This window comes from Mycolicibacterium sp. XJ1819 (assembly GCF_053483675.1).
Genome location: NZ_JBEFST010000016.1, coordinates 1 through 57,671 on the forward strand (window position 1 = coordinate 1; position 57,671 = coordinate 57,671).

Sequence of the window (57,671 nt, forward strand, 5' to 3'; positions counted from 1 at the left end):
GCTTCCAGTCGCTGCCGGATGCCGGCCAGTCGCTGCCGCAGTTCGGCCTCGTCGATGACGCCGCGGGCGATCAGCGAATGCGCGAGGGCGACGAGTTGGTTCTCCGGATACGGCAGGTGCGAATACACCGTCGACGACAGCAGGTCCTCTTCGTCACGCCGTTCCTTGAAGGACGGGACGTTCTCGGCGCACGCGGCCCGGTCGAGCGCATCGCAGATGCCGTCGAGACTGGTCTTCCACGGCGGCACGGGATTCTCGACGCCGTACTTGGCGGCCATCACCGGCCACACCTGGTTTCGGTCGACGATCTCGGAAAGCGAGCCGATCTCGACGGCGTCGATCGAGGAATCATCTTGAGTCGCCACAGGTTTCGCTCCTACAGGTCAATCAGCGACAGGGTGGATCGCAGGGCGAGTGGCGGTGACCACGTTGGCGGTCACGCCCGGCTTGGGCAGCGCCACCCCGATCAGGCAGTCGCGGGTGAGGATCTCGGCCAGTTGGTCTTCGGTCCAGTCCTCGGTGCCCTCCGGGCGCATCGGCATCACCATGAAGCGGTGCTTCTGGTTCGAATCCTGCACGCGCACCGCGATGTCGTCGGGCAGGTAGAGCCCGAACTCGGCGAGCACCTGGCGCGGCCATCGCACCATCCGCCTGCGATAGTTCGGCGTGCGGTACCACTCCGGTGAATTGCCGAGAATCGGGCGCGGATAGCACGAGCACAGCGCGCACACGATCACGTTGTGCAGGGTGGGGGTGTCAGCGAGGATCTCGAACGCGGTGAAGTCGCTGGGTGTGCCGAACCCCGTCGGTTCCATCCAGTCGACACCGACCTCCTTGCTGGCCGTCATCGGTTCGGCCAGTGCGAGTTTCTCGAACTCGGGATCCAGCCACGCCTTGGCGACCAGGTGCGCGGCCGGCGTCGGGCCGATCTGCTCGGCGAACTCGGTGAAGCGCCGGTGTTCCTCGGCGGTGAAGATGCCCTTCTCGATACACAGTTCACGCAGCGCGATCTCGAGCACCTCGAAATCGGTGATCTCGTCCACCATCGGTGCCACCGTGCGGTCGTGATCGTGACCGTGATCCGTCATGTCACTTCCTATCTCGCGGCCGCTTCGAGCCAATGTTCGGGGATCTCGGTCTCTACGATGTCCTCGGCGGTGCCCGTGTAGCCGTCCCACAGCGTCGCCAGGTTGAACCGCACGACGTAGAACCACTCCGGTTTGGCATCGGTGCGGTCCCAGGTCTCGTCCTCGGCCGCGGGGCTTTCGTAGGCCACCGTGGCGATCTCGCCCCTCGCGCCGCGCACATACTCGGGGGTGCGGGTGTAGAAGATCACTGGAAGCTCACGCACCACCACCGCGTCGCCCACCTTGAACTTGGCCTTGCCCGCCTGGCCGGAATACACCTGCGGGTCACCCTTGCCCACCGCGTGCAGGTGGTGGGCGTTGCGCTTGACCTGCGAGCCGTCCCCCTCGGATTTCGGCATGGCCGCCGGCTTTCTGCCGTCGAGGCCGTCGGCGTAGCGCGCCTTGACCTCGAGCATCCGCTCACTCAACTCGGTCAGGCCGATGTGGTGTTTTTCCACCAGGACCCGGGCCACCGCCAACAACCAGCGGCCGTAGTAAGGCAGGCCCAGATACTGGGCCCGGCCCACGTCGACGTTGCCGATGCGGCGACGTTCCTCGGACAGCCAGATCCCGCGCCACGCCAGCACTTCGCAGATCACATATGTCATGTGCTCCCACAGCTCGTACTGCTTGTTCTCGTACTTCATCGGCGCGTCGGGCTCACCGCCGACGTCGTGGACGGGTTTGAGATAGGCGGTGATCCGCTCATGGTCGAGCAGATCGGGTGTCGGGGCATCGGGCAGTTCGGGGAATGCCGACTTCAACCGGGCGACGAGCGCAAGCTGATCCGCGCGTTGGGCCGCCGTGCTCATGAGAGCTCCTTTCCGGTGCGGTCGTCCGCACGCCGGGCAAGCCTCACCGAATCCGGATCACCGGGTCCACCGCGACTTATCCGCCGACTTTATCTCGGGTTGCGGGCTCACACAGGGGAAAATCGCGAACAGCTGACAACGTCACTGCGGCATGGCTTTCGGCGGAGGCGGCCGAGTCGGCCCAGGCCAGGGCGCGACGAGATTGCCCGAGGTCACACCGATTCGACGCGTGTGCTCTACCGTTCGGTGACATCGAGAACGTGAGAATGAGGACATGACCACCGGCAGCCGGATCGGCGGCGGCGCGCTACGGCCGACCACACCGGACTTCGGCGCGGTGGCCCGAAGCCTGCTCGGGGTGCTGGGGATGTCGGCGCTCGCGCTCACCGCGGGCTACCCCGGCGCGGCGGTGTGGACGGCCGCCGCGGGCGCCATCGCGGGCGGCATCGCGATGCAGGACAGCCCGGGTGGGCGGGTCCCCCTGGTGATCGTGGTCTCCGCCCAGATGGGCGTCGCGGTGCTGCTGGGTGCGCTGACCTCGGCGCTCACCGTGTTGTTCATCGCGGTGGTGGCGCTGTGGTGCTTCGCGGCCGGTATGCAGTGGGCACTGGGCCGCAACGCCGGACTGGTGGCCACCGCCGCCGGTGCGCTGCTGGTGATCGCGCCGCCGAACCCGTCCTCCTTCGAGGCGGTGTTGGTACCGACAGTGCTGACCATCGCGGCGGGATGCGTACAGGCCGCGCTGATCGCGGTATGGCCCCCGCACCGGTGGCGGATGCAGCGCGATGCGCTGTCGCGGGCCTACCGCTCCCTGGCCGCCGATGCCCGCCGGGTCGCGACGAACCGGGACGCGTCGGTCAACGTGGCGCCGCTGACCTGGCTGCGCGACGTGTTCGTCGACAGCCAGGCCACCCGGCGACCCAAGGCCTACCACGGCGGCTACCGATTGCCCGAGCGCACCATGGCGGCGTTGCGTGAACTGCAACGCGCCCAGGACGGCGACGGTGACGGCGTTTCGCAACTGCTCGACGACGCCGCCGCCGCCCTCGACGCGATCGCCTTCCACAGTCACACGGCCAGGCGTGAGGCCGAACACGCCCTGGTCCGGATGGACACCGTGATGCGCGGCCTGACCGGGACGGAAGCAGCGGCAGCGCAACGCTTCTCGCAGCAACTGCATCAGGCCGCGGAGTTCCGGTTCCCGGACCTTCGGCGGCCCGACCTGATCAGCCCGCTGCGTGCCGCCGCGGTGGTGGTCGCCGGCCACCTTTCGTGGCGATCACCGATCCTGCGCCACGCCGTGCGACTGTCAGCGGCCACCGCGCTGGCCATCGCCGCGGACCGGTTCGCCCCCATCAACCACGGATACTGGATCGCGCTGACCGTCCTGATGGTGCTGCGGCCCGAGTCCGCACACACCTACACCCGCTGCTTCGGCCGGGTCGGCGGCATCGCCGCCGGCGTCGTTGTCGCATCGTTGATCACACTGCTGTGGCTGCCGACCGGTTCGGCCGCGGCGGTGACGGGCGTGCTGTTCCTCGGGCTGATGTACGCGGTGAACCGGTTCGGCCACATCGCCTCCGCCGCGGCGTTGTCGGCCGCGGCGGTGTTCCTGCTCAACATCGACGCACTGGCCGCGAGTGCCACCATGGAGGACCGCCTGTTCTCGATTGCGATCGGCGGCGGCTTCGCAGTGGTCGCGCACGTGGCGTTCCCCGACCATGCGTTGACCCGACTGCGGCACCGGGCCGGTGAGTTGCTCAAGGCCGAAGTCGAATACGCCGCCACCGTCATCAAGGCGTTCATGCACGAGATCGACCACCCCACCGAGGCGGTGGAGGCGGCCTGGCAGCGGGCGTACCGGGCCCGCGCGGCGTTCGAAGCCGCATCCGGGGCCACCCGGTTGGACTCGCGCGAACTGCGCCGGTGGCTGCGGTCGTTGCGGGCCGCGCTGAACGCGGTCACCGGCGCGTGCACATCACTGGAGAACAGCATGCAGGCACAGATCGCGCTGACACCCGAGTTCGTCGCCGCCGTCGACGATTACGTCGACGCCCTGCGCGGCGCCCCGCCGAACCCCGCGACGGCATGGTCGGTGGATGCCGCGGCGCTGACGTCGGCGACCCAACAGGTGCGGGAGAAGGCGGCGACGCTGACCGAGGAGAACCGCGCGGCCCGGGTGCTCGTGGCCGAGATCGCGACCATCACCCGCAGCCTGATCGGCATCGACGCTAGTCGCGAGCCCACTTCGGCGCAATGAACACGCCCTCGGCCTCCACGGTGACGCCGTCTTCGTCGGCGAGGTGTCCCACCGCGTACGCCTTCACACCGTCGACCTCGGTGATCCGCGCCTCGGCGTGCAGTCGGCCCAGGCGTGTGGTGCGCAGATAGCGCAGCGTGATGGTGCCGGTGAACCGGGGACTCGTCGCGTTGGCCGCCACCTCCCCCAGTACGTGGTCGAGCACCAGCGCGGCGACGCCGCCGTGCACATGACCCGGTGGACCCTCGTAGGCCGCGCCCAGGTGGAAATCGGTGTACACCCGGCCGTCGTCGTCGCGCTCGATGTGCACCGGCGGTGCGATCGGGTTACGGATTCCGATCACCGGATTGCCCCAGGGCATCCGGTCGCCGCCGGTGGTGTAGCGCACGCCGAACGGACCGTCGATCTGATGTGTGCGCAGCCGGGCCGTCGCGGCGTCGATCTGTGCCTTGACGGCGGCCACCGTGTCGGCGTCGACCTCGGTGCGGATCGTCGCGTCGACGAGCTCACGGACCGACTCGGCGAGCGGCTGGTAGACGGCGCGCAGGGCGTCCACCTCCGCCGACGAGACGTCGCCGATGTGCTTGAACTCCACCACGCGAGCACTAGAACACGTTCTAGCGGCGGTTGTCGAGTCGCCGCCGGACGTAGACTCGGCGGCTGTGGCGATCAGCGATGAGGACCTCTCGCGACTGCGGCGCTGCGTAGAACTGGCCCGCGAGGCACTCGATGACGGCGACGAACCGTTCGGTTCGGTCCTCGTCGACGACTCGGGGCGGACGGTATTCGAGGACCGCAACCGTGTGAAGGACGGCGACCACACCCGCCACCCCGAGTTCGCGATCGCGCGCTGGGCCGTGCACCACCTCGACCCGGCGGCGCGGAGCAGAGCCACCGTCTACACCTCGGGTGAGCACTGCCCGATGTGCGCGGCCGCCCACGCCTGGGTCGGGCTCGGCCGCATCGTCTACGCCGCCTCCTCCGAGCAACTGAGCCGGTGGCTGTCGCAGTGGGGTGCACCGGCATCGCCGGTCGCGCCGCTGCCGATCAACACGGTCGCGCCCGGCGTGGTCACCGACGGCCCGGTCGAGGAGTTCCGCGAGGTGATGAAGGGCCTCTACGAAGCGAAGTACCGGCCATGACCGAGCCCGGCTGGGTCGAACACGTGATCTGGTGGCAGGTCTACCCGCTGGGCTTCGTCGGCGCATTCCCGTCCGACGTGCCGCCGGGCGCCGACGAACACCGCCTGCGCCGGATCGTGGACTATTTGGACTACGCCATCGAACTCGGCGCCTCCGGGCTGGCGCTCGGACCGATCTTCGCGTCGCGCACTCACGGCTACGACACCACCGACCACTACCGCATCGACCCACGGCTCGGCGACGACGGCGACTTCGACATCCTGATCGCCGAAGCGCGCCGTCGTGGTCTTCGGGTGCTGCTCGACGGTGTCTTCAACCACGTGGCCGCCACCTTCGAGAACACCTCGTGGTTCCGCAAGCGCGGCAGCGGGTTCGACACCTTCGAGGGACACGCGGAGCTGATCGCGCTCGATCACGACAATCCAGAGGTCGTCGACTACGCGGTCGACGTGCTGGCGCACTGGCTGCGCCGGGGCGCCGACGGGTGGCGCCTGGACGCCGCGTATGCGATCCCGGACCGGTTCTGGGCGAAAGTGCTTCCCCGGGTGCGCGCGGAGTTCCCCGACGCGTGGTTCGTCGGGGAGGTCATCCACGGCGATTACGCGGCGCACGTGCGGTCGGCCGGCTTCGATTCGGTGACGCAATACGAACTGTGGAAGGCGGTCTGGAGCAGCCTCAACGACGGCAACTTCCACGAACTGGACTGGGCGCTGCTGCGACACAATGAATTTCTCGACGTGTTCGTCCCGATGACGTTCGTCGGTAACCACGACGTCACCCGCATCGCCAGCCGGCTCGACGACGCCCGCCATCTCGAGCACGCGTTGGTGCTGCTGTTGACCACCGGGGGCACCCCGAGCATCTACGCCGGCGACGAGTGGGCATACCGTGGAGTCAAGGAAGACCGGCGCGGCGGAGACGACGCCGTGCGTCCCGAATTCCCGGCTCCCCCGATTCCGGTCGACGACCACGCCCAAGACACTTTCCGGCTGCACCAGTACCTGATCGGGCTGCGTCGCAGGCACGCCTGGCTGCACACCGCGCGCACCTCGGCGCTGCACCTGGCCAACAGGCGCTACGTCTACCAGACCCGCAGCGGCACCGAAGCGCTGGTGGTCGCGCTCAACATCGACGACACGCCGATGTCGGTGAATTTGCCCGAACACGGATATCCCGAGGGTCGCATCATCGCGGGGTCCGGCGCCCCGCCGCAGAGCGTCGTCACCGGCAGCGAGGTCGCACCGCACGGCTGGCTGGTCATCGCTGTCGGCGGTTGACAACGATTTGTCGACTGCCACGACCCCAGCAATGCGCACCGACTAGTCTGTGGAATCCAAATGACCATAACCGAGCCAGCGAACGCGCATCCGGTCGAACCCGTCGCAAAACGACGACGCAGACATCGCAGAGTGCTTTCGCGGATCAGCATCCAATCCAAGCTCCTGCTGATGTTGTTGGTCACCAGCATCGTCTCGGCCACCGTGGTGGGCGCCATCGGTTACCAGTCGGGGCGCTCCTCGCTGCGGGAGGCGGTGTTCGAGGGGCTCACCGAGATCCGGTCGGCGCAAGCACGCCAACTCGAGGCGCAGTTCGCCGACCTGACGAATTCGCTGCTCATCTACACCCGAGGCGAAACCGCCGCCAACGCGATCTCAGCCTTCGTCCCGGCCTTCGACGAACTCAACGACGCCACCATCACCCCGCGGCAGTGGCAGTCGATCGTCGACTACTACCACAAACAATACGGAGATCACGACCAAGACCAGATCGGTAACCGCGTCGATGTCGACGCGTTGCTGCCGACGTCGAACGCGCAGAAGTATCTGCAGGCCCACTACACGGCGCCCTTCGACGACTGGGACAAGGCGATCAAGTTCGACGACGCGCGCGACGGCAGCGCCTGGTCTGCCGCCAACGCGCGCTTCAACGACTTCTTCCGGGAGATCGTGCTGCGGTTCGCGTTCGAGGACGCGCTGCTGCTCGACACCCGCGGCAACGTGGTCTACAGCGCCTACAAGGGCGCCGATCTGGGCACCAATATCTTCACCGGTCCTTACCGCGAGGGCGATCTACGCGAGGCGTACCGAAAGGCGCTGGCCTCCAACGCCGTCGACTACGTAGGTGTCACCGACTTCGCTGCCTACCTGCCTGCTGAGGAACCGACCGCGTGGATGGTGTCACCGGTCGGGCCGAGGAACCGGGTCGAAGGTGTCCTGGCCGTGCAGTTCCCGATCGACAAGATCAACCGGTTGATGACGGTGAACAAACAGTGGGAGGCCGCGGGATTGGGCCGCACGGGCGAGACATTTCTGGTCGGTCCCGACGACCTGATGCGGTCGGACTCGCGGTTGTTCCTGGAGAACCGCGAACAGTTCAAGCGCGACGTCGTCGAGGCCGGAACGCCGCCGGCCGTGGCCGACGAATCGATCCGCAAGAATGGCACGACGCTGATCCAACCCGTGGCATCGGCTGCCAACCGGCTGGCGCAGCGAGGCCAGACCGGCACCCTGATCGAAGAGGATTACCTCGGGCAGGAGGCATTGCAGGCCTATTCGCCGGTGGACCTGCCGGGGCTGAACTGGTCGATCACCGCCAAGCTCGACACATCGGAGGCGTTCGCACCGGTGTCGGAGTTCACCCGAACGCTGGTGTTGTCGACCGCGGTCATCATTTTCGTGGTGTGCATCGCCGCGATGCTGCTGGCCCGGCTGTTCGTCCGCCCGATCCGCCGACTCGAGGCCGGTGCCGAGCAGATCAGCGCCGGCGACTACCACGTCACGCTCCCGGTCCAGTCCCGCGACGAGTTCGGTGACCTGACAGTGGCATTCAACGCGATGAGCCGCAACCTCGCGATCAAGGAGGAGTTGCTCGCCGAGCAGCGCAAGGAGAACGATCAGCTGTTGCTGTCGCTGATGCCGGAACCGGTGGTGCAGCGCTACCGGGAGGGCGAGGAGACGATCGCGCAGGAGAATCAGAACGTCACCGTGATCTTCGCCGACATCAAGGGTCTCAACGAGTTGAGCCAGAAGCTGAGCTCGGAGGAACTACTGACGATCGTCAACAAGCTGACTCGTCAATTCGACGCTGCGGCAGCCAATCTCGGTGTCGAGCAGGTGCGCACGCTGCACGACGGCTACCTCGCCAGCTGTGGACTGAGCGTTCCGCGGCTGGACAACGTCCGGCGCACGGTCGACTTCGCCATCGAGATGCAGCGCACCTTGCACAGATTCAACGTCGAGACGGGCCACAACCTGCAATTGCGCGCGGGCATCGACACCGGCACCGTGACCAGCGGTCTGGTGGGCCGGTCCACGCTGGCCTACGACATGTGGGGTTCGGCGGTGAACCTGGCCTACCAGGTGCAGGCCGGCTCACGCCAGCCCGGGGTGTTCGTCACGTCGCGGGTGTATGAAGCGATGCGCGACAGCCGGGAGTTCACCTCCGCCGGAACCATTACCGCCGACGGCGAAGAGCAACCCATCTGGCGATTGTCGGAGCCGCAGTCGTGACCAGCCTGCTCGACGCGCCGTGGTTCTACTGGGCCGTCGGGGTGGCGGTCGGATTTCCGATCGCGCTGGTGCTGCTCACCGAACTGCACAACGCCCTGCGCCGGCGTGGCAGCCACCTGGCCCGCCCGGTGCACGTCATCCGCAACTACATCCTGCCGCTCGGGGCGCTGCTGGTGCTGCTGGTGCAGGCCATGGAGGTTTCGGGCGAGGCGACGCCGGTGCGCATCGTCGCGACCGTGTTCGGATTCGTGGTGTTGGTGCTGCTGCTGTCGGGCCTCAACGCCACGCTGTTTCAGGGCGCGCCGGAAGGCACCTGGCGCAAGCGAATTCCGTCGATCTTCCTCGACGTCGCCCGGTTCATCCTGATCGCCGTCGGCGTCGGGCTGATCTTCGCCTACATCTGGGGCGCCAATGTCGGCGGGCTGTTCGCCGCGCTCGGCGTCTCGTCGATCGTGCTCGGCCTGGCTCTGCAGAACTCGGTCGGCCAGATCATCTCCGGGTTGCTGGTGCTGTTCGAGCAGCCGTTCCAACTCGGCGACTGGATTGAAACCCCGTCGGGCCGCGGTCGCGTGGTCGAGGTCAACTGGCGGGCAACGCATATCGACACCGGCAGCGGGCTGCTGATCATGCCGAACTCGGTGCTGGCCGCCGCATCGTTCACCAACTTCAGCCGCCCCGCGGGCACTCACGCATTGACGGTGAGCACGGTGTTCTCGGTCGACGACCCGCCCGACGAGGTCATCACCACGCTCAACCGTGTCGCGGCGATGCTGCCGCATCTGCGGCCGGACGCCGCACCGTCCAGTGTCCGCACCGGGGCGATGTCCTTCACGACCTCGATACCCGTGCGCTCCCCCGCCGACGATTTCTCGGCCAAGTCGACGTTTCTGCGGTGGATCTGGTACGCATCACGTCGCGCGGGACTGCACCTCGACGAGGCCGAAGACGAGTTCGCCACGACCGAACGGCTTCAGGCGGCGCTTCGGATCATCGCTCCCACACTGCGGTTGAGCCCGGATGAGCAGCAGGAGTTGCTCCCGCACCTGCGCCTGAACCGCTACGGCGCCGACGAGTACCTGCAGTACGGCGGTCAAGTGCCCCAGCGGATGACGTTCGTCATCGACGGCAGCGTGCGCCTGGTGGTGCCGGGCGACGACGGTGCGGTGATTTCGCTGCGGACGCTGGAGAAGGGAGACTTCCTCGGCCAGACCACGCTGACCCGGGAACCCGTCACCGCCTCGGCATACGCGCTCGACGAGGTGGCCGTCCTGCAGGTCGACCGGAACTACATCGAGGATCTCGTTCACCGCAAGCCGGTGCTCCTGCAGGACATCGGGCGGGCCATCGAGGAGCGACGGTCGGGTCTGCGCAGCGCGCTGGCGGCCGCCGAGGATTAGGCGGGCCACGGTGAAGCGACGCGTGCCCCGGCCCCGCGATCTTGCGCCTGTTCTGCAGTTCCGCAAACCCACGCTCGACCGCGTCAGACAACGACTCGACGCGGCCTTGACCATCGAGGATCTGGCGCGGATCGCCAGGCGTCGCGCGCCGAGGGCGGCGTTCGACTACACCGACGGCGCGGCCGAGGACGAGATCTCGCTTGCGCGGGCCCGACAAGCATTCCGCGACATCGAATTTCACCCCGCGATTCTTCGTGATGTGTCAGCTCTGGACACCAGCGTGACCGTGCTCGACGGCCCGGCCGCACTCCCGTTCGGCATCGCGCCGACCGGCTTCACCCGGTTGATGCACACACAAGGCGAGATCGCCGGCGCCCGCGCCGCCGCCCGGGCAGGGATACCGTTCAGTCTCTCTACGCTGGGCACCACGTCGATCGAGGCGGTCAAGTCGGCTAATCCGCACGGCCGCAATTGGTTTCAGCTGTACATGTGGAAGGACCGGGACCGGTCGATGGCGCTGGTCGAGCGGGCGGCCGCCGCGGGCTATGACACCCTGCTTGTCACAGTCGACGTACCGGTCGCAGGTGCCCGCCTGCGCGACACCCGCAACGGGATGACCATTCCGCCGTCGCTGTCGCCGCGCACCGTGCTCGACGCGATGGTCCGACCGCACTGGTGGTTCGACCTGCTGACCACCGAACCGCTGTCGTTCGCGTCCCTGGACCGCTGGCCCGGCACGGTCGCCGAGTACCTCGACACGATGTTCGACCCCACCGTCACCTTCGACGACCTGGCGTGGATCAAGAAGCAATGGCCGAACAAGTTGGTGGTCAAGGGAATTCAGACGCTCGCCGATGCTCGCGCGGTCGTCGACCTCGGTGCCGACGGCATTGTGCTGTCCAACCACGGTGGACGCCAGCTTGACCGCGCTCCGGTGCCGTTCCACCTGTTGCCGGTCGTCGCACGCGAGGTCGGACGCGACACCGAGGTTTTGCTGGACACTGGGATCATGGCCGGTGCCGACATCGTGGCCGCGATCGCCCTGGGTGCGCGGTTCACTCTGGTCGGGCGCGCCTATCTGTACGGGCTGATGGCGGGCGGTGAGGCGGGCGTCGACCGCGCCATCGAGATCCTGTCTGCACAGGTCGTCCGCACGATGCGGCTGCTCGGCGTGACGTCGCTCGGCGAGCTGAACCCCCGCCACGTCACCCAGCTGCACCGCTTCACGCGCGGCGTGTCGGACGGACGCAGCGAGTCACAGTAATCACACTATTCCCACAGGTCACAGCACATTTGGGCCGTCGGCGAGTCCGCGTCGAGTCGGAATTGTTAGCCAACCGCGATGTCGCCACGCGGCGTCGCTCACCGAAGCCCTGCCCTTCACCGTGTTTCATTACGCAGGCATAAGCGACGGCAATTGCTTGTGGAAGCGACGAAAGGTGGGTTGGTTGCCGTTATGAAGTTCATGGAGAGGTACCGGGATACCGGGAAGAGATGGCTGCGCCGCTTGGCGGTGGGAGCCGTTACGGCGGTGACTCTGCCGGGGCTCATCGGCGTCGTCGGGGGTTCGGTGTCGGCCAACGCGTTCTCCCGGCCGGGGTTGCCGGTGGAGTATCTGGACGTCTACTCGGCCGCGATGAACCGTGACATCCGGATTCAGTTCCAGGGTGGCGGGCCCAACGCGGTGTATCTGCTCGACGGCCTGCGCGCCCAGGACGACTACAACGGCTGGGACATCAACACCCCGGCGTTCGAGTGGTACTACCAGTCGGGCCTGTCGGTCGTGATGCCGGTGGGCGGCATGTCCAGCTTCTACACCGACTGGTATCAGCCGTCGCGGGGCAACGGCCAGGATTACACCTACAAGTGGGAGACGTTCCTGACCCAGGAACTGCCCGCCTGGCTGGAGGCGAACCGGGGCATTTCGCAGAACGGCAACGCGGTGGTCGGCATCTCGATGGCCGGCAGCACGGCGCTGACGTACTCGATCTACTACCCGGAGAAGTTCATCTACGCCGCGTCGCTGTCGGGCTTCCTCAACCCGTCTGAGGGCTGGTGGCCGATGCTGATCGGGCTGGCGATGAACGACTCCGGTGGCTACAACGCCGAGAGCATGTGGGGTCCGTCGACGGATCCGGCGTGGAAGCGCAACGACCCGATGGTCAACATCGGCCAGTTGGTGGCCAACAACACCAGGATCTGGATCTACTGCGGCACCGGCACACCGTCGGACCTGGATTCCGGAGCCTCCGGTGGCAACCTGATGGCCGCGCAGTTCCTCGAAGGGTTCACGTTGCGCACCAACATCACCTTCCGCGACAACTACGTCGCCGCGGGCGGTACCAACGGGGTGTTCAACTTCCCGCCGCAGGGCACGCACAGCTGGGGGTACTGGGGCCAGCAGCTCGAGATGATGAAGCCCGACATTCAGCGGGTGCTCGGAGCTCAAGCCGCCGCTTGATAGCCACCCACTAAAGGGAGCCTGCCGTACCCCCGAGCGGCAGGCTCCCTGCCCGTTGAGCTGCGGTTTCGGCGTGGCAAGTTGCGCTGACCGCGACCCCACACGCCGAAATCGCAAGGTGGGAACAAATGGGCAGCCGCCAGGGTTGAGTCGATCTGACTGAACTTTGGAGGATTGATGGCTGAAGCCAAATCAGTGCCAGTGCTGTTCCTGAGCGACTCGATCGTGCTGCCCGGCATGGTGGTCCCGATCGAGTTGGACGACGCCGCACGCGCCGCCATCGAGGCGGCCAAGGCCGCCGCGACCGACGGTCCCGGTGAGCTGCTGATCGCGCCGCGGCTCGAGGACCGCTATCCCTCCTACGGTGTGCTGGCCTCGATCGTGCAGGTCGGCCGCATCGCCGGGGGCAGCGGTACCGCGGCGGTGGTGCGCGGCAGGAGCCGCGCGCACATCGGCGCCGGTGCCACCGGGCCGGGTACCGCGCTGTGGGTCGAGGTGACCGAGATCGACGAATCGGAGCCCACCGACGAGGTGCGCACCCTGGCCGCCGAGTACAAGAAGCTGCTGCTGGCCATGCTGCAGCGGCGGGAGGCCTGGCAGATCATCGACTTCGTCAACCAGCTGACCGATCCGTCGGCGCTGGCCGACACCGCCGGGTACGCGTCCTACCTGAGCCAGGTGCAAAAGCGGCAACTGCTCGAGACCCCGGATGTGGCCGAGCGGCTCAAGCTGCTGATCGAGTGGACCGGTGAGCACCTCGCCGAGGTCGAGGTCACCGACAAGATCGCCGAGGACGTCCGCGAGGGCATGGAAAAGCAGCAGAAGGAATTCCTGCTGCGCCAGCAACTGGCCGCGATCCGCAAGGAACTGGGTGACGAGGACGGCACCGGCTCTGATGACTACCGAAGCCGCGTCGAGGCCGCCGACCTGCCCGAACCGGTGCGGGAGGCGGCGCTGCGAGAGGTCGGCAAGCTCGAGCGCGCCAGCGAGCAGAGCCCGGAGGTCGGGTGGATCCGTACCTGGTTGGACACGGTGCTGGACCTGCCGTGGAACGTCACCACCGAGGACAGCACCGACCTGAAGGCGGCGCGCGAGATTCTCGACGCCGACCACCACGGGTTGGAGGACGTCAAGGACCGCATCGTCGAGTACCTGGCCGTGCGGGCGCGTCGTGTCCAACGCGGTATGCAGGTGGTCGGCGGGCGCGGTTCGGGTGCGGTGATGGTGCTGGCCGGCCCGCCCGGCGTGGGCAAGACGTCGCTGGGCGAGAGCGTGGCGCGCGCGCTGGGCCGCAAGTTCGTCCGCGTCGCCCTCGGCGGCGTGCGCGACGAGGCCGAGATCCGCGGCCACCGCCGCACCTACGTCGGGGCGCTGCCGGGCCGCATCGTGCGCGCCATCGGCGAGGCCGGGTCGATGAACCCGGTCGTGCTGCTCGACGAGATCGACAAGGTCGGCTCCGATTACCGTGGCGATCCGGCCGCGGCGCTGCTGGAGGTCCTGGACCCGGCGCAGAACCACACGTTCCGCGACCACTACCTGGATCTGGACCTGGACCTGTCCGACGTGGTGTTTTTGGCCACCGCCAACGTGATCGAGAACATCCCGTCGGCGCTGCTGGACCGCATGGAGCTGGTGGAGATCGACGGCTACACCGCCGACGACAAACTGGCCATTGCTCGTGACTTCCTGCTGCCCCGGCAGCGCGAGAAGGCGGCGTTGACCGAAAACGAGGTGACGATCACCGAGGCCGCACTGCGCAAGATCGCGGCCGACTACACCCGGGAGCCCGGCGTGCGGCAGTTCGAACGGCTGCTGGCCAAGGCGCTGCGCAAGGTCGCGACGAAGCTGCAGGACGGACCCGTCGACCACATCGTCATCGACGAGCCGGATCTCGTTGACTACCTGGGTCGCCCGCGGTTCTTGCCCGAGTCGGCGGAGCGCACGGCGGTGCCCGGCGTGGCCACCGGGTTGGCGGTGACCGGACTCGGCGGCGATGTGCTCTACATCGAAGCCGGGGCGACCGACGGCGAACCCGACCTGCAGCTCACCGGCCAGCTCGGTGACGTGATGAAGGAGTCGGCACAGATCGCACTGTCCTATGTGCGCTCGCACGCAGCCGAGTTGGGCGTCGACCCCAAGACGCTGGAGCGGCGCATCCACGTGCACGTGCCCGCGGGCGCGGTGCCCAAGGACGGTCCGTCGGCCGGCGTCACAATGGTGACCGCGCTGGTGTCGATGGCGACCGGGCGCCGGGTGCGCTCCGATGTCGGCATGACCGGCGAGGTGACGCTGAACGGGCGGGTGTTGCCTGTCGGTGGGATCAAGCAGAAGCTGCTCGCTGCGCAACGGGCCGGGCTCTCAACGGTTTTCCTTCCGCAACGCAACGAACCCGACCTCGACGACGTGCCGGCCGATGTGCTGGAGTCGCTTGAGGTCAAGCCGATGACCGATGTCGCCGACATCATCGCGCAGGCGTTGGAACCGGTCGAGGCGGCGGCGACCACCGCCGCCTGACCCGGCCGAGTTTGCCCGCCAGATGGCGCGGGTACGCCAGCCGGGATGGCCACCAAAGCGGACCAGCAGTTGGTGACCGACCTGCTCCGGCAGGCCGGCATCACCTACGCCGACGCGGCGGCACCGGTGAGGGCCTCGCTGGACGACGACCTGCGCGACAAGGTGTCGCCGGGCAGATGATCCGGATCGGCACCTCCGGTTGGTCCTATGACCACTGGGACGGCGTGTTGTACCGCCCGGGACTGCCGGTCGCCAAACGACTGGCCCGCTATGTCGAGGAGTTCGACACCGTCGAACTCAACGCCAGCTTCTACCGCTGGCCCAAAGACGCGACGTTCGCCGGCTGGCGGCAGCGGCTGCCCGAGGGCTTCACCATGTCGGTCAAGGCGCACCGCGGACTGACGCATTACCGTCGGCTGCGTTCGCCGGAACCGTGGGTGGAGCGCTTCGAGCGGTGCTGGACGGCGCTCGGCGAGCGGCGCGAGGCGCTGCTCGTTCAACTGCATCCGGCACTGCAGCGCGACGATGCGTTGCTCGAGCAATTCTTGTCCGCGGTGCCGGACTGGATCCCGGTCGCCATGGAGTTGCGACACGAGTCCTGGGACGCCGCGGCTGTGTACGCGATTTTGGAGCGGCACAACGTCGCGTATGTGGTGATGAGCGGCGCGGGCATGAAATGCGTGCCGGTGGCGACCGGTGACTTGGTGTATGTGCGGTTACACGGGCCGCCGCAGGAGTCGCGGTACGCCGGCTCGTATCCGGACGCCGAGTTGAGTCGGTGGGCCGACCGGATCTGCGGATGGCACGCGGCGGGACGGCGCGTGCTCGTCTACTTCAACAACGACCTCGGCGGGCACGCCATTCGCAACGCTTATAGGTTCAAGGAACTGGTGGCCGCGCGCGTCGGTTGACCGCCGGGTTGCCGCCCGACACCCTGATCCGGCACGCTGGCCACCGATATGCGTGCCACATACCTGTTTTGCGTGATGCTGCTGGCCGGCGCGGTGGCGGGGTGTTCGGCCGAGCGGATCGTCAACACCGGCGAACCGCCCGCGGCCACCCCGGCGACGTCCGCCTCGACGCCTCCGTTGCCGCCGCCGAGCGCGGCCCATCTGGTGAACGCCTTCGACTACGTCGCACACCTCGACGGCGACGCGGTGTATTTCTTCACCACACCGAGCGGGCGGTGGGCGTGCGCGATCGTGCCGCGGGTCAAGGCCGGCTGCCAGTCGGCGGCGGGTTGGCAGTCCGCCATGGGCATCCGCGGTGCGCCCGACTCGGTGCCCGACTCGGCCGGAGAGGCGAGCACACCCAACGCGGTAGTCGTCGGGCGGGAGGCCGACGCCGGTTTCGTAGCGCTCGAAGAGCCCGAGTTTCGGTACGCGTCGGCCAAGGAGTTGGACTTCAATCGCGTGCTGGCCGCGGCCGGCTTCCGCTGCAACGTGCAAGAGACCGGCGTCTCGTGCCTCAGCGAGTTGAGCCGAAAGGGGTTCACGTTCTCCGCGGAGGGCTTCGCGCCGCACTACACCGAGGTGCCCGCCGGCGCCCCGTAGCCGACGAGGCTAGAGAAGCGTCGCGGTGCCGTCGTCGTCGATTCGGACCTTCGCGCCCGCGATGTCCTGTTCGACGGTCGCCTCGACATCGCTGGGGATCACCGCGAGCGCCCTGGCGTCCTCTGGTGTGCGGACGGCCAGGAAGGCCTTCTCCGGCGTGCCCTCGCGGCTGAACGGGGTGGTCCATGTCTCGACGGTGCCCACCCCGGCCCACTCGACCGCGGCGCTGCGCACAGGTTCACGGTCGACCTCGGATTGCAATTCTTGCCAACGGAATTCGTGAGTGGGCGGGGCGGTGCCGTATACCCCGAAGCTGTGTTTGGTCAGGTAACCCCCGTTTGCGCTGATCAGCCCTCTGGTACCCGGACTGGCCACCAGGAGCTCGGCCATGGTGGCGATCGAATGGGTGACGTAGTTGTTCCACGGGCCACCGGCGAACGTGAGCCCACCCGTCACCGTCAACGGTCTGGCCGGGTCGTCGAGTGACAGGCCGAGTTCGCCGGCGGCCACCTGTACCGCCGACGGGAAACAGGAGTACAGGTCGATCAACTCGACGTCGTCGACGCCGACGCGCGCGAGCTCCAATGCGCGTCTGCCCGCGATGCGGATCGCCGGGGAGGTATGGAACTCCGGCCGGGCGCTGATGGTCAGCGTGTCGTGGGCATCCGTACCCGCATACGGGAAAACCCAACGGTCTGAGGGGATCTGCAGGTGCTTGGCCTTCTCCACGGACATCAGCAGCAGTGCTGCGCCCTGGTCCACCATGTTGTTGGAGTTCATCAGCTTGGTATATGGCCAGCTGACCATCCGGTTGCGCGGGCCCGGCTGCCAGATGTCGTCGGCCGTCAGTGCTTCGCGGCTCCAGGCATGGGGATTGGTGGCGGCCACCTCACTGAACCGTGACCACAACTCACCGATGCGGCGGCGATGATCCACCGTCGACTCCCCCGACGCGATTCTCACGGCCTGCTCGAACATCGGGTAGACATAGGCAGGCCGGTCAAGATTGATCCGCAGTTCGGCAGGCCCGGCCAACTCGAAGCTCTCGTCGGAGCCCTCGGCAAGTGGCACCGTTTCGTCTTGATGCGTCCAGTCCGGTCTTTCGCCGTTGGCGCGCAACCGGTTTCGAGTGCGCCATGTCTCCGCGCCCGCGATCAGCACGGCGTCGGCGCGGCCGGCCTGAATATCGAGGCAGGCCTGGTTGACCAGGGACTGCGGAACGTTGCCGCCGATACCGGTGTAGCGGGTGCTCGCGTCGGTGGCCCCGATGCGCTGCGCCAGCAGCAGTCCGGCGTCGCGGTAGCGCCAGGACAGCAGGTTGACCACCCGCACCGCGTCCACGGCCTCCAGCGCCCGCTGGTCGGCGGCGGCCAGGGCGGCCGCGGCCATCAGGTCGACCGGTTCCACGCTGGGGTTGACCTCACGCTGGTTGTGCTGGCCGTATCCGACCAGCACCGGCGTGCGAGGATCCATCATGGCCTCCCTTGGTAACTGAACAGCACGTCGTCGGCGAGCAGTCGATCGATCTCGGCGGCGTCCATCCCCAGCACCTTCTGACAGATCTCCCGGGTGTGTTCGCCGGGCATCGGGGCGGGTCGGAACTCACAGCGAGGGATCGCGGTGAACGGGGCCGGTCCCGTCTCGCTCAGAATCGGCGCGTTCACCAGCGGATGCACCATGTCGGCGTAGAGCCCGCGACACCTCACCTGCGGATCGGCGGGAACGTCGACGGCCCTGTTCATCGGCGCGGCGGGCACCCCCGCGCGCTGCACAGCCTCGGCCACCACGCTCTTGTCCAGTGCGGAAGTCCAGTCCGAGACGGTGGCGAACAGTCGGTCACCGTCGGCGGGCAGGTCGGTGCCGATGACGGCGGCCAGCGCCGCGCGGTCGTCGTCGGAACGCAACGAGATCACACACCATTCGTCCTCACCCTCGCACGGGTAGACGCCGTGGTTGGCCGTGTCGTCGCTAACCGTCAGCCCCGCCGCCCGCGCCGCCTCGGCGGTGTAGGCCGTCGCGAGTTGGTTGACCGCCGCCTCTGCCTGCGAGATGTGCACGTGCGCACCGGTTCCGGTGCGTTCCCGGCGAACCAGTGCGGACAGCGCCGCGATGGCGGTGAGTCGTGCCGAGACGTGGTCGGGAAAGATCGTGGTGGCGTCGTAGAAGGTGCCCGGCTCGGCATCCGCAGACCGCCACAGCCAGGTGACCCCGGTCGTCGCACGGACCAACGGCCCATAGCCCATCCGCTCGCTCCACGGACCCGCCGCCCCGAATGCGCTGCTCTCGGCCAACACGATTCCCGGATTGAGTTCGCGCAGCCGCTCATAGGAGAAACCGAGCGAGGCAAGCGTTCCGGGCTTGAAGTTCGCGAACACCGCGTCGGCGCCCGCCACCAGGCGGGCGAACAGTTCGGCGCCCTCGGGCCGTCGAAGATCCAGGCCGAGGCTGCCTTCGTTGCGGTGGGTCACCGCCCACGACCTGCTCATCGTCATCCCCGGTGGCGTCTGACGCAGCCCGTCGGGGTAGGCGGCACTCTCGATCTTGATCACCTCCGCGCCCAGATCGGCGAACAGCCTGCCCAGTTCCCCGCCTGCGACGATGACGCCGAGGTCGAGGATCCGCAGCCCGTCGAACGGCCGCAGCACCGTGGCGCTTTCAGGTTGACGTGTTGATTCGGTTGTGACCCAAGCGGGTTCGTCGTCTCCCGGCGCCGGGGCGGGTCGACGCAGACCGGCGCGCCGGCCGTCGACGACGAACGGACCGGAAGGTGCAGTCAGCGTCACGTCCTGGGTGACCTGCATCGCGGTCAACGCCCCGACCGCGCGGAAATGCGCCGACTCCAGGGTCTCGGCCGGGGTGAGCACCGCCGCGACCGGCACTCCGCGCGCCTGGCCCGCTGCGACCAGTTCTTCCTTGGTGTGCGCGGCGAACAACGCCGCGATCGCGGCGTTGAGCTCGCGCGAAACCGCATACCGTCCGGCGATGGTGTCGAACTCGGGGTCGGCGAACTGCGCGGGCTCGCCGAGCCAACCGAACATCCCCCGCCATTGCCGCGCCGAGAGGAGACAGATGCGGACGTGGCCGTCCTTGCACCGAAAGATCGGATAGATGTGTTGATTTCGCGGTCGGCCCCGCCACAGCTCGTGGGCCGGCTTCGTCCCGGACGACGCCTGGCCCTCGGCGCCGTAGGGCGGATCGAGCGACTGCAGCACCGCCTCGAACCGTGAGAAATCGATGTAGTCGCCGGCACCGGTGCGCAGCCGGTGGTAGTAGGCGACCAGCCCCGCCCACGCCGCCTGCGCGGCCGCGGTGGACGACGCCACCCCGTCGGGCGGCAGCACCGGGGTTCCGGCGGTCGGCCCGGTGCGCGACAGCGCGGTCGACATCGCGTACAGCACGGGGTCGGTGGCACGCCTCGACGCATAGGGTCCTTCGGCGCCGAAGTCGGTCACCGACAACACCACGAGATGGCCGAATCGCTGTGCCAACGCCCGACCCGCTACGCCGTAGCCGGCGGCGCGGCCGGGATTTCCGCTGTCGACGACGAGATCGGCGGTTTCGGCCAGTGCGACGAACCGGCGCCGGTCCTCGGGGTCTGCGGGGTCGAGCACCGCGCTGCGCTTGTTGGCGTTGTGCACCCCGAACGCGATGGCGGCACCGGCCACACTGGGCAACGCCCGGCGCGCGTCACTGCCGTCGGGTGGTTCGATCTTGAGCACGTCGGCGCCCAGGTCCGCGTACCACCGGCCCACCGCGTCGGACTCCGCGCCGCCCAGATCCAGCACCCGCAGCGACGCCAGCAGCCCGTCGCCCGCCTCGAAATCCCGCACGACCGACAGGTTAGTGCTTGAGCTCCGGCGATCCGGGTACCAGTCATCCAGCCTCTGTCCACCCGCGCCGAGAGGATGATGGAACCCATGACCGCCAGCCGAACGGGCGACGCCGTGACGCCCGCGCTGTCCGAGACCGAACTACGCCTCGTCGACGCCTACTGGCGGGCCGCGAACTACGTGTCCGTGGGCCAGATCTACCTGTTGGACAATCCGCTGCTGCGCGAGCCGCTGGCGCCCGAGCACGTCAAGCCGCGACTGCTCGGGCACTGGGGCACCACGCCCGGGCTCAACCTCGTCTACGCCCATCTCAACCGCGTCATCCGGGCCCGCGACGTCAACGTCATCTATGTCACCGGCCCCGGCCACGGGGGCCCGGGCCTGGTCGCCAACGCCTACCTGGAGGGCACTTACAGCGAGGTGTACTCGGCGATCTCCGAGGACGCGGAGGGGTTACGGAAGTTGTTCCGCCAGTTCTCCTTTCCCGGCGGCATCCCCAGTCACGTCGCCGCAGAGACGCCCGGCTCGATCCACGAGGGCGGCGAATTGGGCTATGCGCTGGTGCACGCCTACGGTGCCGCGTTCGACAACCCGGACCTGGTGGTCGCATGCGTGGTCGGCGACGGCGAAGCCGAGACCGGACCGCTGGCGGCCAGTTGGCATTCCAACAAGTTCCTCAACCCCGTCACCGACGGGGCGGTGTTGCCGATCCTGCACCTCAACGAATACAAGATCGCCAACCCGACGGTGCTGGCCCGCATCCCGCAGGAGGAACTGGAGTCGCTGTTCTACGGCTATGGGTATCGGCCGGTCACGGTCGCCGGTGACGACCCGGCCAACGTCCATCAGCAGTTGGCGACCGCGTTCGACGAGGCCTTCGACCAGATCGCCGCGATCCAGCGGGCGGCACGCCTTGAGGGTGAACGGGGCAGGCCGTTGTGGCCGATGATCGTGCTACGCACGCCGAAGGGCTGGACCGGACCCAGGGAGGTCGACGGCAAGCGGGTGGAGGGCACCTGGCGCTCTCATCAGGTTCCGTTGTCCGAGACCAGGACCGACCCCGACCACATGGCGCAACTGGAGGCGTGGCTGCGTAGCTACGCCCCGGAGGAACTGTTCGACGACCACGGCGCGCTGCGCCACGAACTGCGCGAGTTCGCCCCCACCGGCGTGCGGCGGATGAGCGCGAACCCGCACGCCAACGGTGGGCTGCTACTGCGCGAGCTGGACCTGCCGCGGTTCGCCGACTACGCGGTGCCGGTGGACAGGCCGGCCACCTCCACCGCGGAGGCGACGAAGGTGCTGGGCACGTTCCTGCGCGACGTGATCGCGCGCAACCACGACCGCTTCCGCCTGATGGGTCCGGACGAGACCGCGTCCAACCGGCTCTCGGCGGTGTTCGAGTCGACCGACAAGGCCTGGCTGGCCGAGATCGGCCCCGACGACGAGAACCTGAGCGCCGACGGCCGGGTGATGGAGGTGTTGTCCGAGCACCTGTGCCAGGGCTGGTTGGAGGGCTACCTGCTGACCGGACGGCACGGGTTCTTCAGCTGCTACGAGGCGTTCGTGCACATCGTGGACTCGATGCTCAACCAGCACGCCAAATGGCTGTCGAGCAGCAGGGAACTGTCGTGGCGGCGTCCGGTTGCCTCGCTGAACTACCTTCTGACATCACATGTTTGGCGCCAGGACCACAACGGCGCCTCGCACCAGGACCCGGGTTTCATCGATCACGTCGCCAACAAGCGGCCCGAGGTGGTGCGGGTGTATCTGCCGCCGGACGCCAACACCCTGCTGTCGGTGGCCGACCACTGCCTGCGCAGTCGCCACTACGTCAACGTCATCGTGGCGGGCAAGCAACCCGCGCTGACCTACCTCGACATGGAACAGGCGATCGCCCACTGCGCCCGCGGCCTGGGAATCTGGGAGTGGGCGAGCACCGCCCACGGCGACCCCGACGTCGTGCTGGCCTGCGCGGGCGACATCCCGACACTGGAGACGCTGGCCGCCGCCGACGTCCTTCGGCGCGAACTGCCCGACCTGCGGGTCCGCGTCATCAACGTCGTCGACATCATGCGGCTGCAGGACCAGAGTGAACATCCGCACGGACTGTCCGATCACGAGTTCGACGCGTTGTTCACCACCGACAAGCCGATCATCTTCGCCTATCACGGCTATCCCTGGCTGGTGCACCGACTGGCGTACCGGCGCACCAACCACCACCACATGCACGTGCGCGGGTTCAAGGAGCGGGGCACCACCACCACACCGTTCGACATGGTGATGCTCAACGACCTCGACCGATTCCATTTGGTCATGGACGTCATCGACCGGGTCGACGGGCTGGCCACCAGGGCGGCCGGCCTGCGTCAGCGGATGCTCGACGCGCGCCTGGCCGCCCGCCGCTACACCCGCGAGCACGGCGAGGACGATCCGGCGATCGCGAACTGGGCATGGGACCCCGACTACCGGCCGGCGTGGCTGTCGCAGGACAGCCTGTCCGAGACTCCTCGGTAGACTGACTTCTCGTGTCCGACCAAGCCGCGGTAGCCAGCGCCCCGCACCCGTTGGTCGTCCAGCTTTCGGCGCTGCACCGGTTCCGCACCTACGTAGACATCGCCGTGGTGGTGGTGGTGCTGGCGTTGACGAATCTGATCGCCCACTTCACCACGCCGTGGGCCAGCGTCGCGACGGTTCCGGCGGCGGCGCTGGTGCTGCTGATCCTGGTGCGCTCCCGCGGCCTGGACTGGGTCGAACTGGGGCTGAGCAGAGAACACTGGAAGGCGGGTACCGGATACGCGCTGGCCGCGGTCGCGGTGGTGCTCTCGGTGATCGCGGTGGGTGCGCTGCTGCCGTGGACCCGGCCGATGTTTCTGAACAACAACTACGCGACGATCTCGGGCGCGCTGCTCGCCTCGATGATCATCATTCCGCTGCAGACGGTGATCCCCGAAGAACTCGCTTTTCGGGGCGTGCTGCAGGGCGCGCTGGACCGGGCATGGGGTTTCCGCGGTGTCGCGGCGGCCGGGTCGCTGCTGTTCGGCCTGTGGCACGTGACCACCTCACTGGGCTTGACCAGTGACAACGTCGGGTTCACCAGACTCTTCGGCGGCGGGTTGCTCGGCACGATCGCCGGTGTGGTGTTGGCGGTGGCGGCCACCGCGTGCGCCGGGTTCGTGTTCACCTGGCTGCGCCGCCGCAGCGGCAGCCTGATTGCCCCGATTGCCCTGCACTGGTCCCTGAACGGAATGGGTGCCCTCGCCGCCGCCGCGGTATGGCACCTATCCGGCTGAGCGCGCCGCCGCCCGCCTACGCGCGCGAAATTCGCGGTTCTTGAGCTTGTTCCCGCACGCCGCCATGTCGCACCAGGTCCCGCCGTGGTTGCGTGACCTGTCGTAGAACGCCCATTTGCACTCGTCGAAGCCGCAGGCCTTGAGTCGCGACCAACTGCCGTCGCGCTGCGCGTCGCGGATCACCACCAGCAGTTCGACCAGCCGGTCGGCCAGCGAATCCCCGGCTGCCGACAGGGCCACTCGACCGTCTGCGTCCAGCGTCGCCCTGGCGGCGCCGTCGGCGGCCACGGATTCCAGCACGGCCAACTGGTCGGTGCTCGGTGCCGGTCCCCCGGCGTTGCCCACCAGCATCGCGCGCAGCGCCTCGCGTACGTCACGGACGCGTTCGAGGTCGGCCTCCGCGAGCATGTCGTCACGGGCCAGCAGCCCGTTGTCGACCAGCCACGGCCGGGCATCGTCGGGGCCAGCCAGCCGGTCGGGCCCCGAGGGCAGCTCCACGGTGTTGACCAGCGCCTGGACGCGATTGAGCGGTTCGGGAGCCGGTTTGGTCTCGTCGTCGCCGAGCCAGCGCACAGGTGCCGCAGTCATGCCCCGAGACTACGTGTGGATGACTGGTAAATCAATTTGACTGGTCATGCATGACCGGTGTAACGTAATGACCAGTCACAAGAAATTCGAAGCGCCACCAGGCAGGAAAAGGTCACCTCATGGCTGACAACCAGCGTCCAGCGGGAGTTCTTCCCGACGCCGGCACCGGCACCACCGCAACCACCGAACGCGCGACCTTGCGGCCGTCGCCGGCTGCACGACTGCTAGCCCGGCTCAACGCCCGCGAATACGACCGACGCCTGGCGGTCGGCGTGAAGCCGACGCCGGCCAGCGCGCTCGCCGCGCACGAGTGGCGGCTGACGTCGAGGGCCGAGCGCGAGGCGATCGCACGCTCCCTTCGGCAGGCCCTCGTCGACGCGCAGGGCGGCGGACGGCTGCTGTCTGCCCGCGTCCCGCTGAACATCCCCAACATCCTCGCGGCCGAGGAGTTGATCGACGCGATCACGCTGCGCCTGCACTCCCTGCGACCGGTCCACGCCCGCGGCACCGCCCGCCTCCGTCTCCTGCTCTCCGACGGCACCGGACCGCTGTACCGGTACGGGCGCGGTGATCTGCGAGGTCGTCTCGGCGCCGCGCTCGCCGCACTCTAGACCGTCAGCACCGCGGCCCCGGCGACCCGGCCGGCGGCCAGATCGGCCAGTGCGTCGGCGGCGCGGCCGAGCGGATACTGCGGGCTGGTCACCTCGATGCGGTGTCGTCCGGCGAAGTCGAGGAACTCGCGCGCGTCGCGGCGGGTGTTCGAGGTCACCGACCGGATCTGGCGCTCCTGAAACAAATGGCGCTGATAGTTCAGCGGTGGGATGTCGGACAGGTGGATCCCCGCGACGGCGAGGGTGCCGCCCCGGTCGAGCGCCTCGAGTGAGGGCAGCACCAAATCACCCACCGGTGCGAACAAGATCGCGGAGTCCAACGCCACCGGCGGACGGTCCCGGGGCCCCTGCGCCGAGGCAGCGCCCAGCGCCAGGGCCAGCGCGCGGGCCCGCTCCCCGCGGGTCATCACATGGACCTCGGCACCCCGGGCGAGTGCCACCTGCGCAGTCAGATGAGCGCTCCCGCCGAATCCGTAGATGCCCAACCGTCCGCCGGCCGGCAGATCCGCGCGCAACAGCGCGCGATAGCCGATGATGCCCGCGCACAGCAGCGGCGCCAGTTGCGTCGCCGAGTATCCGGACGGCAGGCGGTGAGCGTAAGCCGCTGGCACAGTGGTGAATTCAGCGTAGCCGCCGTCGGCATCCCAGCCGGTGTACCGGGAATCCGGGCACAGATTCTCCTGGCCGCGCAGACAGTACCGGCACCGCCCGCAGGTGTGCCGCAACCACGCGACGCCGACACGGTCGCCCGTGGTGAACTCGGCGCCGACGGCGGATCCGGTTTCGACAACCTCCCCGACCACCTCGTGGCCGGGCACCACCCCGGGCCGATGCACCGGCAGGTCCCCCTCTGCGACATGAAGATCGGTGCGACACACGCCACACGCCAGCACCGCGACAAGAAGCTCGTCGGGTTCGGGTCGGGGAACGGCCACGGTGACACGTTCCAACGGCTCGGTCGCCATCGGACCGGGCCGACGGACCCGCCACGCGCTCATCGTTGTGGTCATCACTCCATGGTGGCGCGGCGACCACCGGAAAGTAACGAATCAGGCCGCCGATTCGACATCTTCACGGCGCTTGGGCCGTGCGTTCACCGGGTAGGAGAAACCCTGATTCACGTTTGGTCACAGTGGCATAACCTGGTCACTACAAGCGCTGCGACCCCAGTGGTGGTGGTCGCGACTAGCCACGGGGAGTAGAGGGGAGTGCTGTGAAATCACTAGTTGCTTTGATGGCCGGTCTCCTGGCCGCCGGCGGGATCGCCCTGGCGGCACCGGCCAACGCCGGCTGTCAGGCGGGTTGGACGCCGTGGGGCGGCGGGGAGATCTGCGACGGGCCCATCGCCCCCGACGGAAGCTTTCAGCGCTGCCAGTCGGTGGGTGTCCTGGGCTTCGGCGGAACCCTGCCCTGCTTCACCCTCAATGTGAACAACCTCGAGGGTCAGCCACCGTACGTGCCCTGAGGGCGCACCGCTCGCCGGTTAGGCGGGCGGTGGCGCCATCTCGGGTGCGTTCTCCGGTGCGACCGGCACCGGCACGCCGATCGCCGGCCGCGCTCCCGGCGCGTTCGGGTCGGCAGGCGGTGCATTGGGATCGGCCGGCGGCGGTGGCGGCGCGTTGGGATCCGCGGGCGGCGCGGGCGCGTTCGGATCCGGCTGCCCGGGAGCGACGGGCGCCGAGTACGGCCGGATCGAATTGGCCAGGGTGACGGCCTCTTCCTTGGGCACCGGGTTGAGGTCCGTGCCCAGCCACACCACGAACCAACGCTCCGGGGTGCGCTGCCCCCGGGGGGTGCCGGGTTCGGTCGGCTCGCCGACGACGCCGGCCCAGATCTGTCCGGTCGGCTTGTTCGTGTCGGTGAACTTCACCTCGTAGTAGGACGCGATGCCCGGCATACCGTCCGCGTCGAGCTCGACGGTCTCCTGGTTGATCCGCGTGCCCGGGAAAGGCATGAAGAATTCGCCCATGTCCGACGCCAGCCGCTGCGCGGCCTTGGTGTTGTCGGTTTCGGCGCCGGCGAACAGCTTCAGATCCAGTCGACCCAACAGCACGCTGGTGTCGTTGGGCGGCTGCGCACCCTCGGGCGCGATCTTGGTCAACAGCGCCTGGCCGTAGGACAACTGGGTGGAGTCCGAGACCTGCCAGCCCGCCGGGACGACGAAGCTCAGTCCGCCGGCGGCGTTCTCGACCCGGCCCGGCTCTGGCGCGGGCGGCGGGGCGGGCTCACCAGGAGGTGGCGGCGGCGCGTTCGGATCGGCCGGCGGCGGAGGCGGTGGGGCCGGGGCATCCGCCGGCGGCGCGTTGGGATCGGCCGGAGGTGGTGGCGGCGCGTTGGGATCGGCCGGGGGCGGCGGCGGTCCCTGCATGAACGTGTTGCCGTCCGCAGGCGGCGGCGGAGGAGGCGTGGGCTCTGGTTGCGCCTGCGCCACCGAAGGCAGCGCCAACGCCACCGCGGTCACACAACTCAGGGCAGCGACCACCAAGGTCCTCGAGAGGCCCTTGCGGTCTGTCGAAATCGCGTCCGGCTCGTCCATGTGGAAGAAACTACCGTGTTACCGCCGTGACGCAAGTGTGAAATGCTCTTAAAGTGCACAATTGAAAAATTGCTGTCACGGAGAATGCCCTGTGCGACACCGATTTTGCTGATTGCTGGCACCACGGTGTCCCCGCGCGTCGCCCGGGGGCGGCGTCGGTGCTTTTCGACACCGGAGAGCTTTGGTAGTCACGGGCTTGATCGCGCCCACCCGCGCCGTCGTTACGGCGGTCGTCACGGGCCCGGGTACAGGGTGACCTCCTGGGCCTTGACCGTGAAGTACACCCGGTCGCCGGGTGCCAACCGCAGTTCGGCCGCGGAGTCGGCGGTGATGTCCGCGGCGAGTCCCGGCGCGCCGTCGGGCTGGTCCTCGCCGCGCACCCGGATCGACGATCCGCGACTGTCCAGTTCGGCCACCGTCACCGCTACGGTGTTTCGCGGGCTGCCGTGCGGTTCGTCGCGGTACACGGCGACCGCTGCCGGACTGAACAACGCGACTGCCTTCTCCCCCGCGACGACGTCGGAGGCCGCGACACCGTGCCAGACCGTGCCGAACCCGGTGCTCAGCACGCCGCCGTCGGCCGCAGTGCCACCGACCAGGTTGACCCCCGCGAACCTCGCACCGAACCTGCTCTTGGGCGTCGCCAAGAGTGTTGCGGCCGAACCGGTTTCGACTACCCGGCCGGATTCCAGGATCAGTACCCTGTCCGCGAGCGTGAGCACGTCGAGCACCTCGTGGGTGACCAGCACCGCCGACCGCCCGTCGCGCGCCAGCACTCGGCGCAGCACCTTGCGCACCGCGGCGGCCGCGGCCACGTCCAGCCCGGCGAGCGGTTCGTCGAGCAACAGCACGTCGGGTTCGGCGGCCAGCGCACGGGCCAGCGCCACCCGCTGCGCCTGTCCGCCGGAGAGCTGGCGCGGCCTGCGCTGCGCGAGATCGGCGGCGTCGACCTGCGCCAGCCAGTGCTCGGGCCGGCGACTGCAGGGCGCGAAGGCCACGTTCGCGGCCACGGTCAGGTGCGGAAACAGCAGTGGGTTCTGCAGCAACAGCCCGACGCGCCGGGCGTGGGTCGCGACATGAACCCCCGCCCCGGTGTCGGTCAGCACTCGGTCGCCGACCCGCACCACCCCGCTGTCGGGTCGCACCAGCCCGGCGATGACGTGCAGCGCGGTGGATTTGCCCGCACCGTTGGGTCCGAGCACCGCCAGCACTTCGCCCGCTGCGACCTCGAATTCGATGTCGACGCCTCGGTTTTCGACGACGGCGCGCAGGCTGATCCCGGTCACGGTCGGCTACCAAGCACTGGCGCCCCGCAACCGTCGACTGCCCAATCCGACGACGACGACCGCGGCCACCGCGACGAGCAGCAAAGACAACGCCACCGCCGCGTCGGCGTCGCTTTCGCGCTGCAGGTAGATCTCCAGCGGCAGCGTGCGGGTGACGCCCTGGCGCGAACCGGCGAACGTGAGAGTCGCGCCGAACTCCCCCAGTGAGCGGGCGAACGCCAGTACCGCCCCCGAGACCAGTCCCGGCGCCAGCAGGGGCAGCGACACCCGCCACCACACCCGGCCCGGGCGAGCACCGAGGGTGGCGGCGACCACCTCGTAGTCAGCACCCGCGGTGCGCGCGGCGCCCTCGATGGCGAGCACCAAGAACGGCAGTGACACGAACGTCTGGGCGAGCACCACGGCCGTCGTGGTGAACGCGATCTGTATCCCGGCGGCGTCGAGGTACTTGCCGACCAGCCCGAGCCGGCCGAACGTATACAGCAGCGCGATCCCGCCGACCACCGGCGGCAACACCAGCGGCAGCAGAAGCAGCGGCCGGATCATCCGCGTCGTGCGACCGTCGCTGCGTGCCAACACCAGCGCCATCGGCACACCCAGCAGCAGGCACAACGCGGTGCTGACGGTCGCGGTCCGCAAGCTCAACAGCAGCGCCGTCACCGACGCCTCGCTGCTGACCAACGAGAAGAACTGTGGCCAGTTCACCTTCGCAGCGATCGCGATCAGCGGCAGGACGACGAACATCGCCCCGGCGACGGCGGGAACATAGATCCAGCGGGGCAACCCGGGCGCGGCCGTCAACGGTTCGCGACGCCTGCCTGTGCCGGGACCCGCTGCTGCGCCGACAGCGACTTCACAGGTCACGACCCTATGGCACTTCGGATGCGATGTGGTGCGGGTTGCCCGCGCGCCGGTTTCGCCGACTAGCTACTGTCCAGTAACATTGCGGGCACCGGCTGGGGTTCAGCGGTGAACACGAAAGGAGGTTGGTTGCGATGGAGGTGCTGGTCACCGGCGGCGACACCGATCTGGGTCGCACGATCGCGGGCAACTTCCGTGACGCGGGGCACCGGGTGGTGATCGCGGGCGCGCACCGCGATGATCTGGAGGTCGCGGCCAAGGAGCTCGACGTCGACGCAATCGTGTTCGACAACACCGATCCCGGCAGCCTGGAGGCGGCCCGCGCGCAGTTCCCGCACCACCTCGACACGATCGTCAACGTGCCTGCCCCTCGGTGGCAGGGCGGCGACCCCCGCACGTACTCGCTGGCCGACCAGGCCGCGGCATGGCGCACCGCGCTCGACGCCACCCTGCTGTCGGCCGTGCTGACCGTGCAGGTCGTCGGCGATCACCTGCGCTCAGGTGGCTCCATCGTCAACGTCGTCCCCGAGCATCCGCAGGAAGGCAGCGCCGAATCCGCGATCAAGGCGGCGGTGGCGGACTGGACCGCCGGGCAGGCCACCCACTTCGGCACCCGCGGCATCACCGTCAACGCGGTCGCATCCGGGCGCAGCGCGGAGCCCGGCTACGAGGGCCTGTCCCGGACGCCGCCGCCGGTGGCCGAGGAGATCGCCCGGCTGGCGCTGTTTCTCACCACACCGGCGGCGCGGCACATCACCGGTCAGACGCTGCACGTCAGCCACGGGGCACTGGCCAACTTCGGGTAATCGCGAGATCCCGCCAGCGTCCAACTAGGGTTGACGGAGTGACGATTCGACTCGCGCTCCAGATCCCGAACTTCTCCTACGGCACCGGCGTCGCCGAGCTGTTCCCCACCGTGATCGCCCAGGCCCAGGAAGCCGAGGCGGCCGGCTTCGACTCGGTCTTCGTGATGGACCACTTCTACCAACTGCCCGGTATCGGTACGCCCGATCAGCCGATGCTGGAGGCCTACACGGCGCTGGGCGGACTGTCCACCGCAACCCAGCGGGTTCAACTCGGCACGCTGGTCACCGGCAACACCTACCGCAATCCGACTCTGCTGGCCAAGGCCATCACCACGCTCGACGTGATGAGCCAGGGCCGCGCGGTGCTGGGCATCGGCACCGGCTGGTTCGAACTCGAGCACGAACAGCTCGGCTACGAGTTCGGTACCTTCACCGACCGCTTCAACAAGTTGGACGAGGCATTGCAGATCATCGTGCCGATGATCGAGGGCGACCGGCCCACCTTTTCGGGCAAGTACTATCAGACCACCGAGGCGATGGCCAATCCCCGCTTCCGGGAACGGATTCCACTGATGATCGGTGGCAGCGGGGAGAAGAAGACCATCCCGCTGGCCGCGCGCAGCTTCGACCATCTCAACCTGATCGCGACCTTCGACCAGTTGGCTCACAAGGTCAACGTGGTGCGGGAAAGCTGCGAGAAGATCGGTCGCGACCCTGCCACGCTGGAGACCAGCGTGCTGCTCACCGCGATCGTGGACGAGCAGATGACCCTCGACCAGATCTCCGAACGCGCCAGGGCGCGCACGGTGGTCGGATCCGCCGAGCAGATCGCCGAACAGGTCAAGGACAAGGTGCTCGGCGCCGGTGTGGGCGGCGTGATCCTCAACGTGCCCACCCAACACAGCGGGTACCGGCCCGGTGACGTCGCGGCCCTCGGCGAAGCGCTCAAGCCGCTCGTCGGCTCACAAACCACCCCCTGACGTGGGCTACAACACATCAATCCGATGAGGCTATTGGGGTTTCGGGCGGCTACCGTAAGGGTAGAAAACCGCACGTGACGCACCGTCGAGGAGCCCAGAATGAGCCATCCCGGAGCCACTGCATCTGATCGACACAAAGTAGTCATCATCGGGTCGGGGTTCGGTGGGTTGACCGCTGCCAAGGCGCTCAAGCGCGCCGATGTGGACGTCAAGGTGATCGCCAAGACCACCCACCACCTGTTCCAGCCGCTGCTGTATCAGGTCGCCACCGGCATCATCTCCTCGGGCGAGATCGCGCCGCCGACACGCATCATCCTGCGCAAGCAGAAGAACGCCCAGGTGCTGCTCGGCAACGTGACCCACATCGACTTGGCCAATCAGACCGTCAGATCCGAACTGCTCGGCCACACCTACGTCACCCCATACGACACGCTGATCGTCGCCGCCGGCGCCGGCCAGTCCTACTTCGGCAACGACCATTTCGCCGAGTGGGCGCCCGGCATGAAGACCATCGACGACGCGCTGGAACTGCGGGCTCGCATTCTCAGCGCGTTCGAGCAGGCCGAACGCTCCAGCGACCCAGCGCGTCGGGAGAAACTGCTGACGTTCACCGTTGTCGGTGCGGGTCCGACCGGCGTCGAAATGGCCGGTCAGATCGCCGAACTCGCCGATCACACGCTCAAAGGCGCTTTCCGCCACATTGATTCGACGACGGCTCGGGTGATCCTGCTGGACGCGGCGTCAGCCGTGCTGCCGCCCATGGGCGAGAAGCTGGGCAACAAGGCCCGGGCCCGGCTGGAGAAGATGGGCGTCGAGATCCAATTGGGTGCCATGGTCACCGACGTGGACCGCAACGGCATCACCGTCAAGGATCCCGACGGCACGTTCCGCCGCATCGAGTCGGCCACGAAGGTCTGGTCGGCCGGGGTGTCGGCGAGCCCGCTCGGTCGCGACCTCGCCGAGCAGTCCGGCGTGGAGATCGACAGGGCCGGCAGGGTGAAGGTGCTTCCGGACCTGAGCATTCCCGGGCATCCGAATGTCTTCGTCGTCGGCGACATGGCCGCGGTGGAAGGCGTCCCGGGCCAGGCGCAGGGCGCCATCCAGGGTGGCAACTACGCGGCCAAGGCCATCAAGGCGGAGTTGAAGGGCGCCGATCCCACCCAGCGCGAACCCTTCCAGTACTTCGACAAGGGTTCGATGGCCACCGTGTCGCGGTTCTCGGCGGTCGCCAAGATCGGGCCGCTGGAGTTCGGCGGCTTCATCGCGTGGCTGGCCTGGCTGGTGCTGCACCTGGTGTACCTGGTCGGGTTCCGTCGCAAGATCACCACGCTGCTGTCGTGGACGGTCACCTTCCTGTCCACGGCGCGGGGCAACCTGACGATCACAGAGCAGCAGGCCTACGCCCGCACCAGGATCGAGGGGCTCCAGGAGATCGCGTCGATGGTGCAGGACACCGAAAAGGCCGCGGTCTAGCTTCCCGCCCGCCCTGCCTGGCGAGCGACCGCGAATGTCCGTGAATTCCGCGGAAAAGACGGCATTTCGCGGTCACTCACCGGTGTGATTGGCAGGTTAATTTGTTCGTCACACACAGTCATTTGGCAGAAACACAGCCGCTCTAACGTCGCGAAGCGACAACCGCACGGTTCTGCGGACATAGAGGAAAGGCTGTTCATGCGACTTCTACGACGCTCTGCGCTGGTGGCCGGCAGCATCGCCGCCGCGACGGGCCTGGTGCTTACCGGCTGTGGCAGCAAGGCTGGCGAATCGGGTTCGGGCGTAGCCGAGTCATGTGTCGACACCTCGGGCCCGACGGTCAAAGTCGGTGCCTTGAACTCTCTTTCGGGCACCATGGCCATCTCCGAGGTGACCGTACGCCACGCCATCGACCTGGCCGTCGAGGAGATCAACGCCTCCGGTGGCGTGCTGGGCAAGCAGATCGAACTCGTCGGTGAGGACGGCGCATCCGAACCGACGGTGTTCGCCGAAAAGGCCGAGAAGCTGATCAGCAGCGACTGCGTGGCCGCGGTCTTCGGCGGCTGGACCTCCTCGTCACGCAAGGCGATGCTGCCCGTCTTCGAGAGCGCGAACTCGCTGCTGTACTACCCGGTGCAGTACGAGGGACTGGAAGCCTCCGACAACATCTTCTACACCGGCGCCACCACCAACCAACAGATCGTGCCCGCGCTGGACTACCTCAAGGAACAGGGCGTGACGTCGCTTTACCTGGTCGGCAGCGACTACGTCTTCCCGCAGACCGCCAACCGCATCATCAAAGCGTACGCGGACGCCAACGGCATGGAGATCAAGGGTGAGGACTACACGCCGCTGGGCTCGACGGATTTCTCCACCATCGTCAACAAGATCCGCACCGCCGACGCCGACGCGGTGTTCAACACGCTCAACGGCGACTCCAACGTCGCGTTCTTCCGCGAGTACCGCAACGTCGGCCTGACGCCGCAGGACATGCCGGTGGTGTCGGTGTCGATCGCCGAGGAGGAGATCGGCGGCATCGGCGTGCAGAACATCACCGGTCAACTGACCGCGTGGGATTACTACGAGACCGTCGACAATCCGGTGAACAAGGCGTTCGTCAAGGCGTACCAGGACAAATACGGCGCCGACAAGCCCACCTCGGATCCGATGGAGGCGGCCTATGTCTCGGTGTATCTGTGGAAGAACACCGTCGAGAAGGCACAGTCGTTCGATGTCACCGCGATTCAGGACAACGCGGGCGGGGTGACGTTCGACGCGCCGGAGGGCCTGGTCACGATCGACGGGGAGAACCACCACATCACCAAGACCGCCCGCATCGGTGAGATCCGCCCCGACGGGTTGATCTACACGGTGTGGGAGTCCCCCGGACCCATCGAGCCGGACCCCTATCTGAAGTCGTACAACTGGGCCGCGGGTCTCTCGAGCTGACCCGCGCATGGATGTCCTGATCGGGCAGCTGGCAACGGGATTGAGCCTCGGCTCGATCCTGTTGCTGGCCGCACTGGGCTTGTCGCTGACGTTCGGCCAGATGGGCGTCATCAACATGGCCCACGGCGAGTTCATCATGGCCGGCTGCTACACCGCCTACGTGGTTCAGCAGGTGGTGTCGAGTGCCGGTGTTTCCCTGGTGGTTTCGTTGCTGACAGGGTTTCTCATCGGCGGTGCGCTCGGTGCGCTTCTGGAGACGACGCTGATCCGGCGGATGTATCACCGCCCGCTGGACACGCTACTGGTGACGTTCGGTGTCGGCTTGGTGCTGCAACAGGTGGCGCGCGACGTCTTCGGCGCACCCGCCGTCAACGTGATCGCGCCGGCCTGGTTGTCGGGCGGGGTGGAGATTCTCGGCGCGGTGGTGCCCAAGACACGGATCTTCATCCTGGTGCTGGCGGTCGTCTGTGTCGCCGCGCTGGCGGCGGTGTTGAAGTTCAGCCCGATGGGACGCCGGATACGAGCGGTGGTGGCCAACCGCGACCTCGCGGAGACCAGCGGAATCTCATCGCGCAGAACCGACGTCACCACGTTCTTTGTCGGATCGGGCCTGGCCGCCGTCGCGGGGGTGGCGCTGACGTTGATCGGTTCGACCAGTCCCACCATCGGGCAGAGCTACCTGATCGACGCGTTCCTGGTGGTGGTCGTCGGTGGCCTCGGCCAACTCAAGGGCACGGTGATCGCGGCGTTCGCGCTGGGCTTCGCGAACTCGTTCATCGAGTACAACACCACCGCGTCGGTGGCCAAGGTGGTCGTGTTCGTGATCATCGTGATCTTCCTCCAGGTCCGCCCGCAGGGCCTGTTCACCGTCAGGACAAGGAGTCTCGCGTGAGAACCTTCCTGGGCCGCTGGCAGACCTGGGCCGGCTTCGGCGTCGCGGCCGTGCTGCTGTTCGCACTCGCCCCCACGGTCTTGTCGGACTTCCGGCTCAGCCTGCTGGCCAAGTTCCTGTGCTTCGCGATCGTGGCGGTCGGCATCGGGCTGGCCTGGGGCCGCGGCGGCATGCTGGTGCTGGGCCAGGGCGTGTTCTTCGGCCTCGGCGGCTACATGATGGGTATGCACCTCAAGATCGCCGACGCGCAGTTGCGCGGCGACGACGTGCCCGATTTCATGCAGATCGCCGGGGTGCGTGAACTTCCCGGATACTGGGCACCGTTCGCCTCCCCCGCGTTCACCCTCGCCGCGATCGTGCTGGTGCCCACCGCGATCGCCGCCGCACTGGGTCTCGGCGTGTTCAAACGCCGGGTCAAGGGCGCCTACTTCGCGATCCTGTCGCAGGCGCTGGCGGCCGCGCTGGCGATCCTGCTCGTCGGGCAGACCGGCCTGGGAGGCAGCAACGGGCTCAACCGGTTTCGCACTTTCTTCGGATTCGCGCTGAACGACCCGGTGAACCGGCGAATGCTGTACTTCATCGCCGCTGCCGTGCTGCTGACCGTCGTCGCCGTGGTGCGTCAGCTGATGGCGAGCCGGTACGGCGAGCTGCTGGTGGCCGTGCGCGACGGCGAGGAGCGGGTGCGTTTTCTCGGCTACGACCCGGCCAACATCAAGGTGGTCGCATACTCCGTCGCGGCACTGTTGGCCAGCATCGCGGGTGCGCTGTTCGCGCCGATCGTCGGCTTCATCGCCCCCTCGCAGGTCGGCATCCTGCCCTCGATCGCGTTCCTGATCGGCGTCGCGATCGGCGGCCGTACCACGCTGCTGGGTCCGGTACTGGGCGCTATCGGCGTCGCCTGGGCGCAAACCGTGTTCTCCGAACGGTTTCCGTCGGAGTGGACCTACGCCCAGGGCCTGCTGTTCATCGTGGTCGTCGGGTTCATGCCCGCCGGTATCGCCGGCATCGGCGCGGTGTTCGCGCGTCGGCGGCTGCGAAAACCCACACCGCCGCCCCGACCGTCTCCGGTGCCCGAACCCGAACCCGACAGCCAGAAGGTGGGCGTGTCCACATGACGACCCAAAGTGCACCGGTCGCGGGCGGCAACGCCGGAATGGGCGCCGAATACCTCGAAATCTCTGGACTGACCGTTGATTTCGACGGGTTCAAGGCAGTCAGTGACGTCGAGCTGACCCTGTTCCAGGGCGATCTGCGGTTTCTCATCGGGCCCAACGGCGCAGGCAAGACCACCGTCATCGACGCGATCACCGGGCTGGTGCCGGCAACCGGGTCGGTGAACAAGTCCGGCGTCGAACTGCTCGGCAAGAAGGTGCACCAGATCGCCCGGCTGGGGGTAGGACGCACGTTTCAGACCGCCAGCGTGTTCGAGCAGCTGACCGTGCTGCAGAACCTGGACATCGCGGCGGGTGCGGGACGGTCGGCGTGGACGCTGCTGCGCAGGCGCAAGCGTGTCCTGCCCGCGATCGAGGAGGCGCTCGAAACGACCGGGCTGGCCGATCTCGCCGACAGACCCGCGGGTGCGCTGGCCCACGGCCAGAAGCAGTGGCTGGAGATCGGCATGCTGCTGGTACAGAACGCTGACGTGCTGTTGCTCGACGAGCCGGTCGCCGGAATGAGCCACGAGGAACGGGAAGAGACCGGAAACCTGTTGCGCCGCATCGGCGCCGAACGCACCGTTGTCGTGGTCGAACACGACATGGATTTCATGCGGGCCTTCGCCACCTCGGTGACGGTGCTGGCGCGCGGGCGCGTGATCGCCGACGGAACGGTCACCGAGGTGCAGGCCAACTCGAAGGTTCAAGAAGTTTATCTGGGCACCGCGGCCGCGGGTGCCGAACTGGTCGAGGAGAACCGCTGATGCTGCAACTGATCGATATCCGCAGCGGCTACGGCCGCGCCGAAGTCGTGTACGGTGTGAGCATCGAGGTGCCCGGCGAAGGGGTGGCCGCGGTGATGGGGCACAACGGCGCGGGTAAGACCACGCTGCTGCGTGCCGCGGTCGGACTGCTCAAATGCAGTGCGGGCGAGGTGCTTTTCGACGGTGAGGACATCACCAGGCTGCGGCCCAGCGCCAGGGTGGCTCGCGGCCTCGCCTACGTGCCGCAGGGCCAACAGTCCTTCGGCCAGCTGACCACCATGGAGAACCTTCAGGTGGTCGCCGACGGTCGCAAGAACGGAAAACGCCTCGTCGACGAACAACTCGACCTGTTTCCCGCGCTCAAGGAACTGCTGACCCGCAAGGCCGGCCTGCTGTCCGGCGGGCAACGCCAACAGCTGGCGATCGCCCGCGCGCTGATCACCAGCCCCAGGTGCCTGATCCTCGACGAACCGACCGAAGGCATCCAGCCCTCGGTGGTGGCCGAGATCGAAACCGCCATCTCCGCGCTGACCAGCCGCGGTGGCCTGGGCGTCCTACTGGTCGAGCAGCACATCGGGTTCGCGCTGGAATCTTCGCAGCACTACTACATCCTGGAAGCCGGACGGCTCACCTCGAGCGGCGCCGGTGGCTCGGCATCAGAGACCGACGTACGCGCCGCGATGGCGATCTAGAGCCGCTCCCCCTGCCACGTCGCCAGGCAGCCGCCGCCGGCCAGCGCCAGTGGCCGGCCCGCGGTCTGGACGGTGCTCTGCGGATAGTGCAGTTCGCTGACGCACGCCATCGGTGCGCCCAATTCATCGTCGGTGACCGAGCCGCTGCCGAGTTCGACATGGTGGCGCACCAGCGGCGCACCGTCGACATCGGCGTGCAGCGATCCCGACCAGAACCCCTGGCGTTCACCGGACCTGCCGATCTGGACACGTTCCCGCAGCCGGATCCGGCTCGATGCGGTAAGGGTCAGGCGGGTCGCGCTGAGGTGGCGCGATGTCGCGGCGATGACCGTCGGCTCCGGATCGATGTCGAGGTCACCGGCCACCTCGAGCGTCCAGACCGCACGGGATTCGACGGTGGACGCGCCCGGCAGCGTCACCGTCGCCGCTGCGGTGCGCACCCGCAGCCGCGCGCCGGGCTCGACCACCACGCGGATGTGCAGCGCGTCGCCGCCCAGTGGGGTGGCCGCCGCCGACACCAGATGAACGGTGTCGGTGTCGGTCTGGCGGGCGGCGAGACCGCCTGCGCACTCGATGTGCGGTCGGCGGCCCGGCCTCGCGATCAGTACGACGTCCGAGCGCACTAGACCGGCACCTGCAGCTGTTCGCGCACCCAGGCCAGCACCGGGGCAGCCGTCGGGTCCTGCGTCAGCGAGATCAACGTGGTGGGACGGCCGCCGCGGACGCCGGCGGCGTCACGGCGCATCACCTCGAGGTCGGCGCCGACCAACGGCGCGAGGTCGATCTTGTTGATCACCAACAGGTCCGAGAACGTCACGCCGGGACCGCCTTTGCGGGGCACCTTGTCACCGCCGGCCACGTCGACGACGAAGATCTGGACGTCCACCAGCCCCGAGGAGAAGGTGGCGGTGAGGTTGTCGCCGCCGGACTCCACCAGGATCAGGTCCAGCCCGTCAGCCGAGTTGACGGCGATCAGGTCGTCGATGGCGTCGAGGTTGGCGGTGATGTCGTCGCGAATGGCGGTGTGCGGACAGCCGCCGGTCTGCACCGCCGCGATCCGCGCGTCGGGCAACACCGCGTGGCGGCGCAGAAAGTCGGCGTCTTCGGTGGTGTAGATGTCGTTGGTCAGCACAGCCACCGACAGCTCGTCGCGCAGCTGCCTGCACAGCGCGGCCACCAGCGCGGTCTTTCCCGAGCCGACGGGCCCGCCGACCCCGACCCGCAGCGGCTCCCCCGGCTGCCGCGGGCGCTTCGGCCTGTCGAAATGCCCATGGGGCTGACCGTCAACGAAATGTGGTGGCATAACGTGCCTTTCACGAGGCGAACAGCGGACGTTCGCGTTGACTGTGCCGTTCGGCCAGGACGTCGAGCAGCGGATCGGACAGCTCACACAGCCCTTTGCCGGCCTCGGTGGCCAGTTGATCACACAGCGGTCCCAGGTCGAACGTGATGGCCGCGACGTCACCGGGGTCCAGCGCCAGCAGCCGCTGAGCGGCCGTCGCCGATCCGGTCATCGTCGTGTAGATCACCGACAGCGCGGCGTGTTCGGGCGGCATTGCGCTGACCGCGCCCACCATTCCCGCCGCGACCGCCAGATGCGGGGTGGTGCCCAGCGGTCGCCATTCGACGTCCGGCCATACCCGCCGCGCCAACCGCACCAGCCCGCGGCCCTGCGAGCGTGAGGCCTGCCGGGCCGCCGGAGCCGGTGTGCGGGCATCGGTTTCGCGATCGGCCTCATCGATGCTCATCCGGCCGCCGCACACCGCCGCGGCGACCGACGCGGCCACCAGGCCGTGGGTTCGGACGCGCCTGCGCAGAAACGCCCGCAGCGTCGGAAGGTCGCGAACCAGGCCCTCGGTGACCGCCTGCTCGACGCCGCCGGAGTGCACGTGTCCACCGGTGGGCAACCGCGAGTCCGACAACGTGAGCAGTGTCGTGAGGTTTGTCATCAAAACAGGAAGTACCGTTGCGCCATTGGCAGTTCGGCCGGCGGGTCCTGCTGCCATACGTCGCCGTCGATGCGCACCGTGAACGTGTCCGGGTCGACCTCGATGGCGGGCAGCGCGTCGTTGAGCGGCAGATCGGCCTTGCCGACCGCGCGCACGTTCTTGACGGCGACCAGGCGGCGGGTGACGGCGAGGCGCTCGGCCAGGTTGTCATCGACCGCCTGCGGTGACACGAAATGTACCGAGGTGGCGGCCGCGGCCACCGGCGCGGCGCCGAACATCGGCCGCGGCAGCACCGGCTGTGGGGTGGGAATGGAGGCGTTCGCGTCTCCCATTGCCGCCCAGGCGATCATGCCGCCCTTGAGCACCGCGTGCGGACGCACCCCGAAGTACGCCGGCTCCCACAACACCAAATCGGCCAGCTTGCCTACTTCGACCGAGCCGACCTCGTCGTCGAGGCCGTGCGCGACCGCCGGGCAGATCGTGTATTTGGCCACGTAGCGGCGCACCCGGTTGTTGTCGGCGGCGCCGTCTCCGGGCAGCGCGCCGCGGCGGCGTTTCATCACGTGCGCGGTCTGCAGCGTGCGGATGACCACTTCCCCGATGCGACCCATCGCCTGGGAGTCGCTGCCGATCATCGATATCGCCCCGATATCGTGCAGCAGGTCTTCGGCGGCCATCGTCGACGGCCGGATCCGGCTTTCGGCGAACGCGAGATCCTCCGGGACCGCGGGGTTGAGGTGATGGCACACCATCAACATGTCGAGATGCTCGTCGAGGGTGTTGACGGTATGGGGCCGGGTCGGGTTGGTGGAACTCGGCAGCACGTTCGGGTGCGCCGCGACCGTGATGATGTCGGGTGCGTGCCCACCGCCCGCGCCCTCGGTGTGATAGGCGTGGATCGACCGGCCGTCGATCGCGCCGATCGTGTCCTCGACGAAACCCGCCTCGTTGAGCGTGTCGGAATGCAGCGCCACCTGCACTCCGGCCGCATCGGCGACGCTCAGGCACGCGTCGATGGCCGCCGGTGTCGCCCCCCAGTCCTCGTGCAGCTTGAAACCCGAAGCGCCGCTGCGCAACTGCTCCCACAACGCCTCGGCGCTGACCGTGTTGCCCTTGCCGAGCAACGCGACGTTCATCGGCCAGGAGTCCAGCGACTCCAGCATCCGCCCCAGATGCCATGCACCGGGGGTGACGGTGGTCGCCTTGCTGCCTTCGGCGGGTCCGGTGCCTCCGGCGATCACGGTGGTGATGCCTGCGCCGAGCGCCTCGTCCATCTGCTGAGGGCAGATCAGGTGCACGTGGCAGTCGATGCCACCGGCGGTGACGATGCGACCGTTGCCGGCGATGATCTCCGTCGACGGCCCGACCACCAGGTCGGGGTGCACACCGGCCATGATGTCGGGGTTACCGGCCTTGCCGATCGCGACGATGCGACCGTCGCGAATGCCGATGTCGGCCTTGATGATTCCCCAGTGGTCGATGATCACCGCGCCGGTGACGACGGTGTCGGGTGCGCCGTCGGCGCGGGTGGCGCGTGCCTGCCCCATCGACTCGCGCAGCACCTTGCCGCCGCCGAACACCGCCTCGTCACCCGCCAGTTGCGGGCCGCCGCTACGGTCCTCGGTGATCTCGACGAACAGGTCGGTGTCGGCCAGCCGGATCCGGTCGCCGGCGGTCGGACCGTAGAGGGCTGCGTACCGCGGCCGCGACAGCCGCGTCACGACGCGTCCAGCGGGCCGGGAGGCGACAGTGTCAACCCGGGCACCACCCGGGCTCCGCTCAGCGGTACCAGCGAGACGCGCTGGGCGATACCGGGTTCGAACCGCACGGCGGTGCCCGCGGGAATGTCCAGTCGCAACCCGTGTGCGGCGCCGCGGTCGAACTTCAGCGCAGTGTTGGCCTGAGGCAGGTGCACATGGCTGCCGACCTGGACGGGACGGTCACCGGTGTTGACCACCTCGAGCTCCAGACGCGGTGCGCCGGCGTTGATCTCGATGTCGTCGGTCCCGAACACGATCTCGCCGGGCACCATCGGAGCGCTCACGAGATCGGGTGGTGGACGGTGACCAGCTTGGTGCCGTCCGGGAATGTCGCCTCTACCTGGACGTCGCCGAGCATCTCGGGCACCCCTTCCATGACGTCGTCGCGGCGCAGCACCTCCCGACCGCTGACCATCAACTCCGCGACCGTGCGGCCGTCGCGGGCACCCTCGAGGATGTGGTCGGTGATCACCGCGACCGCTTCGGGGTGGTTGAGCCTCAGGCCGCGTGCCCGTCGCCGCCGCGCCAGTTCGGCGGCGTAGGACAGCAGCAGCAGATCCTGCTCATGCGGTGTCAAGCGCATAGTCGGCGATATTGCCATGCCGCGCACGGCGCGGCAGCGCAAGAAGTGCGATTTCGGCGTGGCTGGTCGCGCTGAGCGCGACTGCGCACGCCGAAATCACTAGCGTGTTTACTCCGCCGGCAAGTTCTGCAGCCGCACCTGTCCGCGTGCGACCACGCGTTGGTCGTCGTCGGTGATGGTGATCAGCCACAGCTGTTGCCGCCGTCCCCGGTGGATGGGCGTGGCGACGGCCGTGACGGTGCCCGACGAGATCGCGCGCAGGAAATCGGTGTTGTTGTTGACCCCGACGACCGTGCCCCCGCCGTTGGCGGCCAGCCAGGTCGCGCCCGACACGCTCGCCAGGCTCTCGACGACCGCGCAGTACACCCCACCGTGCACGATCCCCCACGGCTGCAACAGCTTGTCGTTGATCTTCAGCTGCGCCTTGCTGCCGTCGGGGGTCACCTCGAGGTACTGCAGTCCGAGTTCGGTGTCGAAACCGGCGCCGAGGCCGGGCGGTACGTCCGTCGTCACGCAGATGTGTCTACACGTCGGCGCCGAGGTCGCCGCGCCTACCCCGGGGATTCGCCGGCTACCGCGAGAAACAGACGGACCCCGCGCCCGTGACGCGGGGTCCGTCTTCACGTGGACCGGGGGTCTCTGCAGCCCTCAGGACTCCGGCGCGGTCCGGGTTCGTGACGTTTTCTGATCGTCGAACAAAACACCCACAGAATAGGCAAGGCTTACCTAATTAAGCAAGACCTTCCGCGGGGCGGTGCGGCTCGTTCCGCGCACCGGCAGGCCGAAGCCCGCCAGCGCGTCCAGAACCGCCTGGCTGCGGCGCATGCTGGCCGCCTCGCTGCAGCGGGCCAGCATCGGCACCTGCGTCGCGGCGCTCACCACGATCCCTCCGGCGACGTGCCACATCGACGCGATCGGCATGGCGTCGCCGCTGAGCTCGGCGAGCTTGTGGAACAGCGGGTCCAGCGCGCGATGACTGCGGTGGGCCAACCAGGTCGTCAGTGCCGCCTCGTTGGGCAGCGCGACGATGCCGTCGCGTGCGCAGTTGCCCTGCACATCGGCCCGGTCGCGGAAGAACGGGTCACCGGGTAACGCGCGCAGCGTCGGGTCGGCCACCCCCACCCAGTCGACGGTGCCCTCAGAGTCCACGTGCACCCAGAGGTTCTCCAGGCCGGTGTCCCATGCCCGACCCTCGAGCACCAGCAGCGGAATCACCCGGCCGAGCACGACGTGTGCGAGCGTCGCCGCCAACTGTTGAGACACTGCGGCGCGGCTGTCGGTCTCCGCGACGGCGAGGTCGAACATCGCCTGCAGCCGGTCGGTGGTCAACGCCTCCGCCAGCGGCCACCACCGCCTGCGGGACAGATCGCCCATCACCGCGACGCCGTAGACCCGCGGACACTCCGGATAGAGCTCGCGAAGCCGGCGGCTGGACTCGTGCAGCGGCAGTGTCCGCGTGATCGTCATGCTCGCGATGAGCGGGTCGTCGACCAGAACCGTCATGGCACCTCCGATCAGAGTTAGGTTAGCCTTACTATAGGCCCGCACTCGGTGGCGCTGACTACCCCCCCTGGGACCCTCTGCGATCGGACTCACAACCCGCGCTGACCATGGTTCGCGTCCGCTTGCAGGGCGGCCGGCGCCGCTTCGGCGAGCTGATACGACGCACGGTAGTAAGCCCGTAGTAGGCTGGGTTCACCGCTCTAGGAGATGAACAGGAATGGCCAAGTTGACGCGCCTAGGCGATCTCGAACGCGCGGTGATGGACCACCTCTGGTCCGCGCCCGAACCTCAGACCGTGCGCCAGGTACACGAGGCGTTATCGGCCGAACGCGACCTGGCGTACACCACGATCATGACCGTGCTGCAACGGCTGGCCAAGAAGAGCCTCGTGGTGCAACACCGCGACGACCGCGCCCACCGCTACGCCCCCACCCACGGTCGCGACGAACTGGTCGCGGGGCTGATGGTCGATGCGCTCGACCAGGCTGCGGACTCCGGTAGCCGTGAGGCGGCGCTGGTGCATTTCGTCGAGCGCGTGGGCGCCGACGAGGCGGCGGCGCTGCGCCGGGCGCTGACCGAACTGGAGAGTAAACACGGCGTTCCGCCGCCCGCTGGCGGTCCAGGCCCCGGCTGAGGGACACTGACGGCGTGTCCGCGCTGGTTTTCACCGTCATGGCTCTGGTCTTGTCGGGGCCGGTGCCTGCGGTGCTGGCACGGGCCTCCTGGCCGACCAGGGCGCCCAGGGCGGCCATCGTGTTGTGGCAGGCGGTGGCGCTCGCGGCGGTGCTGTCGGCGTTCTCGGCCGGAATCGCCATCGCCAGTAGGCTTTTCGCACCAGGACACGACGGGCGTCCGACCGCGACAGTGGCCAGCGGCATCGAGGCGATGGGCCTGCCGCTGTGGCTCGTACACGTCCTGGTCCTCACGCTCACCCTGGTGATCGGCGCCCGGCTCGCCGTGTCGGTGCTGCGGGTGGCGATTTCCACCCGGCGCCGCCGGGCGCACCACCGCATGGTGGTGGACCTGGTGGGCCGCTCGCGGCGCAGCGGCCTGCGCATCATCGACGTGGCCGAACCGCTGGCATACTGCCTGCCCGGCGTGCGCAGCCGGGTGGTGGTCAGCCAGGGCACCCTGGCGGCCCTGGACGACCACGAGATGTCTGCCATCCTGTCGCACGAACGCGCGCATCTGCGCGCCCGCCACGACCTGGTTCTGGAGATGTTCACCGCGATGCGCGCCGCCTTCCCCCGGTTCGTCCGAAGCGCCAGTGCCCTGGGCGCCGTGCGGTTGTTGGTCGAGATGCTCGCCGACGACACCGCGCTTCGCGCCGCGGGTCCCACCCCGCTGGCTCGCGCGCTGGTGGCCTGCGCGGCCAGTCCGGCGCCCTCCGGTGCGCTGGCCGCGGGCGGTCCGAGCACCGTGGAGCGAGTGCGCCGCCTGGCCGGCCGGGGCAACAGCCGGGTGCTGGCGGTCGCGGCCTACGCGGGCGCCGCGGCGGTGCTGGTGGTACCGACTGTCGCCGTGGCGGTGCCGTGGCTGACCGAACTTCATCGACTCTTCACCGCGCTGGGATAAGCGCGACTGATAGACGCGTTCACCTACAACAAAACAACGAAAGGCGCTCGCATGAGTCCGTCCGACGCTTCCGCTCCCGCCTCCGCTCAGATCGGGGTCACCGGCCTTGCCGTGATGGGGTCGAACATCGCGCGAAACTTCGCCAGGCACGGGTACACGGTCGCGTTGCACAACCGCTCGATCGCCAAGACGGACGCACTCCTGAAGGAGCACGGGTCGGAGGGCAAGTTCGTCCGGACCGAGACCATCACCGAATTCCTTGCCGCCCTTGAGAAGCCACGTCGAGTGCTGATCATGGTCAAGGCTGGTGAACCGACCGACGCCGTCATCAACGAGCTCGCCGACGCGATGGAGGAAGGCGACATCATCATCGACGGCGGCAACGCGCTCTACACCGACACCATCCGGCGGGAGAAGGCGATCCGCGAGCGCGGCCTGCACTTCGTCGGCGCGGGGATCTCCGGCGGCGAGGAGGGCGCGCTCAACGGCCCGTCGATCATGCCCGGCGGACCCGCGGAGTCCTACAAGTCGCTCGGCCCGCTGCTCGAGGAGATCTCCGCGCACGTCGACGGTGTGCCGTGCTGCACCCACATCGGACCCGACGGTGCCGGGCACTTCGTGAAGATGGTGCACAACGGCATCGAATACTCCGATATGCAGCTGATCGGCGAGGCCTACCACCTGCTGCGCGACGCTCTGGGGCTCACCGCCCCCCAGATCGCCGACGTGTTCACCGAGTGGAACACCGGCGATCTCGACAGCTTCCTGGTCGAGATCACCGCCGAGGTGCTGCGCCAGACCGATGCGAAGACCGGGAAGCCGCTGGTCGACGTCATCGTCGACGAGGCCGAACAGAAGGGCACCGGCCGGTGGACGGTGAAGTCGGCCCTCGACCTCGGCGTGCCGGTCACCGGCATCGCCGAAGCCGTGTTCGCCCGCGCGCTGTCCGGTTCGGTGGCCCAGCGCCGGGCCACCACGGGGTTGGCCTCCGGGCAGCTCGGCGGAACGCCCGCTGACGCAGACAAGTTCATCGACGACGTCCGCCAGGCGCTCTATGCCTCCAAGATCATCGCGTACGCCCAGGGCTTCAACCAGATCCAGGCGGGCAGCGCGGAGTACGACTGGGGCGTCACCCCCGGCGACCTGGCGACGATCTGGCGTGGCGGCTGCATCATTCGGGCCAAGTTCCTCAACCGGATCAAGGAGGCCTACGACGCGGACCCGGACCTGGCCACGCTGATCGCGGCGCCCTACTTCCGCAGCGCCGTCGAGTCGGCGATCGACAGTTGGCGCCGCGTGGTCGGGACGGCCACCCAACTGGGCATCCCGGTTCCGGGGTTCGCCTCGGCGCTGTCCTACTACGACGCGCTGCGCACCGAGCGGCTGCCCGCGGCGCTGATCCAGGGACTGCGCGACTACTTCGGCGCACACACCTACGCGCGTATCGACTCCGACCGGGACCAGAAGTTCCACACACTGTGGAGCGGGGACCGCAGCGAAGTCCCCGCCTAGCTCCACGCCCGGCCGCGTCGACGTCACTAGACTCGCAGGCGATGCGTTTCCTTGACGGGCACAAGCCCGGGTTCGACCTGACCTACGACGACGTGTTCATCGTCCCGGGCCGCTCCGAGGTGCAATCGCGGATGGACGTCGACCTGTCCACCTCGGACGGGTCGGGTACGACGATCCCGGTGGTGGTCGCGAACATGACGGCGGTGGCCGGGCGACGGATGGCCGAGACGATCGCCCGCCGCGGCGGCATCGTCGTACTGCCCCAGGACCTTCCGATCTCGGCGGTGCAACAGACCGTCGAGTTCGTCAAGAGCCGCGACATGGTGGTGGACACCCCGGTGGTGCTGTCCTCCGACGACTCGGTGTCGGACGCGATGGCGTTGATCCACAAACGCGCCCACGGCGCGGCGGTGGTGGTGCTCGAGAATCGACCGATCGGACTGGTCACCGAGGCCAACTGCGTCGGCGTCGACCGGTTCACCAGGGTCCGTGACGTCGCGGTGTCCGATTTCGTCACCGCGCCGGTGGGCACCGACCCGCGCAAGGTGTTCGACCTGCTCGAACACGCCCCGATCGAGGTCGCCGTCCTGACCGAGGCCGACGGCACACTGGCCGGGGTGTTGACGCGCACCGGGGCGCTGCGGGCCGGGATCTACACCCCCGCGGTGGATGCATCCGGACGGCTGCGCATCGCCGCGGCCGTCGGGATCAACGGTGACGTCGGCGCCAAGGCCCGCGCCCTGGCAGAGGCCGGGGTGGACCTGTTGGTGATCGACACCGCGCACGGCCATCAGATCAAGATGCTCGACGCCGTCGAGTCGGTGGCCGCGCTGGACCTCGGGCTGCCGGTGGCCGCGGGCAACGTGGTCTCGGCCGAGGGCACCAGGGACCTGATCGAAGCCGGCGCGTCGATCGTCAAGGTCGGCGTCGGCCCCGGCGCGATGTGCACCACCCGGATGATGACCGGGGTCGGCCGGCCACAGTTCTCGGCGGTACTCGAATGTGCCGCAGCCGCAAGGGAACTCGGAGCTCACGTGTGGGCCGACGGAGGTATCCGTCATCCACGCGATGTCGCGCTGGCATTGGCCGCGGGGGCGTCCAACGTGATGATCGGGTCCTGGTTCGCCGGCACCTACGAGTCGCCGGGCGACCTGATGATCGACCGCGAGGACCGGCCGTACAAGGAGAGCTACGGCATGGCGTCCAAACGCGCGGTCGCGGCGCGCACCTCCACCGACAGCCCGTTCGACCAGGCCCGCAAGGCGTTGTTCGAGGAGGGCATCTCCACCTCGCGGATGGGCCTGGACCCCTCCCGCGGCGGTGTCGAGGACCTGCTCGACCACATCACCGCGGGCCTGCGCAGCACATGCACCTATGTGGGCGCCGCCAACCTCGCCGAACTGCACGAGAAGGCGGTACTGGGTGTGCAGTCCCCCGCCGGGTTCGCCGAGGGCCATCCGCTGCCCACCGGTTGGTGAGTCCGACACCGCGCCGCCAGCCGCTACCATATGTTTTTCATCAGTCGTCTACTCGAAAGGGACGCCGTGCCGCAGGCACCCGTCGAGACCGCGGATGCCGATCGGGCTTTGCCGTCCGAGCGGCCGGGACGCGAGTCCTCCGACGCCGAGCCCCCCTCTAGTGGGCCGGGCACACCGCCCGGCGCCCGCATGCCGAGGGTCCGATGACCCTCACGATGTCCCTGCTGGCCATCGGCGCGATCGTGCTGTTGACGGCGGGGACCGCGGTGTTCGTCGCGGCCGAGTTCTCGCTGACCGCGCTGGAACGCAGCACCGTCGAGGCCAACGCCCGCACCGGCAACCGCCGCGACCAGATGGTGCGCCGGGCACACCGCACGCTGTCGTTTCAGCTGTCCGGCGCGCAGGTGGGCATCTCCATCACCACATTGGCCACCGGCTTTCTCGCCGAACCCGTCGTCGCGAGGCTGATCCACCCCGGCCTCGACGCGATCGGGGTGCCGCCGCGGCTCGCGAGCGGTCTGTCGTTGTTCTTCGCCGTGGTGATCGCCACGTCGCTGTCGATGGTGTTCGGGGAACTCGTCCCGAAGAACCTCGCGGTGGCCCGCCCGGTGCAGACGGCGCGCTGGTCGGCCGGACCGCAGTTGGTGTTCTCGGCGGTGTTCACCCCGCTGATCCGGCTGACCAACGGTACGGCGAACTGGATCCTGCGCCGGCTGGGTATCGAGCCCGCCGAGGAGCTGCGGTCGGCGCGCTCGGCACAGGAACTGGTGTCGCTGGTGCGAAGCTCCGCACGCAGCGGCGCGCTGGACCCGGTGACCGCGCAACTCGTCGACCGGTCCCTGCAGTTCGGCGAGCGCACCGCCGAGGAGTTGATGACTCCGCGGTCCAAGATCGAGGCGCTCGAGGCCGACCACACCGTCGCCGACCTGGTGTCGGCGGCCATCAAGACCGGCTTCTCCCGATTCCCGATCATCGCCGGTGACCTCGACGAGACGCTGGGCATCGCCCACGTCAAGCAGGTGGTGGAGGTGCCCCGCGACAGACACCACACCGCGCGGCTGGCCTCGCTCGCGCGGCCGGTCGCCAAGGTGCCCTCCACCCTCGACGGTGACTCGCTGATGAGCCAGATCCGCGCCAACGGTCTGCAGACCGCGTTGGTGGTCGACGAGTACGGCGGCACCGCGGGCATGGTGACGATGGAGGACCTGATCGAGGAGATCGTCGGCGACGTGCGCGACGAGCACGACTTCGAGGCACCCGGCGTCGTGCCCGCGGGACGCGGCTGGCAGGTGTCGGGTCTGCTGCGCATCGACGAGGTGGCCGACGCCACCGGGTTCCGCGCCCCCGACGGCGATTACGAGACCATCGGCGGACTGGTGCTCGAGAAGCTCGGCCACATCCCCGAGGTGGGTGAGTCGATCGAACTGGGTGCGTTCGAGCCGGACGGTCCGCTGGAGGATCCGGTGCGCTGGCTGGCCACGGTGGTCCGGATGGACGGCAGACGCATCGACCTGCTGGAGCTGACCAAGCTGGGCAGACGTCAGACCGGAGACGAGCACCGATGAGCGACATCTTCGGAGTGCTACTTACCGTGCTGCTGCTCGGGGCCAATGCGTTTTTCGTCGGCTCGGAGTTCGCGCTGATCTCGGCGCGCCGCGACCGCCTGGAAGCGCTGGCCGAGCAGGGCAAGAAGCGCGCGGTGACGGTCATCCGTGCCGGCGAGCAGCTGTCGCTGATGCTGGCCGGGTCCCAGCTGGGCATCACGATCTGCTCGATCCTGCTGGGCCGCGTCGGCGAACCGGCGGTCGCCCACCTGTTGGAGAAACCGTTCGGGGCGCTGGGCATCCCCGAGGCCGTTCTGCACAGCGTGTCCTTCGTGGTGGCGCTGGCCGTGGTGGTGATCCTGCACGTACTGCTCGGCGAGATGGTGCCGAAGAACATCGCCATCGCCGGGCCCGAATCGGCGGCGATGCTGCTGATCCCGACCTACCTGGTGTGGATGCGCTTCGCCAGGCCGCTGATCGCGTTCTACAACTGGTGCGCCAACATCACCCTGCGCGCGTTTCGCGTCGAACCGCGCGACGAACTCGACGTCACGGTCTCGACCGTCGAACTGTCCGAGATGATCGCCGAGTCGGTGTCGGTGGGGCTGCTCGATCCTGAAGAGCACAGCAGGCTGACCCGCGCCCTGCAGATCCGCAACCGGGTCGCCGACGACGTGGCCCTGCCGTTGACAGACATCCGCGCGGTCTCGGTCGCCGAGGAGGGGGCGGGTCCGACGGTCGCGGCGGTCGAACAGGCGCTGGCCGAAACCGGCTACTCCCGGTTCCCGGTGACCAACCTGTCCGGCGAGTACATCGGCTACCTGCACATCAAGGACGTCCTGCCGCAGTTCGAGGAGCCGACCAACGGCGACGCCGTGCTCGACGCGGCCATGGTGCGCCCACTGCCCCGACTGCCGGCCTCGCTGTCGCTGCCCGACGCGTTGTCGCGGCTGCGGCGCAACAAGGCCCATCTGGCGTTGCTCACCGCGCCCGACGGCAGTGTGTCGGCGATGGTCGCGCTCGAAGATCTGGTCGAGGACCTCGTCGGCACCGTGCGCGATGGAACCCACCGTGTCTGAGGTGCTGGCCGAGCAGGACTGGACCGCACGGGCACGTCGGCACCGGGCGCGGGTGGACGATTTCCTGGCGCACCACCGCGACGCCGCCGGACCACACCACCCGGTCTGGGCGTTCTTGTTCACCTACTACAGCCTGCGGCCTCGCCAGCTGCGCACCTGGCATCCTGGCTACGGCGTCGCACTCGCCGGAGCGTCGGCCCGCCGTTACCTGGGCCGCACCGGCTACGGGCCCGGTGCGCTCGGCGTCACGGTCACCCGTGAGCATCTGGCGGCCCGCGCCGAGACCGTGCGGTTCATCGCCCGGTTGCTGCGGGCCACGGCCACCCGACCGGCGCGGCTGAACTGCTTCGGGTTACACGAGTGGGCCATGGTGTACCGCGCGCCGACACCGCGCCACGCCCAGATCCCGCTGCGGCTGGGGGCCGCGGGCACCGACGCCGTCGTCGAGTCGATGCCGTTGCGCTGCAGCCATTTCGACGCGTTTCGCTTCTTCACCGCGTCCGCCGCCGGCCGCAACTGCGACCAGCTCACCCGCGACGACCAGATCGCGTCCGAACAACCGGGCTGTCTTCACGCGGCGATGGATCTGTACAAGTGGGCGTTCAAGCTGGGCCCGCTGGTCGAATCCGAACTCGTGACCGACTGCCTGGACCTGGCCGCACATGCCCGTGAACTCGACATGCGGGCCAGCCCCTATGATCTTCGCGACTACGGATTCGAACCGATCGCGATCGAGACACCGGCCGGTCGCGCCGAATACGTTCGTACTCAGCAGGCCATCGCCGACCGGGCGGAGCCGCTGCGGGCCGCCCTCGCAGAGCGGTGTGACGCGTTGCTTGCCTGCGTGGGCCGACAGCCGGGCAACGGTGCACGGCGAAGGGCCGACGTTACCCACGGGTAAGCTGTTGCGACAGCTAAAGGGAGGAAACATGACCGACCGCGTGACGGTAGGGAACCTGCGCGTGGCTCAGGTGTTGTACGACTTCATCAACAACGAGGCACTGCCGGGCACCGACGTGGACCCCGACACTTTCTGGTCGGGAGTGGACAAGGTGGTCGCCGATCTGACGCCGCGCAACGAGGAGTTGCTGGCGCGCCGCGACGATCTGCAGGCCCGCATCGACAAGTGGCACCGGCAGCGGGTGATCGAGCCGCTCGACAGCGACGCCTACCGCGAGTTCCTCACCGAGATCGGGTACCTGCAGCCCGAGCCCGAGGACTTCACCATCACCACCGCCAACGTCGACGACGAGATCACCACCACCGCGGGTCCGCAGCTGGTGGTCCCGGTGACCAACGCCCGGTTTGCGCTCAACGCCGCCAACGCCCGCTGGGGGTCGCTCTACGACGCGCTCTACGGCACCGACGTCATCCCCGAAACCGACGGCGCCGAGCAGGGCACCAGTTACAACAAGGTCCGCGGCGACAAGGTCATCGCCTACGCCCGCGGCTTCCTCGACGAGGCCGTGCCGCTGGCCGACGGAAAGTGGAGCGAGGCCACCGGCCTGCGCATCGAGGACGGTCACCTGGTCGTCGCGCTGGCGGATCAGACCACCGCGCTGGCCACCCCCGAGCAGTTCGTCGGCTACACCGGCGAGCTCGGCTCGCCGCAGTGGTCGGTGCTGCTGCGCAACAACGGCCTGCACATCGAGATCCTGGTCGACCCCGACTCCCCCGTCGGGTCCACCGACGCCGCCGGCATCAAGGACGTCGTGCTGGAGTCCGCGGTCACCACGATCATCGACTTCGAGGACGCGGTGGCCGCCGTCGACGCCGAGGACAAGACGGCCGCCTACCGCAACTGGCTGGGCCTGATGCGCGGCGACCTGTCCGCGGAGGTCACCAAGGACGGCACCACCTTCACCCGGGTGCTCCACGAGGACCGCACCTACAGCACCCCCGACCGCGGTTCCGGGTCCGGCGAGCTCACCCTGCCCGGCCGCAGCCTGCTGTTCGTGCGCAATGTCGGGCACCTGATGACCAACGACGCGATCCTGCGCACCGGGCCCGACGGCCAGGAGTCGGAGGTGTACGAGGGCATCCAGGACGCGCTGTTCACCGGTCTGATCGCCATCCACGGGCTGCGGGCGGGCGAGGCCAACGGCCCGATGGTCAACAGCCGCACCGGGTCGGTCTACATCGTCAAGCCCAAGATGCACGGTCCCGACGAGGTCGCCTACACCGTCGACCTGTTCAGCCGCGTCGAGGACGTGCTCGGGTTGCCGCAGAACACCCTCAAGGTCGGCATCATGGACGAGGAACGTCGCACCACCGTCAACCTGAGGGCGTGCATCAAGGCCGCGTCCGAACGGGTGGTGTTCATCAACACCGGCTTCCTGGACCGCACCGGCGACGAGATCCACACCTCGATGGAAGCCGGCCCGATGATCCGCAAGGGCGCCATGAAGACCCAGCCCTGGATCCTGGCGTATGAGGACAACAACGTCGACGCCGGTCTGGCGACCGGTTTCGTCGGGCGCGCCCAGATCGGCAAGGGCATGTGGGCGATGACCGACCTGATGGCCGACATGGTCGAGCAGAAGATCGGCCAGCCCAAGGCGGGCGCGAACACCGCCTGGGTGCCGTCTCCGACGGCGGCGACTCTGCACGCCATGCACTACCACCAGGTCGACGTCGCCGAGGTGCAGAAGCAACTCGCGGGTAAACGCCGCGCGACCATCGACCAACTGCTCACCATCCCGCTGGCCAAGGAGTTGGCGTGGGCGCCCGAGGAGATCCGTGAGGAGGTCGACAACAACTGCCAGTCGATCCTCGGCTATGTGGTGCGCTGGATCGACCAGGGCGTCGGATCCTCCAAGGTGCCCGACATCCACAACGTCGCGCTGATGGAAGACCGTGCGACGCTTCGCATCTCCAGTCAGCTGCTGGCGAACTGGCTGCGCCACGGCGTGATCACCGAGGACGATGTGAAGACCAGTCTGCGCCGGATGGCCGCGGTGGTCGACGAGCAGAACGCCGACGACGAGAAGTACCGTCCGATGGCGCCCGACCCGGAGGCCAGCATCGCGTTCTTGGCCGCCCAGGAACTGATTCTGTCCGGCGCCGATCAGCCCAACGGCTACACCGAGCCGATCCTGCACCGGCGCCGTCGCGAATTCAAGGCGGCCAATAGCGGTGGTTGATCCGATGGGTCGAGGACGCGGGCACGAGGTCAGCGGTGGGCAGGCATAGGCTTCCCGATCCCGAGGATTCGCCGGACGACGGGCGCCACGACGAGGCCGAGACCGAGCGGTTCGGCCAACCCGTCTACGGCACACCGGATTACCGCGGTTCGGACTGGTCCGGTTACCAGGATCCGTCGTTCGAGGAGCCATTCGACGATGAGCCGGCGTTCGACGAGGGGTTCGACGTCGAGGACCGTCGCGACGACACCTCGGACACCTCGGACACCTCCGACATTGCGGACACCTCCGACACCTCGGTGCCCCGGTTCCGCTCCGGTCCCCAGCACACCGGGGGCTGGGAAAACGGCGAATGGACCGGCAGCCACCGTGCGGTGACCACCGGCAGGCGCCCGGTCAGCGTCGGGGTCATCGTCGCGCTGGTCACCGTGGTCGTGCTGGTCGGTGCGTTCATCCTGTGGCGCTTCTTCGGCGACGCGTTGTCCAGTCGCAGCGACGTCGCGGCGGCGCGCTGCGTCGACGGCGAGCTGGCCGTCGCGGTGCTGGCCGATCCGTCGATCTCCGAGCATGTCCAGACGCTGGCCAACACCTACAACGAGACCGCCGCGCCCGTGGGCGACCGCTGCGTCAAGGTCGGGGTCAAACCCGCCGCCCCCGACCAGGTGGTCAACGGGCTCACCGACACCTGGCCGGCCGAACTGGGTGAGCGACCGGCCCTGTGGATTCCGGCCAGCTCCGTCTCGGCGGCCCGGCTCCAGACCGCGGCGGAGGCCAAGATCGTCAGCGACAGCCGCTCCCTGGTCACTTCCCCCGTCCTGCTCGCCGTCAGGCCACCGCTCAAACAGGCGTTGGCACAACAGAATTGGGCAACATTACCGGCCCTGCAGACCAACCCCATGGCGCTGGACGCGCTGGGGTTGGCGGGCTGGGGACCCCTGCGGCTGGCGCTGCCCCGCATCGGCGACAGCGACGCGTCCTACCTGGCCGCCGAGGCCGTCGCGGCGGCGTCGGCGCCCGACGGCCAGCCGCCCAGCGCCGGACTGGGCGCGGTGAACTCGTTGCTGGCGGGTCAGCCCGAGCTCACCGACGACACCGGCGCGGCCGCGATGGACGCGCTGGTCGGCGCCCGTGATCCGGCGAGCGCACCGGTGCACGCCGTGGTCACCACCGAACAGCAGCTCTACCAGAAGGCGTCATCGCTGCCCGATGCGAAAGACGTCCTGGCGGGCTGGCTACCGCCGGGGCCGACCGCCATGGCGGACTATCCGACGGTGCTGTTGACCGGTGACTGGCTGTCGCAGGAACAGGTCCGGGCGGCAAGCGAGTTCTCCCGGTTCATGCGCAAACCCGAACAGCTCGCCGACCTGGCCGCGGCGGGCTTTCGCACCGAGGGCGGCACACCGCCGCAAAGCGATGTCACCGACTTCGCCCCGGTTTCCGAGCCGCTGTCGGTGGGCGACGACGCCCAGCGCGCCACGCTGGCCGATGCGCTGACCGCCCCGTCGGGACCTCCGGCGGTGACGGTCATGCTGGACCAGTCGATGCCCAACCAGGAGGGCGGCACCTCCCGGTTGGCCAACGTGGTCACCGCACTCGACGCGCGCCTGCAGGCGTTGCCGCCGGACGCCGCGGTCGGCTTGTGGACCTTCGACGGGGTCCGGGGCCAGTCGGAGGTTCCGACGGGGCCGCTGTCCGAGCCTGTCGACGGCAGGCCCAGGTCGGACGAACTGTCCGCGGCGCTGGACTCCCAGACCGCATCCGGAGGCGGTGCGGTGTCCTACACCACGCTGCGGTTGGTCTACGAAGAGGCCAAGAAGAATTACCGCGAGGGACAGCAGAATTCGATCCTCGTCATCACCACGGGGCCGCACACCGACCGCACCCTGGACGGGGCGGGCCTTCAGGACTTCATCCGCGGCGCGTTCGACCCCGCCCGCCCGATCGCGGTGAACGTGATCGATTTCGACTCCGACTCCGACCGCCCCACCTGGGAAGCCGTCGCGCAGATCAGCGGTGGCGGTTACGAGAACCTGGCCAGTTCGGCATCGCCGGAACTGACCGCCGCCATCGCGCGGTTCGTGGCCTAGTGCGACGCCGTTGACAGCAGGCTCAGCGCGGCACGCATGAACACGTCGGGCACCTCCACCTGCGGGTAGTGCCCGACGCCGGGCAGTTCGACGACGTCTGCGGCGGGCCGCAGTTCGCGCAGACCGGCCAGCACATCGGTGGTCGCGACCGGGTCGTCGAGCGCCCACAGGAAGCTCAGCGGTTTGGGCCAGTCCCGCACCGCGCCATGCCACCGCGACGCGTAGCGGACCCGTTCGTCGAGGTAGGAGATCAGCAGGTGCGCGATGCGGTGACCGTCGTGGTGCGCCCACAGCGCCCACTGCGCATCACCCTCCTCGGCCGACAGTGGGTGGTGGGCGCTGAACAGCCTGCCGAATCCGCGGACGAAGGCCGACCGCCTCGACACCCGGGCCAGCACCGGGCCCAGCGGGCTGCGCAGCAGCTTCTGCGCGGGACGCAGGCTGGCTCGCTCCAGGATCACGCTGCCGTTGCCGATCACCGCGCATTGCAACTCGAATGGCAACGCGCCCTGCAGATCTCGCGCCAGCAACTCGGTGCCCACCGAGGTCCCCATGTCGTGTGCGACCAGCGCCACCGGCCCTGACGTCGTCTCGTTGACGACGGTCTGCACGATATCGGCCTGCTCGAACAGGCTGTAGTGGTGCGGTCGTGGCTTGTCCGACAGTCCGAACCCCAAGAAGTCCAACGTCACCCACGCCCGCCCGGCCAGATGGGCCACCGCGTGCCGGTAGTCGAACGAACTGGACGGAAACCCGTGCAGCAGCAGCACGGTGGGGCCGTCGCCGGTCTGCGACCGGACGAACACCCGGCCGGTGGGGGTGTCCAGCCATCGGCCGCCATCACGCCACTGCGCCACGCTCGCCGGCAACACCCCTGCGACCCTACGCTAGTCGCCGAACGTTGATTACCGCTCGAAGAATTGGCGAATTATCAAGCGGTAATCAACGTTCGGCGGGGAAGGTAGACCCTACGCGTCAGGCGAAGGCCTCCACCGGAGGGCAGGAGCAGACCAGGTTGCGGTCGCCGTAGGCGCCGTCGATCCGGCGCACCGGCGGCCACACCTTGGGCCGGTAGTTCTTGCCGAGCGGATAGGCCGCCTGCTCGCGGGTGTAGGGATGTTCCCAGTCGGTGACCATCAGGCATTCGGCCGTGTGCGGCGCGCCGCGCAGAGGGTTGTCGTCGACGGGCCAGGTGCCGGTGCCCACCTTGTCGATCTCGGCGCGGATCGCGATCATCGCGTCACAGAATGAATGGATCTCATCGAGGCTCTCGCTCTCGGTGGGCTCCACCATCAGCGTGCCGGCCACCGGGAAGCTCATCGTCGGGGCGTGGAACCCGAAGTCCGCCAAGCGTTTTGCGACATCGTCGACGGTGACGCCGGTCTGCTTGGTGATCGTCCGCAGGTCCAGGATGCACTCGTGGGCCACCATGCCGTGCTCGCCGGTGTAGAGCACCGGGTAGTACTCG

At 68.4% G+C, this 57,671-nt stretch carries 53 protein-coding genes (1 of these 53 running past the window's edge); 32 read left to right on the plus strand and 21 right to left on the minus strand.

All coding sequences use genetic code 11. From position 1 onward, the window contains the following. From ABQE89_RS18060 to ABQE89_RS18070, 3 genes are all read right to left on the minus strand, one after another. On the minus strand, positions 1 to 278 hold a 278-nt coding region (locus tag ABQE89_RS18060), incomplete at its 3' end, for a thiocyanate hydrolase (RefSeq protein ID WP_448419340.1). A gap of 105 nt (positions 279 to 383) precedes the next feature. Beyond that, positions 384 to 1,088: a thiocyanate hydrolase subunit gamma gene (scnC, locus tag ABQE89_RS18065; protein ID WP_448419064.1), complete on the minus strand. Its 705-nt coding sequence runs from the start codon at positions 1,086 to 1,088 to the stop codon at positions 384 to 386. An 8-nt stretch (positions 1,089 to 1,096) separates the two neighbouring features. Further along, positions 1,097 to 1,939 (minus strand): SH3-like domain-containing protein, encoded by an 843-nt coding sequence (locus ABQE89_RS18070; protein ID WP_448419066.1) that lies wholly within the window; start codon positions 1,937 to 1,939, stop codon positions 1,097 to 1,099. 274 nt (positions 1,940 to 2,213) lie between these two features. On the opposite strand from ABQE89_RS18070, the gene ABQE89_RS18075 reads away from it, so the two are divergent. After that, complete coding sequence (locus ABQE89_RS18075; protein WP_448419068.1) at positions 2,214 to 4,199, plus strand: FUSC family protein; 1,986 nt, start codon at positions 2,214 to 2,216, stop codon at positions 4,197 to 4,199. On the opposite strand, the gene ABQE89_RS18080 is transcribed toward ABQE89_RS18075, so the two are convergent. Further along, complete coding sequence (locus tag ABQE89_RS18080; RefSeq protein WP_448419070.1) at positions 4,171 to 4,797, minus strand: PaaI family thioesterase; 627 nt, start codon at positions 4,795 to 4,797, stop codon at positions 4,171 to 4,173. The two genes, ABQE89_RS18075 and ABQE89_RS18080, sit on opposite strands and share 29 nt — an antisense overlap. A 64-nt stretch (positions 4,798 to 4,861) precedes the next feature. Here ABQE89_RS18080 and ABQE89_RS18085 point away from each other — a divergent pair, with 64 nt between their 5' ends. The 10 genes from ABQE89_RS18085 (at position 4,862) to ABQE89_RS18130 (ending at position 16,775) form a co-directional block, all read left to right on the plus strand. Then, on the plus strand, positions 4,862 to 5,341 hold the full coding sequence (locus ABQE89_RS18085; RefSeq protein WP_448419072.1) for a nucleoside deaminase: 480 nt from the start codon (positions 4,862 to 4,864) through the stop codon (positions 5,339 to 5,341). Continuing rightward, complete coding sequence (locus tag ABQE89_RS18090; protein ID WP_448419074.1) at positions 5,338 to 6,618, plus strand: alpha-amylase family protein; 1,281 nt, start codon at positions 5,338 to 5,340, stop codon at positions 6,616 to 6,618. Before ABQE89_RS18085 ends, ABQE89_RS18090 begins: the two co-directional genes overlap by 4 nt. A gap of 60 nt (positions 6,619 to 6,678) precedes the next feature. Then, positions 6,679 to 8,850: an adenylate/guanylate cyclase domain-containing protein gene (locus ABQE89_RS18095; RefSeq protein WP_448419076.1), complete on the plus strand. Its 2,172-nt coding sequence runs from the start codon at positions 6,679 to 6,681 to the stop codon at positions 8,848 to 8,850. Continuing rightward, a complete protein-coding gene (locus tag ABQE89_RS18100; protein WP_448419078.1) occupies positions 8,847 to 10,247 on the plus strand; it encodes a mechanosensitive ion channel domain-containing protein in 1,401 nt (466 codons plus the stop codon). Before ABQE89_RS18095 ends, ABQE89_RS18100 begins: the two co-directional genes overlap by 4 nt. Before the next feature lie 10 nt (positions 10,248 to 10,257). Beyond that, complete coding sequence (locus ABQE89_RS18105; protein WP_448419080.1) at positions 10,258 to 11,511, plus strand: alpha-hydroxy acid oxidase; 1,254 nt, start codon at positions 10,258 to 10,260, stop codon at positions 11,509 to 11,511. Between the two features lie 192 nt (positions 11,512 to 11,703). Further along, on the plus strand, positions 11,704 to 12,708 hold the full coding sequence (locus ABQE89_RS18110; RefSeq protein WP_448419082.1) for an esterase family protein: 1,005 nt from the start codon (positions 11,704 to 11,706) through the stop codon (positions 12,706 to 12,708). Positions 12,709 to 12,885: 177 nt separating this feature from the next. Next, positions 12,886 to 15,222: an endopeptidase La gene (lon, locus tag ABQE89_RS18115; protein WP_448419084.1), complete on the plus strand. Its 2,337-nt coding sequence runs from the start codon at positions 12,886 to 12,888 to the stop codon at positions 15,220 to 15,222. Positions 15,223 to 15,267: 45 nt separating this feature from the next. Next, complete coding sequence (locus tag ABQE89_RS18120) at positions 15,268 to 15,402, plus strand: hypothetical protein (protein WP_448419086.1); 135 nt, start codon at positions 15,268 to 15,270, stop codon at positions 15,400 to 15,402. After that, on the plus strand, positions 15,399 to 16,133 hold the full coding sequence (locus ABQE89_RS18125) for a DUF72 domain-containing protein (protein ID WP_448419088.1): 735 nt from the start codon (positions 15,399 to 15,401) through the stop codon (positions 16,131 to 16,133). Before ABQE89_RS18120 ends, ABQE89_RS18125 begins: the two co-directional genes overlap by 4 nt. Positions 16,134 to 16,181: 48 nt before the next feature. Then, on the plus strand, positions 16,182 to 16,775 hold the full coding sequence (locus tag ABQE89_RS18130) for a hypothetical protein (protein WP_448419090.1): 594 nt from the start codon (positions 16,182 to 16,184) through the stop codon (positions 16,773 to 16,775). Positions 16,776 to 16,784: 9 nt separating this feature from the next. On the opposite strand, the gene ABQE89_RS18135 is transcribed toward ABQE89_RS18130, so the two are convergent. Then, the gene (locus tag ABQE89_RS18135; RefSeq protein ID WP_448419092.1) at positions 16,785 to 18,248 is read right to left on the minus strand and encodes an acetyl-CoA acetyltransferase; all 1,464 of its coding nucleotides are present in this window, start codon (positions 18,246 to 18,248) and stop codon (positions 16,785 to 16,787) included. Continuing rightward, positions 18,248 to 20,605 carry a CaiB/BaiF CoA-transferase family protein gene (locus tag ABQE89_RS18140; RefSeq protein ID WP_448419094.1) on the minus strand — a complete coding sequence of 786 codons (2,358 nt, stop codon included), beginning with the start codon at positions 20,603 to 20,605 and terminating at the stop codon, positions 18,248 to 18,250. Before ABQE89_RS18140 ends, ABQE89_RS18135 begins: the two co-directional genes overlap by 1 nt. 87 nt (positions 20,606 to 20,692) lie before the next feature. Here ABQE89_RS18140 and ABQE89_RS18145 point away from each other — a divergent pair, with 87 nt between their 5' ends. Together ABQE89_RS18145 and ABQE89_RS18150 are read left to right on the plus strand one after the other, a co-directional pair. Further along, the gene (locus ABQE89_RS18145) at positions 20,693 to 23,122 is read left to right on the plus strand and encodes a phosphoketolase family protein (RefSeq protein WP_448419096.1); all 2,430 of its coding nucleotides are present in this window, start codon (positions 20,693 to 20,695) and stop codon (positions 23,120 to 23,122) included. 11 nt (positions 23,123 to 23,133) lie between these two features. Further along, complete coding sequence (locus tag ABQE89_RS18150; RefSeq protein ID WP_448419098.1) at positions 23,134 to 23,898, plus strand: CPBP family intramembrane glutamic endopeptidase; 765 nt, start codon at positions 23,134 to 23,136, stop codon at positions 23,896 to 23,898. Here the strand turns inward: ABQE89_RS18150 and ABQE89_RS18155 are convergent. Beyond that, complete coding sequence (locus ABQE89_RS18155; RefSeq protein WP_448419100.1) at positions 23,887 to 24,486, minus strand: CGNR zinc finger domain-containing protein; 600 nt, start codon at positions 24,484 to 24,486, stop codon at positions 23,887 to 23,889. The two genes, ABQE89_RS18150 and ABQE89_RS18155, sit on opposite strands and share 12 nt — an antisense overlap. A 119-nt stretch (positions 24,487 to 24,605) precedes the next feature. Between ABQE89_RS18155 and ABQE89_RS18160 the strand changes: the two genes are divergently transcribed. Beyond that, positions 24,606 to 25,097: a hypothetical protein gene (locus ABQE89_RS18160; RefSeq protein WP_448419102.1), complete on the plus strand. Its 492-nt coding sequence runs from the start codon at positions 24,606 to 24,608 to the stop codon at positions 25,095 to 25,097. Here ABQE89_RS18160 and ABQE89_RS18165 read toward each other — a convergent pair. Next, positions 25,094 to 26,107, minus strand: coding sequence for a zinc-binding alcohol dehydrogenase family protein (locus tag ABQE89_RS18165; RefSeq protein ID WP_448419104.1), 1,014 nt, complete (start codon positions 26,105 to 26,107; stop codon positions 25,094 to 25,096). The genes ABQE89_RS18160 and ABQE89_RS18165 overlap by 4 nt on opposite strands. A 203-nt stretch (positions 26,108 to 26,310) precedes the next feature. On the opposite strand from ABQE89_RS18165, the gene ABQE89_RS18170 reads away from it, so the two are divergent. Continuing rightward, positions 26,311 to 26,562 carry a CDGP domain-containing protein gene (locus ABQE89_RS18170; RefSeq protein ID WP_448419106.1) on the plus strand — a complete coding sequence of 84 codons (252 nt, stop codon included), beginning with the start codon at positions 26,311 to 26,313 and terminating at the stop codon, positions 26,560 to 26,562. An 18-nt stretch (positions 26,563 to 26,580) separates the two neighbouring features. Here ABQE89_RS18170 and ABQE89_RS18175 read toward each other — a convergent pair whose 3' ends face one another. From ABQE89_RS18175 to ABQE89_RS18185, 3 genes are all read right to left on the minus strand, one after another. After that, the gene (locus tag ABQE89_RS18175; protein ID WP_448419108.1) at positions 26,581 to 27,633 is read right to left on the minus strand and encodes an alanine and proline-rich secreted protein Apa; all 1,053 of its coding nucleotides are present in this window, start codon (positions 27,631 to 27,633) and stop codon (positions 26,581 to 26,583) included. 233 nt (positions 27,634 to 27,866) lie between these two features. Beyond that, positions 27,867 to 28,919 carry a sulfate/molybdate ABC transporter ATP-binding protein gene (locus ABQE89_RS18180; RefSeq protein WP_448419110.1) on the minus strand — a complete coding sequence of 351 codons (1,053 nt, stop codon included), beginning with the start codon at positions 28,917 to 28,919 and terminating at the stop codon, positions 27,867 to 27,869. 6 nt (positions 28,920 to 28,925) lie between these two features. Further along, positions 28,926 to 29,663: an ABC transporter permease gene (locus ABQE89_RS18185; protein WP_448419342.1), complete on the minus strand. Its 738-nt coding sequence runs from the start codon at positions 29,661 to 29,663 to the stop codon at positions 28,926 to 28,928. Between the two features lie 251 nt (positions 29,664 to 29,914). On the opposite strand from ABQE89_RS18185, the gene ABQE89_RS18190 reads away from it, so the two are divergent. The 8 genes from ABQE89_RS18190 to urtE all read left to right on the plus strand — a co-directional run bounded on the left by ABQE89_RS18190 (position 29,915) and on the right by urtE (position 37,990). Next, positions 29,915 to 30,586: an SDR family oxidoreductase gene (locus ABQE89_RS18190; protein ID WP_448419112.1), complete on the plus strand. Its 672-nt coding sequence runs from the start codon at positions 29,915 to 29,917 to the stop codon at positions 30,584 to 30,586. 38 nt (positions 30,587 to 30,624) lie between these two features. After that, entirely contained in the window at positions 30,625 to 31,566 is a 942-nt protein-coding gene (locus ABQE89_RS18195; RefSeq protein ID WP_448419114.1) for an LLM class F420-dependent oxidoreductase, read from the plus strand. Between the two features lie 99 nt (positions 31,567 to 31,665). Continuing rightward, complete coding sequence (locus ABQE89_RS18200) at positions 31,666 to 33,039, plus strand: type II NADH:quinone oxidoreductase Ndh (RefSeq protein WP_448419116.1); 1,374 nt, start codon at positions 31,666 to 31,668, stop codon at positions 33,037 to 33,039. A 198-nt stretch (positions 33,040 to 33,237) separates the two neighbouring features. Then, positions 33,238 to 34,488, plus strand: a complete 1,251-nt coding sequence (gene urtA, locus ABQE89_RS18205) for an urea ABC transporter substrate-binding protein (protein ID WP_448419118.1) — start codon at positions 33,238 to 33,240, stop codon at positions 34,486 to 34,488. 7 nt (positions 34,489 to 34,495) lie between these two features. Beyond that, on the plus strand, positions 34,496 to 35,380 hold the full coding sequence (gene urtB / locus ABQE89_RS18210; protein WP_448419120.1) for an urea ABC transporter permease subunit UrtB: 885 nt from the start codon (positions 34,496 to 34,498) through the stop codon (positions 35,378 to 35,380). Further along, on the plus strand, positions 35,377 to 36,495 hold the full coding sequence (gene urtC, locus ABQE89_RS18215) for an urea ABC transporter permease subunit UrtC (RefSeq protein ID WP_448419122.1): 1,119 nt from the start codon (positions 35,377 to 35,379) through the stop codon (positions 36,493 to 36,495). The genes urtB and urtC overlap by 4 nt, the downstream gene beginning before the upstream one ends. Then, on the plus strand, positions 36,492 to 37,298 hold the full coding sequence (gene urtD, locus ABQE89_RS18220; protein ID WP_448419124.1) for an urea ABC transporter ATP-binding protein UrtD: 807 nt from the start codon (positions 36,492 to 36,494) through the stop codon (positions 37,296 to 37,298). The genes urtC and urtD overlap by 4 nt, the downstream gene beginning before the upstream one ends. After that, positions 37,298 to 37,990, plus strand: coding sequence for an urea ABC transporter ATP-binding subunit UrtE (urtE, locus tag ABQE89_RS18225; protein ID WP_448419126.1), 693 nt, complete (start codon positions 37,298 to 37,300; stop codon positions 37,988 to 37,990). Before urtD ends, urtE begins: the two co-directional genes overlap by 1 nt. Here urtE and ABQE89_RS18230 read toward each other — a convergent pair. The 8 genes from ABQE89_RS18230 to ABQE89_RS18265 form a co-directional block, all read right to left on the minus strand. Further along, complete coding sequence (locus tag ABQE89_RS18230; protein ID WP_448419128.1) at positions 37,987 to 38,613, minus strand: urease accessory protein UreD; 627 nt, start codon at positions 38,611 to 38,613, stop codon at positions 37,987 to 37,989. The two genes, urtE and ABQE89_RS18230, sit on opposite strands and share 4 nt — an antisense overlap. Then, positions 38,613 to 39,293, minus strand: coding sequence for an urease accessory protein UreG (gene ureG, locus ABQE89_RS18235; RefSeq protein WP_448419130.1), 681 nt, complete (start codon positions 39,291 to 39,293; stop codon positions 38,613 to 38,615). The genes ABQE89_RS18230 and ureG overlap by 1 nt, the downstream gene beginning before the upstream one ends. Positions 39,294 to 39,303: 10 nt before the next feature. Next, complete coding sequence (locus ABQE89_RS18240) at positions 39,304 to 39,939, minus strand: urease accessory protein UreF (protein ID WP_448419132.1); 636 nt, start codon at positions 39,937 to 39,939, stop codon at positions 39,304 to 39,306. Further along, positions 39,939 to 41,660, minus strand: a complete 1,722-nt coding sequence (locus tag ABQE89_RS18245; protein WP_448419133.1) for an urease subunit alpha — start codon at positions 41,658 to 41,660, stop codon at positions 39,939 to 39,941. Before ABQE89_RS18245 ends, ABQE89_RS18240 begins: the two co-directional genes overlap by 1 nt. Beyond that, the gene (locus ABQE89_RS18250) at positions 41,657 to 41,971 is read right to left on the minus strand and encodes an urease subunit beta (RefSeq protein WP_448419344.1); all 315 of its coding nucleotides are present in this window, start codon (positions 41,969 to 41,971) and stop codon (positions 41,657 to 41,659) included. Before ABQE89_RS18250 ends, ABQE89_RS18245 begins: the two co-directional genes overlap by 4 nt. A gap of 8 nt (positions 41,972 to 41,979) precedes the next feature. Further along, positions 41,980 to 42,282, minus strand: coding sequence for an urease subunit gamma (locus ABQE89_RS18255; RefSeq protein WP_448419135.1), 303 nt, complete (start codon positions 42,280 to 42,282; stop codon positions 41,980 to 41,982). 108 nt (positions 42,283 to 42,390) lie between these two features. Next, positions 42,391 to 42,795 (minus strand): PaaI family thioesterase, encoded by a 405-nt coding sequence (locus tag ABQE89_RS18260; protein ID WP_448419137.1) that lies wholly within the window; start codon positions 42,793 to 42,795, stop codon positions 42,391 to 42,393. A 213-nt stretch (positions 42,796 to 43,008) separates the two neighbouring features. Then, positions 43,009 to 43,785, minus strand: a complete 777-nt coding sequence (locus ABQE89_RS18265; protein WP_448419139.1) for an iron reductase — start codon at positions 43,783 to 43,785, stop codon at positions 43,009 to 43,011. A 217-nt stretch (positions 43,786 to 44,002) separates the two neighbouring features. On the opposite strand from ABQE89_RS18265, the gene ABQE89_RS18270 reads away from it, so the two are divergent. From ABQE89_RS18270 to ABQE89_RS18310, 9 genes are all read left to right on the plus strand, one after another. Further along, on the plus strand, positions 44,003 to 44,419 hold the full coding sequence (locus tag ABQE89_RS18270; protein ID WP_448419141.1) for a BlaI/MecI/CopY family transcriptional regulator: 417 nt from the start codon (positions 44,003 to 44,005) through the stop codon (positions 44,417 to 44,419). 14 nt (positions 44,420 to 44,433) lie between these two features. Continuing rightward, positions 44,434 to 45,360: a M56 family metallopeptidase gene (locus ABQE89_RS18275; protein ID WP_448419143.1), complete on the plus strand. Its 927-nt coding sequence runs from the start codon at positions 44,434 to 44,436 to the stop codon at positions 45,358 to 45,360. 51 nt (positions 45,361 to 45,411) lie between these two features. Beyond that, positions 45,412 to 46,872 (plus strand): NADP-dependent phosphogluconate dehydrogenase, encoded by a 1,461-nt coding sequence (gene gndA / locus ABQE89_RS18280; protein WP_448419145.1) that lies wholly within the window; start codon positions 45,412 to 45,414, stop codon positions 46,870 to 46,872. A 41-nt stretch (positions 46,873 to 46,913) separates the two neighbouring features. Further along, positions 46,914 to 48,350: a GuaB1 family IMP dehydrogenase-related protein gene (locus ABQE89_RS18285; protein WP_448419147.1), complete on the plus strand. Its 1,437-nt coding sequence runs from the start codon at positions 46,914 to 46,916 to the stop codon at positions 48,348 to 48,350. 203 nt (positions 48,351 to 48,553) lie between these two features. Further along, positions 48,554 to 49,915, plus strand: coding sequence for a hemolysin family protein (locus tag ABQE89_RS18290; RefSeq protein WP_448419149.1), 1,362 nt, complete (start codon positions 48,554 to 48,556; stop codon positions 49,913 to 49,915). Beyond that, positions 49,912 to 50,973: a hemolysin family protein gene (locus tag ABQE89_RS18295; protein WP_448419151.1), complete on the plus strand. Its 1,062-nt coding sequence runs from the start codon at positions 49,912 to 49,914 to the stop codon at positions 50,971 to 50,973. Before ABQE89_RS18290 ends, ABQE89_RS18295 begins: the two co-directional genes overlap by 4 nt. Next, on the plus strand, positions 50,954 to 51,874 hold the full coding sequence (locus tag ABQE89_RS18300; protein WP_448419153.1) for a 3-methyladenine DNA glycosylase: 921 nt from the start codon (positions 50,954 to 50,956) through the stop codon (positions 51,872 to 51,874). The genes ABQE89_RS18295 and ABQE89_RS18300 overlap by 20 nt, the downstream gene beginning before the upstream one ends. Before the next feature lie 28 nt (positions 51,875 to 51,902). After that, complete coding sequence (locus tag ABQE89_RS18305) at positions 51,903 to 54,116, plus strand: malate synthase G (RefSeq protein ID WP_448419155.1); 2,214 nt, start codon at positions 51,903 to 51,905, stop codon at positions 54,114 to 54,116. A 35-nt stretch (positions 54,117 to 54,151) separates the two neighbouring features. Beyond that, positions 54,152 to 56,203 carry a vWA domain-containing protein gene (locus ABQE89_RS18310; protein WP_448419157.1) on the plus strand — a complete coding sequence of 684 codons (2,052 nt, stop codon included), beginning with the start codon at positions 54,152 to 54,154 and terminating at the stop codon, positions 56,201 to 56,203. Here ABQE89_RS18310 and ABQE89_RS18315 read toward each other — a convergent pair. Next, on the minus strand, positions 56,200 to 57,075 hold the full coding sequence (locus tag ABQE89_RS18315) for an alpha/beta fold hydrolase (RefSeq protein WP_448419159.1): 876 nt from the start codon (positions 57,073 to 57,075) through the stop codon (positions 56,200 to 56,202). The genes ABQE89_RS18310 and ABQE89_RS18315 overlap by 4 nt on opposite strands. Positions 57,076 to 57,178: 103 nt before the next feature. Next, on the minus strand, positions 57,179 to 57,671 hold the 3' portion of the coding sequence (gene gcvP, locus ABQE89_RS18320; protein ID WP_448419160.1) for an aminomethyl-transferring glycine dehydrogenase. The gene runs 2,354 nt beyond the window's last position; 493 of the gene's 2,847 nt are visible here — the last part of the coding sequence; the start codon falls outside the window, past its right edge; its stop codon occupies positions 57,179 to 57,181.

Coding starts and splice junctions, on each gene's coding strand:
- ABQE89_RS18120 (WP_448419086.1), top strand. CDS start 15,268: ATGGCCACCAAAGCGGACCAGCAGTTGGTGACCGACCTGCTCCGGCAG.
- ABQE89_RS18145 (WP_448419096.1), top strand. CDS start 20,693: ATGACCGCCAGCCGAACGGGCGACGCCGTGACGCCCGCGCTGTCCGAG.
- ABQE89_RS18190 (WP_448419112.1), top strand. CDS start 29,915: ATGGAGGTGCTGGTCACCGGCGGCGACACCGATCTGGGTCGCACGATC.
- scnC (WP_448419064.1), bottom strand. CDS start 1,088: ATGACGGATCACGGTCACGATCACGACCGCACGGTGGCACCGATGGTG.
- urtB (WP_448419120.1), top strand. CDS start 34,496: ATGGATGTCCTGATCGGGCAGCTGGCAACGGGATTGAGCCTCGGCTCG.
- lon (WP_448419084.1), top strand. CDS start 12,886: ATGGCTGAAGCCAAATCAGTGCCAGTGCTGTTCCTGAGCGACTCGATC.
- ABQE89_RS18070 (WP_448419066.1), bottom strand. CDS start 1,939: ATGAGCACGGCGGCCCAACGCGCGGATCAGCTTGCGCTCGTCGCCCGG.
- ABQE89_RS18110 (WP_448419082.1), top strand. CDS start 11,704: ATGAAGTTCATGGAGAGGTACCGGGATACCGGGAAGAGATGGCTGCGC.
- urtD (WP_448419124.1), top strand. CDS start 36,492: ATGACGACCCAAAGTGCACCGGTCGCGGGCGGCAACGCCGGAATGGGC.
- ABQE89_RS18240 (WP_448419132.1), bottom strand. CDS start 39,939: ATGACAAACCTCACGACACTGCTCACGTTGTCGGACTCGCGGTTGCCC.
- ureG (WP_448419130.1), bottom strand. CDS start 39,293: ATGCCACCACATTTCGTTGACGGTCAGCCCCATGGGCATTTCGACAGG.
- ABQE89_RS18270 (WP_448419141.1), top strand. CDS start 44,003: ATGGCCAAGTTGACGCGCCTAGGCGATCTCGAACGCGCGGTGATGGAC.
- ABQE89_RS18300 (WP_448419153.1), top strand. CDS start 50,954: ATGGAACCCACCGTGTCTGAGGTGCTGGCCGAGCAGGACTGGACCGCA.
- ABQE89_RS18305 (WP_448419155.1), top strand. CDS start 51,903: ATGACCGACCGCGTGACGGTAGGGAACCTGCGCGTGGCTCAGGTGTTG.
- ABQE89_RS18285 (WP_448419147.1), top strand. CDS start 46,914: ATGCGTTTCCTTGACGGGCACAAGCCCGGGTTCGACCTGACCTACGAC.
- urtE (WP_448419126.1), top strand. CDS start 37,298: ATGCTGCAACTGATCGATATCCGCAGCGGCTACGGCCGCGCCGAAGTC.
- gndA (WP_448419145.1), top strand. CDS start 45,412: ATGAGTCCGTCCGACGCTTCCGCTCCCGCCTCCGCTCAGATCGGGGTC.
- urtA (WP_448419118.1), top strand. CDS start 33,238: ATGCGACTTCTACGACGCTCTGCGCTGGTGGCCGGCAGCATCGCCGCC.
- ABQE89_RS18130 (WP_448419090.1), top strand. CDS start 16,182: ATGCGTGCCACATACCTGTTTTGCGTGATGCTGCTGGCCGGCGCGGTG.
- ABQE89_RS18175 (WP_448419108.1), bottom strand. CDS start 27,633: ATGGACGAGCCGGACGCGATTTCGACAGACCGCAAGGGCCTCTCGAGG.
- ABQE89_RS18155 (WP_448419100.1), bottom strand. CDS start 24,486: ATGACTGCGGCACCTGTGCGCTGGCTCGGCGACGACGAGACCAAACCG.
- ABQE89_RS18185 (WP_448419342.1), bottom strand. CDS start 29,663: ATGTTCGTCGTCCTGCCGCTGATCGCGATCGCTGCGAAGGTGAACTGG.
- ABQE89_RS18160 (WP_448419102.1), top strand. CDS start 24,606: ATGGCTGACAACCAGCGTCCAGCGGGAGTTCTTCCCGACGCCGGCACC.
- ABQE89_RS18095 (WP_448419076.1), top strand. CDS start 6,679: ATGACCATAACCGAGCCAGCGAACGCGCATCCGGTCGAACCCGTCGCA.
- ABQE89_RS18290 (WP_448419149.1), top strand. CDS start 48,554: ATGACCCTCACGATGTCCCTGCTGGCCATCGGCGCGATCGTGCTGTTG.
- ABQE89_RS18250 (WP_448419344.1), bottom strand. CDS start 41,971: ATGGTGCCCGGCGAGATCGTGTTCGGGACCGACGACATCGAGATCAAC.
- ABQE89_RS18295 (WP_448419151.1), top strand. CDS start 49,912: ATGAGCGACATCTTCGGAGTGCTACTTACCGTGCTGCTGCTCGGGGCC.
- ABQE89_RS18265 (WP_448419139.1), bottom strand. CDS start 43,785: ATGACGGTTCTGGTCGACGACCCGCTCATCGCGAGCATGACGATCACG.
- ABQE89_RS18200 (WP_448419116.1), top strand. CDS start 31,666: ATGAGCCATCCCGGAGCCACTGCATCTGATCGACACAAAGTAGTCATC.
- ABQE89_RS18255 (WP_448419135.1), bottom strand. CDS start 42,282: ATGCGCTTGACACCGCATGAGCAGGATCTGCTGCTGCTGTCCTACGCC.
- ABQE89_RS18165 (WP_448419104.1), bottom strand. CDS start 26,107: ATGACCACAACGATGAGCGCGTGGCGGGTCCGTCGGCCCGGTCCGATG.
- ABQE89_RS18090 (WP_448419074.1), top strand. CDS start 5,338: ATGACCGAGCCCGGCTGGGTCGAACACGTGATCTGGTGGCAGGTCTAC.
- ABQE89_RS18135 (WP_448419092.1), bottom strand. CDS start 18,248: ATGGATCCTCGCACGCCGGTGCTGGTCGGATACGGCCAGCACAACCAG.
- ABQE89_RS18075 (WP_448419068.1), top strand. CDS start 2,214: ATGACCACCGGCAGCCGGATCGGCGGCGGCGCGCTACGGCCGACCACA.
- ABQE89_RS18125 (WP_448419088.1), top strand. CDS start 15,399: ATGATCCGGATCGGCACCTCCGGTTGGTCCTATGACCACTGGGACGGC.